At 38.1% G+C, this 56783-nt stretch carries 62 protein-coding genes, 6 tRNA genes, 1 other RNA gene and 1 riboswitch (1 of these 70 running past the window's edge); of the genes, 40 read left to right on the top strand and 29 right to left on the bottom strand.

Going from position 1 to position 56783, the window contains the following annotated elements; genetic code table 11:
- The 3 genes in view from IEV17_RS13360 to IEV17_RS13350 are tightly spaced (at most 13 nt apart) and all read left to right on the top strand, a layout consistent with a single transcriptional unit that may run on beyond the window.
- Nucleotides 1–900: the 3' portion of an ABC transporter permease gene (locus IEV17_RS13360; protein ID WP_004663577.1), read on the top strand. It extends 39 nt beyond the left edge of the window; only the last 900 of its 939 coding nucleotides appear in the window; its start codon lies beyond the left edge, outside the window; the stop codon is at nucleotides 898–900.
- A gap of 10 nt (nucleotides 901–910) precedes the next feature.
- The gene (locus tag IEV17_RS13355) at nucleotides 911–2053 is read left to right on the top strand and encodes an ABC transporter permease (RefSeq protein WP_004663576.1); all 1143 of its coding nucleotides are present in this window, start codon (nucleotides 911–913) and stop codon (nucleotides 2051–2053) included.
- Nucleotides 2054–2066: 13 nt separating this feature from the next.
- Nucleotides 2067–3800, top strand: a complete 1734-nt coding sequence (locus IEV17_RS13350) for an ABC transporter ATP-binding protein (protein ID WP_004663575.1) — start codon at nucleotides 2067–2069, stop codon at nucleotides 3798–3800.
- A 53-nt stretch (nucleotides 3801–3853) separates the two neighbouring features.
- Here the strand turns inward: IEV17_RS13350 and rluB are convergent, their stop codons facing one another.
- The 3 genes from rluB to IEV17_RS13335 are packed head-to-tail and all read right to left on the bottom strand — an operon-like array spanning nucleotide 3854 to nucleotide 6235.
- Nucleotides 3854–4804 (bottom strand): 23S rRNA pseudouridine(2605) synthase RluB, encoded by a 951-nt coding sequence (gene rluB, locus IEV17_RS13345; protein WP_004663574.1) that lies wholly within the window; start codon nucleotides 4802–4804, stop codon nucleotides 3854–3856.
- Nucleotides 4805–4844: 40 nt separating this feature from the next.
- Nucleotides 4845–5444 carry an SMC-Scp complex subunit ScpB gene (scpB, locus tag IEV17_RS13340; RefSeq protein WP_004663573.1) on the bottom strand — a complete coding sequence of 200 codons (600 nt, stop codon included), beginning with the start codon at nucleotides 5442–5444 and terminating at the stop codon, nucleotides 4845–4847.
- Entirely contained in the window at nucleotides 5441–6235 is a 795-nt protein-coding gene (locus IEV17_RS13335; protein ID WP_004663571.1) for a segregation and condensation protein A, read from the bottom strand. The genes scpB and IEV17_RS13335 overlap by 4 nt, the downstream gene beginning before the upstream one ends.
- 245 nt (nucleotides 6236–6480) lie before the next feature.
- On the opposite strand from IEV17_RS13335, the gene IEV17_RS13330 reads away from it, so the two are divergent.
- Nucleotides 6481–7203, top strand: coding sequence for a GNAT family N-acetyltransferase (locus tag IEV17_RS13330; protein ID WP_004663569.1), 723 nt, complete (start codon nucleotides 6481–6483; stop codon nucleotides 7201–7203).
- Nucleotides 7204–7206: 3 nt separating this feature from the next.
- On the opposite strand, the gene IEV17_RS13325 is transcribed toward IEV17_RS13330, so the two are convergent.
- The 3 genes from IEV17_RS13325 to IEV17_RS13315 form a co-directional block, all read right to left on the bottom strand.
- Nucleotides 7207–7476, bottom strand: a complete 270-nt coding sequence (locus IEV17_RS13325; RefSeq protein ID WP_004663567.1) for a hypothetical protein — start codon at nucleotides 7474–7476, stop codon at nucleotides 7207–7209.
- 25 nt (nucleotides 7477–7501) lie between these two features.
- Nucleotides 7502–8119, bottom strand: coding sequence for an L-threonylcarbamoyladenylate synthase (locus IEV17_RS13320; RefSeq protein ID WP_004663566.1), 618 nt, complete (start codon nucleotides 8117–8119; stop codon nucleotides 7502–7504).
- A gap of 91 nt (nucleotides 8120–8210) precedes the next feature.
- A complete protein-coding gene (locus IEV17_RS13315; RefSeq protein ID WP_004663563.1) occupies nucleotides 8211–8873 on the bottom strand; it encodes an elongation factor P hydroxylase in 663 nt (220 codons plus the stop codon).
- A 95-nt stretch (nucleotides 8874–8968) separates the two neighbouring features.
- Here IEV17_RS13315 and IEV17_RS13310 point away from each other — a divergent pair, with 95 nt between their 5' ends.
- From IEV17_RS13310 to IEV17_RS13265, 10 genes are all read left to right on the top strand, one after another.
- Nucleotides 8969–9529 carry a YceD family protein gene (locus IEV17_RS13310; RefSeq protein WP_004663562.1) on the top strand — a complete coding sequence of 187 codons (561 nt, stop codon included), beginning with the start codon at nucleotides 8969–8971 and terminating at the stop codon, nucleotides 9527–9529.
- A gap of 78 nt (nucleotides 9530–9607) precedes the next feature.
- Nucleotides 9608–9793 carry a 50S ribosomal protein L32 gene (gene rpmF, locus IEV17_RS13305; RefSeq protein ID WP_004638135.1) on the top strand — a complete coding sequence of 62 codons (186 nt, stop codon included), beginning with the start codon at nucleotides 9608–9610 and terminating at the stop codon, nucleotides 9791–9793.
- Between the two features lie 197 nt (nucleotides 9794–9990).
- Nucleotides 9991–10983, top strand: coding sequence for an ACP S-malonyltransferase (gene fabD / locus IEV17_RS13300; protein WP_004663560.1), 993 nt, complete (start codon nucleotides 9991–9993; stop codon nucleotides 10981–10983).
- On the top strand, nucleotides 10980–11714 hold the full coding sequence (gene fabG / locus IEV17_RS13295) for a 3-oxoacyl-ACP reductase FabG (RefSeq protein ID WP_004663557.1): 735 nt from the start codon (nucleotides 10980–10982) through the stop codon (nucleotides 11712–11714). The genes fabD and fabG overlap by 4 nt, the downstream gene beginning before the upstream one ends.
- Before the next feature lie 86 nt (nucleotides 11715–11800).
- Complete coding sequence (gene acpP, locus IEV17_RS13290; RefSeq protein WP_004655272.1) at nucleotides 11801–12037, top strand: acyl carrier protein; 237 nt, start codon at nucleotides 11801–11803, stop codon at nucleotides 12035–12037.
- A gap of 186 nt (nucleotides 12038–12223) precedes the next feature.
- Nucleotides 12224–12466: an acyl carrier protein gene (acpP, locus tag IEV17_RS13285; protein ID WP_004663556.1), complete on the top strand. Its 243-nt coding sequence runs from the start codon at nucleotides 12224–12226 to the stop codon at nucleotides 12464–12466.
- Nucleotides 12467–12569: 103 nt separating this feature from the next.
- On the top strand, nucleotides 12570–12806 hold the full coding sequence (locus IEV17_RS13280; protein WP_004663554.1) for an acyl carrier protein: 237 nt from the start codon (nucleotides 12570–12572) through the stop codon (nucleotides 12804–12806).
- Nucleotides 12807–12991: 185 nt separating this feature from the next.
- Nucleotides 12992–13234 (top strand): acyl carrier protein, encoded by a 243-nt coding sequence (gene acpP, locus IEV17_RS13275; protein ID WP_004663551.1) that lies wholly within the window; start codon nucleotides 12992–12994, stop codon nucleotides 13232–13234.
- 215 nt (nucleotides 13235–13449) lie between these two features.
- Complete coding sequence (lysM, locus tag IEV17_RS13270; protein ID WP_004663549.1) at nucleotides 13450–13923, top strand: peptidoglycan-binding protein LysM; 474 nt, start codon at nucleotides 13450–13452, stop codon at nucleotides 13921–13923.
- Nucleotides 13924–13950: 27 nt separating this feature from the next.
- A complete protein-coding gene (locus IEV17_RS13265; RefSeq protein WP_004663546.1) occupies nucleotides 13951–14571 on the top strand; it encodes a DUF5625 family protein in 621 nt (206 codons plus the stop codon).
- Nucleotides 14572–14573: 2 nt separating this feature from the next.
- Here IEV17_RS13265 and IEV17_RS13260 read toward each other — a convergent pair whose 3' ends face one another.
- A complete protein-coding gene (locus IEV17_RS13260; protein ID WP_004663544.1) occupies nucleotides 14574–15116 on the bottom strand; it encodes a TetR/AcrR family transcriptional regulator in 543 nt (180 codons plus the stop codon).
- Nucleotides 15117–15193: 77 nt separating this feature from the next.
- Between IEV17_RS13260 and IEV17_RS13255 the strand changes: the two genes are divergently transcribed.
- Both IEV17_RS13255 and IEV17_RS13250 read left to right on the top strand, forming a co-directional pair.
- Nucleotides 15194–15790 (top strand): glutathione S-transferase family protein, encoded by a 597-nt coding sequence (locus IEV17_RS13255; protein WP_004663542.1) that lies wholly within the window; start codon nucleotides 15194–15196, stop codon nucleotides 15788–15790.
- 10 nt (nucleotides 15791–15800) lie between these two features.
- A complete protein-coding gene (locus IEV17_RS13250) occupies nucleotides 15801–16493 on the top strand; it encodes an SDR family oxidoreductase (RefSeq protein WP_004663541.1) in 693 nt (230 codons plus the stop codon).
- Nucleotides 16494–16550: 57 nt separating this feature from the next.
- Here the strand turns inward: IEV17_RS13250 and IEV17_RS13245 are convergent, their stop codons facing one another.
- Entirely contained in the window at nucleotides 16551–17318 is a 768-nt protein-coding gene (locus IEV17_RS13245) for a hydroxymethylpyrimidine/phosphomethylpyrimidine kinase (protein WP_034601836.1), read from the bottom strand.
- A gap of 93 nt (nucleotides 17319–17411) precedes the next feature.
- Here IEV17_RS13245 and IEV17_RS13240 point away from each other — a divergent pair, with 93 nt between their 5' ends.
- Nucleotides 17412–18086, top strand: coding sequence for an HAD-IA family hydrolase (locus IEV17_RS13240; RefSeq protein WP_004663534.1), 675 nt, complete (start codon nucleotides 17412–17414; stop codon nucleotides 18084–18086).
- A gap of 48 nt (nucleotides 18087–18134) precedes the next feature.
- On the opposite strand, the gene ribB is transcribed toward IEV17_RS13240, so the two are convergent.
- Complete coding sequence (ribB, locus tag IEV17_RS13235) at nucleotides 18135–18794, bottom strand: 3,4-dihydroxy-2-butanone-4-phosphate synthase (RefSeq protein WP_004663533.1); 660 nt, start codon at nucleotides 18792–18794, stop codon at nucleotides 18135–18137.
- 98 nt (nucleotides 18795–18892) lie between these two features.
- Nucleotides 18893–19050: riboswitch (FMN riboswitch) on the bottom strand.
- Nucleotides 19051–19230: 180 nt separating this feature from the next.
- On the opposite strand from ribB, the gene IEV17_RS13230 reads away from it, so the two are divergent.
- Nucleotides 19231–19446, top strand: a complete 216-nt coding sequence (locus tag IEV17_RS13230) for a hypothetical protein (RefSeq protein ID WP_004663532.1) — start codon at nucleotides 19231–19233, stop codon at nucleotides 19444–19446.
- 20 nt (nucleotides 19447–19466) lie between these two features.
- Nucleotides 19467–20642 (top strand): hypothetical protein, encoded by a 1176-nt coding sequence (locus tag IEV17_RS13225; RefSeq protein ID WP_004663529.1) that lies wholly within the window; start codon nucleotides 19467–19469, stop codon nucleotides 20640–20642.
- A gap of 3 nt (nucleotides 20643–20645) precedes the next feature.
- Here IEV17_RS13225 and IEV17_RS13220 read toward each other — a convergent pair whose 3' ends face one another.
- The 12 genes from IEV17_RS13220 to IEV17_RS13165 form a co-directional block, all read right to left on the bottom strand.
- Nucleotides 20646–22436 carry a patatin-like phospholipase family protein gene (locus IEV17_RS13220; RefSeq protein WP_004663526.1) on the bottom strand — a complete coding sequence of 597 codons (1791 nt, stop codon included), beginning with the start codon at nucleotides 22434–22436 and terminating at the stop codon, nucleotides 20646–20648.
- Between the two features lie 177 nt (nucleotides 22437–22613).
- Complete coding sequence (gene panD, locus IEV17_RS13215) at nucleotides 22614–22994, bottom strand: aspartate 1-decarboxylase (RefSeq protein WP_004655255.1); 381 nt, start codon at nucleotides 22992–22994, stop codon at nucleotides 22614–22616.
- 146 nt (nucleotides 22995–23140) lie between these two features.
- Complete coding sequence (pth, locus tag IEV17_RS13210) at nucleotides 23141–23722, bottom strand: aminoacyl-tRNA hydrolase (RefSeq protein ID WP_004663524.1); 582 nt, start codon at nucleotides 23720–23722, stop codon at nucleotides 23141–23143.
- 19 nt (nucleotides 23723–23741) lie between these two features.
- The gene (gene rplY / locus IEV17_RS13205; RefSeq protein WP_004663523.1) at nucleotides 23742–24038 is read right to left on the bottom strand and encodes a 50S ribosomal protein L25; all 297 of its coding nucleotides are present in this window, start codon (nucleotides 24036–24038) and stop codon (nucleotides 23742–23744) included.
- A 97-nt stretch (nucleotides 24039–24135) separates the two neighbouring features.
- Nucleotides 24136–25089, bottom strand: a complete 954-nt coding sequence (locus IEV17_RS13200; protein ID WP_004663520.1) for a ribose-phosphate pyrophosphokinase — start codon at nucleotides 25087–25089, stop codon at nucleotides 24136–24138.
- Nucleotides 25090–25126: 37 nt separating this feature from the next.
- Nucleotides 25127–25201 (bottom strand) — tRNA-Gln (locus tag IEV17_RS13195).
- A gap of 85 nt (nucleotides 25202–25286) precedes the next feature.
- Nucleotides 25287–25361, bottom strand: a tRNA-Gln gene (locus IEV17_RS13190).
- A 17-nt stretch (nucleotides 25362–25378) separates the two neighbouring features.
- Nucleotides 25379–25453, bottom strand: a tRNA-Gln gene (locus IEV17_RS13185).
- Between the two features lie 29 nt (nucleotides 25454–25482).
- A tRNA-Gln gene (locus tag IEV17_RS13180) sits at nucleotides 25483–25557 on the bottom strand.
- Nucleotides 25556–26389, bottom strand: coding sequence for a 4-(cytidine 5'-diphospho)-2-C-methyl-D-erythritol kinase (ispE, locus tag IEV17_RS13175; protein ID WP_004663518.1), 834 nt, complete (start codon nucleotides 26387–26389; stop codon nucleotides 25556–25558). Before ispE ends, IEV17_RS13180 begins: the two co-directional genes overlap by 2 nt.
- A gap of 13 nt (nucleotides 26390–26402) precedes the next feature.
- The gene (gene lolB / locus IEV17_RS13170) at nucleotides 26403–26984 is read right to left on the bottom strand and encodes a lipoprotein insertase outer membrane protein LolB (protein WP_004663516.1); all 582 of its coding nucleotides are present in this window, start codon (nucleotides 26982–26984) and stop codon (nucleotides 26403–26405) included.
- A gap of 4 nt (nucleotides 26985–26988) precedes the next feature.
- Complete coding sequence (locus IEV17_RS13165) at nucleotides 26989–28707, bottom strand: tetratricopeptide repeat protein (RefSeq protein ID WP_004663514.1); 1719 nt, start codon at nucleotides 28705–28707, stop codon at nucleotides 26989–26991.
- Between the two features lie 79 nt (nucleotides 28708–28786).
- On the opposite strand from IEV17_RS13165, the gene hemA reads away from it, so the two are divergent.
- Nucleotides 28787–30070: a glutamyl-tRNA reductase gene (gene hemA, locus IEV17_RS13160; protein WP_004663511.1), complete on the top strand. Its 1284-nt coding sequence runs from the start codon at nucleotides 28787–28789 to the stop codon at nucleotides 30068–30070.
- 6 nt (nucleotides 30071–30076) lie between these two features.
- On the opposite strand, the gene IEV17_RS13155 is transcribed toward hemA, so the two are convergent.
- Both IEV17_RS13155 and IEV17_RS13150 read right to left on the bottom strand, forming a co-directional pair.
- Nucleotides 30077–31963: a DNA primase gene (locus IEV17_RS13155; protein ID WP_004663509.1), complete on the bottom strand. Its 1887-nt coding sequence runs from the start codon at nucleotides 31961–31963 to the stop codon at nucleotides 30077–30079.
- A gap of 129 nt (nucleotides 31964–32092) precedes the next feature.
- A complete protein-coding gene (locus tag IEV17_RS13150; protein WP_004663507.1) occupies nucleotides 32093–33172 on the bottom strand; it encodes an outer membrane protein assembly factor BamD in 1080 nt (359 codons plus the stop codon).
- Nucleotides 33173–33243: 71 nt separating this feature from the next.
- On the opposite strand from IEV17_RS13150, the gene rluD reads away from it, so the two are divergent.
- The 7 genes from rluD to IEV17_RS13115 all read left to right on the top strand — a co-directional run bounded on the left by rluD (nucleotide 33244) and on the right by IEV17_RS13115 (nucleotide 39702).
- Nucleotides 33244–34293 (top strand): 23S rRNA pseudouridine(1911/1915/1917) synthase RluD, encoded by a 1050-nt coding sequence (rluD, locus tag IEV17_RS13145; protein WP_004663505.1) that lies wholly within the window; start codon nucleotides 33244–33246, stop codon nucleotides 34291–34293.
- 86 nt (nucleotides 34294–34379) lie between these two features.
- Nucleotides 34380–35120 (top strand): peptidoglycan editing factor PgeF, encoded by a 741-nt coding sequence (pgeF, locus tag IEV17_RS13140; RefSeq protein WP_004663504.1) that lies wholly within the window; start codon nucleotides 34380–34382, stop codon nucleotides 35118–35120.
- 82 nt (nucleotides 35121–35202) lie between these two features.
- On the top strand, nucleotides 35203–35769 hold the full coding sequence (locus IEV17_RS13135) for a flavodoxin family protein (RefSeq protein ID WP_004663501.1): 567 nt from the start codon (nucleotides 35203–35205) through the stop codon (nucleotides 35767–35769).
- A 103-nt stretch (nucleotides 35770–35872) separates the two neighbouring features.
- A complete protein-coding gene (locus IEV17_RS13130; protein ID WP_004663499.1) occupies nucleotides 35873–37096 on the top strand; it encodes a helix-turn-helix transcriptional regulator in 1224 nt (407 codons plus the stop codon).
- On the top strand, nucleotides 37089–37739 hold the full coding sequence (locus tag IEV17_RS13125; protein ID WP_004663497.1) for a hypothetical protein: 651 nt from the start codon (nucleotides 37089–37091) through the stop codon (nucleotides 37737–37739). Before IEV17_RS13130 ends, IEV17_RS13125 begins: the two co-directional genes overlap by 8 nt.
- A 164-nt stretch (nucleotides 37740–37903) precedes the next feature.
- Nucleotides 37904–38266, top strand: coding sequence for a hypothetical protein (locus IEV17_RS17250; RefSeq protein WP_004663494.1), 363 nt, complete (start codon nucleotides 37904–37906; stop codon nucleotides 38264–38266).
- 164 nt (nucleotides 38267–38430) lie between these two features.
- Complete coding sequence (locus tag IEV17_RS13115; RefSeq protein WP_004663492.1) at nucleotides 38431–39702, top strand: phospholipase D-like domain-containing protein; 1272 nt, start codon at nucleotides 38431–38433, stop codon at nucleotides 39700–39702.
- Nucleotides 39703–39806: 104 nt separating this feature from the next.
- On the opposite strand, the gene smpB is transcribed toward IEV17_RS13115, so the two are convergent.
- Nucleotides 39807–40283, bottom strand: a complete 477-nt coding sequence (gene smpB, locus IEV17_RS13110) for an SsrA-binding protein SmpB (RefSeq protein ID WP_004663490.1) — start codon at nucleotides 40281–40283, stop codon at nucleotides 39807–39809.
- Nucleotides 40284–40411: 128 nt separating this feature from the next.
- Between smpB and coaD the strand changes: the two genes are divergently transcribed.
- From coaD to IEV17_RS13085, 5 genes are all read left to right on the top strand, one after another.
- Nucleotides 40412–40903: a pantetheine-phosphate adenylyltransferase gene (gene coaD, locus IEV17_RS13105; protein WP_004663488.1), complete on the top strand. Its 492-nt coding sequence runs from the start codon at nucleotides 40412–40414 to the stop codon at nucleotides 40901–40903.
- Nucleotides 40904–41167: a YfhL family 4Fe-4S dicluster ferredoxin gene (locus IEV17_RS13100; protein ID WP_004663486.1), complete on the top strand. Its 264-nt coding sequence runs from the start codon at nucleotides 40904–40906 to the stop codon at nucleotides 41165–41167.
- 26 nt (nucleotides 41168–41193) lie between these two features.
- Nucleotides 41194–41549, top strand: an RNA gene (gene rnpB, locus IEV17_RS13095) — RNase P RNA component class A.
- Between the two features lie 61 nt (nucleotides 41550–41610).
- Nucleotides 41611–41687 (top strand) — tRNA-Met (locus IEV17_RS13090).
- 195 nt (nucleotides 41688–41882) lie between these two features.
- A tRNA-Met gene (locus tag IEV17_RS13085) sits at nucleotides 41883–41959 on the top strand.
- 219 nt (nucleotides 41960–42178) lie between these two features.
- On the opposite strand, the gene IEV17_RS13080 is transcribed toward IEV17_RS13085, so the two are convergent.
- Complete coding sequence (locus IEV17_RS13080) at nucleotides 42179–43210, bottom strand: hypothetical protein (protein WP_004663484.1); 1032 nt, start codon at nucleotides 43208–43210, stop codon at nucleotides 42179–42181.
- A complete protein-coding gene (locus IEV17_RS13075) occupies nucleotides 43203–44828 on the bottom strand; it encodes an NAD+ synthase (protein WP_004663482.1) in 1626 nt (541 codons plus the stop codon). The genes IEV17_RS13080 and IEV17_RS13075 overlap by 8 nt, the downstream gene beginning before the upstream one ends.
- Before the next feature lie 875 nt (nucleotides 44829–45703).
- Between IEV17_RS13075 and IEV17_RS13070 the strand changes: the two genes are divergently transcribed.
- The gene (locus tag IEV17_RS13070) at nucleotides 45704–45874 is read left to right on the top strand and encodes a hypothetical protein (protein WP_004663477.1); all 171 of its coding nucleotides are present in this window, start codon (nucleotides 45704–45706) and stop codon (nucleotides 45872–45874) included.
- Between the two features lie 58 nt (nucleotides 45875–45932).
- On the opposite strand, the gene IEV17_RS13065 is transcribed toward IEV17_RS13070, so the two are convergent.
- Entirely contained in the window at nucleotides 45933–46448 is a 516-nt protein-coding gene (locus IEV17_RS13065) for a hypothetical protein (protein ID WP_004663476.1), read from the bottom strand.
- Between the two features lie 460 nt (nucleotides 46449–46908).
- Between IEV17_RS13065 and IEV17_RS13060 the strand changes: the two genes are divergently transcribed.
- Entirely contained in the window at nucleotides 46909–48144 is a 1236-nt protein-coding gene (locus IEV17_RS13060) for a diguanylate cyclase (protein WP_004663474.1), read from the top strand.
- 73 nt (nucleotides 48145–48217) lie between these two features.
- The gene (locus tag IEV17_RS13055; RefSeq protein WP_004663473.1) at nucleotides 48218–49531 is read left to right on the top strand and encodes a hypothetical protein; all 1314 of its coding nucleotides are present in this window, start codon (nucleotides 48218–48220) and stop codon (nucleotides 49529–49531) included.
- 15 nt (nucleotides 49532–49546) lie between these two features.
- Here the strand turns inward: IEV17_RS13055 and IEV17_RS13050 are convergent, their stop codons facing one another.
- Both IEV17_RS13050 and IEV17_RS13045 read right to left on the bottom strand, forming a co-directional pair.
- Nucleotides 49547–49999: a CopD family protein gene (locus tag IEV17_RS13050; RefSeq protein WP_004663472.1), complete on the bottom strand. Its 453-nt coding sequence runs from the start codon at nucleotides 49997–49999 to the stop codon at nucleotides 49547–49549.
- 18 nt (nucleotides 50000–50017) lie between these two features.
- Entirely contained in the window at nucleotides 50018–51247 is a 1230-nt protein-coding gene (locus IEV17_RS13045; RefSeq protein WP_004663471.1) for a beta-ketoacyl synthase N-terminal-like domain-containing protein, read from the bottom strand.
- Between the two features lie 289 nt (nucleotides 51248–51536).
- Here IEV17_RS13045 and IEV17_RS13040 point away from each other — a divergent pair, with 289 nt between their 5' ends.
- The 5 genes from IEV17_RS13040 to IEV17_RS13020 form a co-directional block, all read left to right on the top strand.
- Nucleotides 51537–52886, top strand: a complete 1350-nt coding sequence (locus IEV17_RS13040; RefSeq protein ID WP_004663470.1) for an EcsC family protein — start codon at nucleotides 51537–51539, stop codon at nucleotides 52884–52886.
- Nucleotides 52887–53056: 170 nt separating this feature from the next.
- Nucleotides 53057–53431: a 30S ribosomal protein S12 gene (gene rpsL / locus IEV17_RS13035; protein WP_004638184.1), complete on the top strand. Its 375-nt coding sequence runs from the start codon at nucleotides 53057–53059 to the stop codon at nucleotides 53429–53431.
- 173 nt (nucleotides 53432–53604) lie between these two features.
- The gene (gene rpsG, locus IEV17_RS13030) at nucleotides 53605–54075 is read left to right on the top strand and encodes a 30S ribosomal protein S7 (RefSeq protein ID WP_004638185.1); all 471 of its coding nucleotides are present in this window, start codon (nucleotides 53605–53607) and stop codon (nucleotides 54073–54075) included.
- Nucleotides 54076–54252: 177 nt separating this feature from the next.
- Entirely contained in the window at nucleotides 54253–56391 is a 2139-nt protein-coding gene (gene fusA / locus IEV17_RS13025; RefSeq protein WP_004663468.1) for an elongation factor G, read from the top strand.
- Between the two features lie 93 nt (nucleotides 56392–56484).
- Nucleotides 56485–56783: GTP-binding protein (locus IEV17_RS13020; RefSeq protein ID WP_081407079.1), on the top strand; the 299-nt coding region annotated here is incomplete at its 3' end.

Raw genomic sequence — 56783 nt, 5'->3', positions numbered from 1 at the left:
CCGACCATGTTGGGCGTCATTCTGCTGATTTTCTTCTTGTTTAACTGGGTGGGGGGCGATCCTGCATATATTTTGGCAGGGAAAATGTCTAGCCCAGAGCAAATCGAAAACATCCGTAAACAATTGGGCGTTGATCAGCCCTACTATGTGCAGCTGTGGATTTTTATTAAACAGATCCTGACTTTCGATTATGGTGCGAGTTGGAGTACGGGAGAGCCTGTATCACAGATTATCCTGACCCGTTTAGGGCCTTCACTGACTTTATTGATTCCGCTCACGATTTTACAAACAGTGATTTCAATTATCCTTGCTTTAGCGGTTGCTTCAGTTCGTGGATCACTGACAGATCGTATAGTAATGATGCTATGTACCATCGGCATGTCGATCAGTATTTTGGTGTATATCATTGTTTTTCAGTATGTGCTTGCTTATCAACTGAGTTGGTTCCCTGTACAGGGCTGGAGTGATCATTTTAGTCAAAATTTATTCCATTATGCATTGCTGCCGATCTTAATCATGTTGGTGGTGAGTATTGCCCCAACTTTACGTTTGTATCGTAGTTTTGTACTGGATGAAATTAATCAGGATTATGTGCGGACTGCGCGTGCCAAAGGTGTGGGGGAGTCTCGGGTACTAGGTGTGCATGTATTGCGTAATGCATCGATTCCAATTGTCACTGAAGTGATGGCTAGTCTGCCTGCCTTACTGATTGGTGCTTTCTTGATTGAACGTTTCTTTGGTATTCCGGGCATCGGGCGTGAAATTATTATTGCGGTTGAGCGTAGTGATTTCCCTGTAATTAAAGCGATTACCGTATATATCGCTGTTGTGACCATGATTTTTAACTTGATTGCCGATCTGATTTATAAGCTCCTCGATCCTCGCGTACAGTTGAAGTAAGGGGATGACGATGCTCAGTACAATTTTTAAAGGCAAAACCTCTTTAAATGAATCATCTGCTTCAACAGGGTTATGGCAGCTTGCATTGAATCGACTGAAATCAGATCGAATCGCCGTGGTTTCTTTCTTGGTGGTGCTGTTTTATTTCATCCTGCTCGCGTTATCAATGACAGGCGTGATTGCTTCCAACTGGAATAAAGAAGTCGCAGTCAGCTACGCGCCACCGACATTTTTAGGGGCGGATATTGAGTCAGATCAAATTAAAGACAGTAGCCAGAAGATAGAGGCATTACCTGAAAATCCAGTTGATCCATTGAAAGATGTGATTCAACAGTTCAATGCCGAAATTCAGGCTGAACAACAAGGTGGCTCAGTCATTGATAATTATGGTGTGGTTGATCCTTTGGCAGAGGATATGCAGCAAATTGATCAACAGCTCGGTGGGCATCTACTTGATCAAAAACAAGAGTTAAAAACCACGTTGCCTTTTGGGGCAGATAAGTGGGGGCAGGATATCCTGCTCAAAACCATTAAAGGTGCTGAAACCTCAATTCTGGTCGGTTTGTTATCCGCTTTATTGGCTGTAGTGATTGGTACTTTCTTGGGTGCGATTGCAGGTTATTTCGGTGGTTGGGTGGATGATGTTCTGAACTGGTTCTACAACATTTTTACTTCGATTCCTTATTTATTATTGGTATTGGCCATTGCTGCGGTGCTCCAACAAAAGGGCATTCTATCGATTGTGCTGATTTTAGGTCTAACGGGTTGGACTGGGGTATTTCGTCTGATTCGTGCCGAATATATGAAGCATAAATCGCGTGAATATGTGCTTGCCGCAAAAGCCATTGGTGTCAGCCATTTACGCCGTATGTTTGTGCATATTTTTCCGAATGTCAGTCATATCGCGTTGGTTCAAATTTCGATTCTGGTGGTGTCATTTATCAAATCAGAGGTGATTCTGAGCTTCCTTGGTTTTGGCGTACCTGTGGGGGTGGTGTCATGGGGCAGTATGCTGAATGAGGCACAAAGTGAATTGATTTTGGGCAAATGGTGGCAACTGGCTGCGGCATCGATTGCAATGGTTATTCTGGTCACAGCATTCTCCATGTTTACCGATGCATTGCGTGATGCTTTAGATCCTAAGTTGAAATAGCGGAGACAAAATTATGCAACCTCAAAATGAAACACCGCTATTACAGGTAGACGATCTTCGGGTCAGCTTTAAAGGCGAAAATAAACAATGGATCGAAACAGTTAAAGGAATTTCATTTTCAATTCCTAAAAATAAAACCGTGGCTTTGGTCGGTGAGTCAGGCAGTGGTAAATCAGTTACTTCCTTGGCGGTAATGGGTTTATTACCGAAAGGACAAAGTCAAATTGCAGCGCAAAGTCGTATTACTTTTGAGGGTAAGGATTTACTGAATTTATCTGCAAAAGAGATTAGGAAAATCTGTGGTAGGGAGATTGCCATGATTTTCCAAGAGCCGATGTCTTCATTGAATCCTGTATTTACCGTAGGTGATCAGATTGCCGAAGTGCTGTGCATTCATTTAGGCATGGGACGCAAGCAGGCTAGAGTACGAGTGCTTGAGTTACTTCGAGAAGTCGGTATTCCAGCACCTGAAACAAAAATAGATGCGTATCCAAGTCAGCTTTCTGGTGGTCAGCAGCAACGGGTCATGATTGCGATGGCAATCGCCTGTGAACCAAAATTATTGATTGCGGATGAACCAACCACGGCATTAGATGTCACCATTCAAAAGCAAATCATTGATTTGTTGGAATCACTACGACAACGCCATGAAATGTCGATGCTGTTCATCACCCATGATTTAGCACTGGTTGGTGAAATTGCTGATGAAGTGATCGTGATGCGTCATGGTGAAATCCGTGAATGTGGCGCTGTTGAGCAAGTGTTGGAACAACCGAAAGATGTGTACACCCGTGCTTTGCTACATTGCCGTCCGCAACTTTCAACACGTCCATACCGTTTACCTGTGACCAGTGATTTTATGAAGCAGGACGAAAATGGACAACTGATTGAAGCAACCAATTTGTCCGAATTAAATCTGAAACAACGGTCGCGAGGACTCACTGGTGAAGAAACCATTGTTTTAGAAGTCAAAGATCTGAAAAAATCGTTTTATAGCCGTAAAGGACTATGGGGAAGTGATGAATTTCAGGCCGTAAAAGGTGTTTCTTTCCAACTGGCTAAAGGCAAGACTTTAGGTTTGGTTGGAGAGTCTGGTTCTGGGAAAACCACCATTGGCCTATTGTTAATGCGTTTGCATGAGGCGACAGGTGGGCAGGCTTTGATTGGTGGCAAAGATATTCTTGCCATGACTGAGAAAGAATTTTCACAGTATCAGCGTAAAATTCAAATTATTTTCCAGAATCCATATGCTTCACTCAATCCACGCTTTACCATTGGTCAGATTTTATTGGAGCCGATGCGGATTCATGGTATTGGACAGAATGATGCTGAACGCAAGAAAATTACACTCGAGCTATTGGAAAGGGTGAGCTTACCAATACAAGCTTATGATCGTTATCCGCATGAGTTTTCAGGTGGGCAGCGACAACGGATTGCGATTGCACGTTGCTTGACTTTAAAACCAGAGATTTTGATTTGTGATGAATCCGTTTCTGCCTTAGATGTTTCGGTGCAGGCGCAAGTATTGAATTTATTGCAAGATCTACAGGATGAATTTGGTCTGAGTTATATCTTTATTTCGCATGATTTATCCGTAGTGAAATATATTTCAGACCAAGTGATGGTGATGAATCATGGGGAATTGGTTGAAATTGCCAATTCGGATGAGTTGTATTTACATCCACAACATGAATATACCAAGAAACTGCTGAATGCGATCCCGAAAGGCATTGTTCAGCAAGCTTGAAGCCAATAAAAAAACGCTCTAATTAGAGCGTTTTTTTACTTTAAAGCCAAGAATTAGAACTTCTTAAAGCCTTTATTAAAACCAATGGTTTTACGACCATTGTTATTGTTGCCATTACCGCTTGGGCGTTGCTGTTGCTGTTGCTGATCTTGTTCATCATCACGACGTTGCTGACGTAAATAACCACCACGACGTGCAGCCAATGGTTTTTCTGCCATTTTTTCTGTACGACGTTTCGCCATACCGAATAAGCCAGTACCTTGACGTGGTTTTAATTCAACTGATTTCGCTAAATTGTCGATATCTGTTTTATCTAATTCCATCCAACGGCCTGTACGTAATTCACGTGGCAAAATGACAGTGCCATAACGGGTACGTAACAAGCGGCTCACTTTTAAGCTCTGGGATTCAAAGATACGACGTACTTCGCGATTACGACCTTCTTTAACCACAACTTGATACCAACGGTTGATACCTTCACCGCCAATTTCAGAGAATGATTCGAATTTGGCTGGACCATCTTCAAGCTCAACACCTTTCAGCATGTTATTGCGAATTTGTGGCGTGACTTCACCCATCACACGTACCGCATATTCACGCTCAACTTCGTTTGAAGGGTGCATTAAACGGTTAGCAAGTTCACCATCATTCGTGAATAACAATAAACCAGTACTGTTAATATCCAGACGCCCTACCATTACCCAACGGTCATTTGCGATTTGAGGCAAATGATCAAATACAGTTGGACGTTTCTCAGGATCATTGCGTGAGCAAATTTCACCCTCTGGTTTATAGTAAATGAGAACACGGCGGCGAATTTCATCTTCAACCTGAAACTGAACTTTACGACCATCGATACGGAGTTCATCTGTAGGTTCAATACGTTCACCCACTTGAGCAATTTTTCCATTGATACTGACGCGACCAGCAGCAATGACTTCCTCCATATAGCGACGTGAGCCTAACCCGACTCTCGCTAAAACCTTTTGTAATTTTTCACTCATGACAGCACAACCTTAGACATAATGATCAACAGTTCACCTCTCAAGACTTCGGTGCATGTGCATCGAGTGTCATGAATGCTTCCTTGGCGTTCTGCAGGGGAGGCAATTGACCTAGCGAAGCTAAACCAAATGCATTTAAAAATTGGGGCGTTGTGACTAACAACGCAGGTCTTCCAGGTAAATCTCTAAAACCAGATTCTTTGATCCAGTTCCAGTCAAATAAGTTTCTCAAGATCTGACTATTATTCGATACACCACGAATCTGTTCAATATCAGCACGTGTAACAGGCTGATGGTACGCAATCACTGCGACTGTTTCGAGTAGCGAGGGCGATAATTTGGTTGGGCGTTCTGGCCAAACCTGCGCAATAATATTGCGATACTTTGCTCGCACCTGAAAACGAAACCCTTGAGCCGTCTCAATTAACTCAATTGAACGGCCATGTTGTAACATCGCAAGTTGCTGCAAAAAATGACGTAATTGTTGTTTATTATATTGGTTTTGAAATGCTTCTTTTAGTCGTGCAAGTGAAACTGGTGAGTCACTAGCGAACAAAATTGCTTCAATCTGTAATAAGACATCGTGATGAATATCTTCAAGTGACATTCCTTCATTGGTGTCAAATGGATCTAAACTCATGCTGCAATGCCTTGAACTGTTAAAGGAGCTTCAATACCTGTATGGATGATTTGAATTTTTTGCTGGCGCGTGAGTTCAAGCACTGCCATAAAAGTCACCACCATGCCCATACGACCTTGCATAGGATTTAATAATTCCATAAAACTTAATGCTTGACCTGATGCAAGTTGGCCTTCAATAAATGCTATACGTTCTTCGAGCAGTACTGGTTCCTGCGCAACAATATGTGTGATCGGTTCTGGACGATTAAACACACAAAATAGTGCATCACGTAAGGCATCGACATCATAACCTTCATAAATTGGAGCAATATGTCCAATACTTACATTGGCACTAAAAGTATCTCTTTCAAAAATTGGCATTTGCCCCAATCGTTCAGCTGCTTGCTTAATACGGAGGTATGTTTCTAAACGATCAATCAATTCTTGTTTAGGATCTTTTTCAAATTGATCAACTAGAGTTGGTTTTGGAAGCAATAATCGTGATTTCAAATCAGCGAGTAGTGCTGCCATAACCATATAATCTGCAGTTAATTCGATATTCAAAGACTTCATACTATCCATGTAGGATAGATATTGTGTTGCGATTGGAGAGATATCGAGTTGTAAAAGATCAAAGCCATTTTTCTGAATCAAATAAATCAGAAAGTCTAATGGCCCTTCAAACTGCTCCAGTAAAATTTCAAATGCGGCAGGTGGAATGTACAAATCTTCAGGTATGACTTCTTGCCACTCGTCAAGCACACGAATGGAAGGAATTAATTCCAAGGTCGAAGGAAGAATTTGATTCATTACCGTTTATAAGCCACGCGAATTTTCAAAAGCATGAAAGGATGATTTTTTTGTGTTCAAGAAAGTGACACATGCTATAAGCAAGCCTATTCTAATCGAAATCCTTCATTTAATAAATTACTCACTTACAAAAACCTTAAAGTTCTCAGGGTATTTTCTATACTTATACAAGCGAATATGGATGATATAAAAATCTTATGCTTAAATTGGTCATTAAACATCGCATTTCTAAATTATAAGTCACCATGAAAAATTATTTAAAAACACAACAGAATCAGTTCGGACAAACGATAGGTTTTTCGTTTGAAGAAAATGTGACAGCTTCACCCGTGCAAGGAAATTTATTTGGACAATACGTTCAGTTGATTGATGTAGCAGATGGAATTACGAATCAGGTCGCAGAACAGTTATGGGAAGCTGTATCCACAGAACCCGATGAGCAATGCTGGACTTATCTGCCATATTCTGCCCCACATAGCCAACATAGCTTAAAAGATTCATTAGACAACTTATTCGGCTTTAAAGATTCCACTCACTTTCTAATTCAAGTTGCTGAAGAGATACAAGGTTGGGTTGCATTGTTAAATCCGAGGCTTGGGCATGGCGTGATTGAGATTGGTAATGTTTATTTTTCACATAAAATGAAAAAATCAAAGGCGTCAACTGAAACAATTTTTTTACTGCTAGAACAATGTTTTGCACATGGTTTTAGACGTATTGAATGGAAATGTGATGATTGTAATGCGCCTTCTAAAGCTGCTGCTTTACGTTTCGGTTTTCAGTATGAAGGCTTATTTCGCCAAGATCGGATCATAAAAGGACGAAATCGAAATACTGCATGGTTTTCGATTGTTGATGATGAGTGGTCGGAATTAAAAAATGCTTATCAGCAATGGCTGAGTCCTGATAATTTTGATGAACACGGTTTTCAGAAACAACGACTTTCAGACTTTGTATCATTCAACTAAATACTAAGCATCATAAATTGCATATTCAATAATATGTAGACATTGGTCTCGAAGGCACAAGTTTTGCTGCTCTAGATTTTTCAATATTTCTTTTACAACAAATACCTCTAAAAAATATTCAAAAATTGAGCTGTTATGCTTCACTTGTATTAATCCTTCGGGTGGCTCTTTTAAAACAATAGCTGTTGATTCTAAAAGCCAAGGTTCAATGACATAGATTGTTTGATCATCTTGATAATCATAGATGTTTAGTAAAACTTGAAATAAATCCATTTTCTACTTTATTTGAATTTGAGATCTATTCAAAAGCGCTGACATCACCAACACCACGACGGATAATTTCAGGATTTTCTCCAGATAAATCCACGATACTGGTGGTTGATAAAGTCCCAAAACCACTATCAATAAACACATCAATCCGTTTACCGAGCTGATTTTCAATATCGTATGGATCATCTAGGGGATCTTTTTGATCAGGCAAGATCAATGTACTGGTTAATAACGGTTCACCAAGTTCTTTTAATAAAGCTTGTGCAACAGGATTACTTGGAATGCGCAGACCAATTGTTTTTTTCTTTGGGTGCATTAAGCGCTTAGGCACTTCACTGGTAGCAGGTAAAATAAATGTGGTAATAGCAGGGGTATTGGCTTTTAACAGTCTGTACATCGCATTATCGACTTTTGCATAAGTTGCAATATCAGATAAATCACAACACATAATTGCATATTGATGTTTAGGACCTAAGCCACGAATTTGAGCTATTCGCTCCATCGCACTTTTATTCCCAATCTGACAACCAATCGCATAGGCTGCATCAGTTGGATAAACCACCACATCACCTGCACGAATACGTTCAACAGCTTGTGTGATTAAGCGAGCCTGTGGATTTTCAGGATGAATATGTAAATGTAACATTATTATTGTAACTCCCTGATCTTTATGGCTGAATTAAGTATGAAACTTGTTCTAGTAAAGATGCAAGTCTTAGATGTGTTAATTTTGTCATTCAATCAAGTAATTCACGTTTAAATTCATTTAGTTGTAATGGTAAGCCATTACGAGTACAAACACAGATATAGTGAATAAAATGTGCAGCATCTCGTGGCAAAATGGCTTCACCTGAAAAATAACGTTGTACTTGAGCAAAAACATTATCTTTAAATTGTGTCCCATTGCCGCTATCACCCGTTAAGTTATCTAAAGAGACACGAAACTTTCGACCAAAGGCTGTTGCAAATAACCATTCAATGGCTTGAGGCTTAATTTCAACTTGTTCAAATAAAGCTTGCTGTTCTGCAGTACGACCATCGGGTGCATACCAATAACCTAAATCAGGTAAAAGGCGACGTTTTTCACCTGAAATACTCCAATGACTAATTTCATGTAAGGCACTGTTAAAGAAACCATGTGCAAATTGGATTTTTGCAGGCTGTTGATTTATGGCTGGGAAATATTCTGGTTCAAAATCACCTTTAACAAGCGTGACATTATGGTGGGAAAACCAATCATTAAAGTGTAAAATAAGCCAATCAACCTGTTCTAGTTCTGTTGTTAACTTTTGCCAAGATGAGCGTTGCACTTGATCTGGTGTTAACATAGGAGCAGTGATTGAATGGGGGCTAACAAGTGATGAAGTTGTTACTTCAAGTTGCGGCTGCAACAGATGCATTGCTGTGTTACCACGAGTTCTGTCTAAAGAAGTGCAAAATTGTATCTTAATCTTTGACAGAGTACCGATGAATTTGTAGAATTGCCGCCTTAATTATGTCAGCAAATACTTTTCCAAGCCAAATCGAGCCATTTAAATGGGCTGAACAGGGCTATACATGGTCAGGAACACTGCCATTGTCTCGCTTTGCTCGTATTGCTCGAGAAGCTGTTGGTTCAATTGATGATCAATTGATCAACATAGACTGTAAGCTATCAATGGATGCCTATCATCGCATTGTATGGTTAGATGGACATATTGATACTAAAGTTCCAATGGAATGCCAACGTTGTTTGGGATCTGTTGAAATTGAATTAGTCTCAGAATTTCATTTAGCTTTAATTGATGATGAGTCACTGATAGAGCGATTGGATGAGGATGCTGATTTCATCGTTTTAGGTGAAAGTGAATCGTCGAAAAAAGGGAGTATTGATACACCTGCTTCGATTGATTTACTCGCATTACTAGAAGATGAATTGTTATTGTTGATGCCTTTGTCTCCCAAACATGATGTTTGTGAGCATAAACATCAACCTGTCGTTCAGGACGTTGTCGAAGAAAAGCGGGATAATCCGTTTGATGTTTTGGCAAGTTTGAAAGGCAAACTTAACTCATAACACAATTTGTGTTATCATGTTGAGTTAAGACAACTGAATTTGTTCTGATCCATTTTTCGATCTTTGTAAGGAGCCATCATGGCCGTTCAGCAAAACCGTAAAAGTCGCTCTCGCCGTGACATGCGCCGTTCACATGACGCTTTAACCGAGAATGCATTATCTGTAGACCAAACTACTGGTGAAACTCATCGTCGTCACCACGTGACTAAAGACGGTATTTACCGTGGTCGTCAATTATTCGCTAAAGCAGCTGATGCTGAATAATTGAGTTATATGCATTAAGCGTTAGCTTAAAGTATAAAAAAAATGGGAGCGAAAGCTCCCTTTTTTGTTGTTTTTCGCAATTAAAAAACGATTTAATCAATGGTAAATTGCCGCATCGGAAAAGAGTCTCTTGTCATTCTCATGTAGAATCATGAGTGTTGATAAAATTGGCGATAGACCATTTTAAGGATTTATATATGTCGACTAAGCGACTTGAGCAGGCTGCTCAAGCAACAAAAACAGCATTTGTTTTTCCTGGTCAGGGTTCACAAAAAGTAGGGATGCTGGCTGAGCTTGCAGAGCAGTTTAGTGTCGTTCGAGATACCTTTGCAGAAGCATCAGCAGCACTTGGTTTTGATCTTTGGCAGATTGCCCAAAGTGGTGAGGGTTTAGATCAAACTGAAAATACTCAACCAGTTTTGCTAACAGCAAGTATTGCCTTATGGCGTGTATGGTTAGAGTTAGGTGGTATAGCACCGAAATACTTGGCTGGACATTCTTTGGGAGAATATAGTGCGCTTGTTGCAGCAGAGGCAATGACTCTAGCTGACGCGGTTAAATTAGTTCATTTACGCGGAAAATTGATGCAGAGTGCTGTTCCTCAAGGTACAGGCGCAATGGCGGCAATTCTTGGTTTAGCCGATGAGAAAGTGATCGAGCTTTGCCAAAAAGTGAATGCAACTGCGGCTGGTCAAGGTTCGGTTGAAGCAGCGAATTATAATGCGCAAGGTCAGGTGGTGATTGCAGGCAGTACAGCTTTGGTTCAGCAAGTCATGGCTGAAGCAAAAGAGCAATCTGGTAAAGCGATTGCATTGCCTGTTTCTGTTCCGTCACATTGTACCTTGATGAAAACAGCAGCAGAAAAGTTTGCTGAAGCTTTGGAACAAACTGCCATTGAGCTACCCTACCTTCCTGTAATACAAAATGTCAACGCGGAAATCGCGACAGATGTTGCTCAATTACGTCAGGCATTAACGGCTCAGTTATATCAGTCAGTTCAATGGACACGTACCATGCAATATCTTCAAGATGAAGGTGTGCAGTATGTGGTTGAGTGTGGACCAGGTACAGTACTCAGCAATCTTGCCAAGCGATTACCCAACATAGAAAAAGCATTTGCGATTGATAGCAAAGCACGTATGGAAGATGCCCTAAACGCAGTGTTAGTGGCAGAAGGAAAAATTGCATGACACAACAACGAAAAGTTGCGTTAGTGACAGGAGCAAGCCGTGGTATTGGCGCAGCAATTGCACAGCAACTCATTCAAGACGGTTATTTTGTGGTAGGCACCGCAACTTCTGAATCAGGTGCGCAAAAACTGACAGAAAGCTTTGCTGAACATGGAGCAGGTGCTGTACTCGATGTTCGTGATGGTGCAGCGATTGATGCACTTGTATCAGATATTGAACAAAAATATGGTTCAGTACTGATCTTGGTGAACAACGCAGGCATTACCAAAGATAACTTGTTGCTTCGTATGTCGGAAGATGATTGGGACGATATTCTCAATATACATCTGAAAGCCGTATACCGCTTGTCTAAGCGCGTATTGAAAGGTATGACCAAAGCACGTTTTGGCCGCATTATTAACATTAGTTCAGTGGTCGCACATTTTGCGAATCCTGGACAAGCGAACTACTCAGCAGCAAAAGCAGGGATTGAAGCATTTAGTCGTAGCTTAGCCAAAGAGATGGGGAGTCGTCAGATTACAGTGAACAGTGTTGCACCTGGTTTCATTGCCACTGAAATGACTGATCAGTTAAGCGAAGATATTCGTAAAAAAATGACTGATCAAGTAGCTTTAAGTCGTCTAGGTGAACCTCAAGATATTGCTGATGCAGTGAGTTTCTTGGCGAGCGATAAGGCTAGTTACATTACTGGTACAGTTTTACACGTAAATGGTGGTCTATACATGGCCTAACTGGCGATGTATAAACTTTTAAAAGTTTTTATATTCAATTAAACTAGTGGCAAATTAAAACGCCACAAGCAATGAGGAGAATTCCTGTGAGCGATATCGAACAACGCATCAAACAAGCTGTAGCTGAACAATTAGGTATGCGTGCCGAAGAGATTAAAAACGAAGCATCTTTCATGGATGACTTAGGTGCTGACTCTTTAGATTTGGTTGAACTTGTAATGTCTTTCGAAAATGATTTTGACATCACGATTCCAGACGAAGATTCTAATGAAATCACGACTGTTCAATCTGCAATTGATTATGTAACCAAGAAACTAGGTTAATTATCTTGCATGATTAAAAGCCACCTTATGGTGGCTTTTTTATGTACTATCTTTGCTGCTTGAGGGAATATATACATATTTTTACAAGAAAAAATAAACTCCGAATATGAAATGATTTTATTTAAGTGTATAAAATCTATGCTATTTAAAATAACTTATTAAATCATAACAATAAAAGGAAACATTATGAGTATCGAAATGCGAGTTAAGCAAATTATTGTTGAACAACTCGGTGTAGACGAGGGAGAGGTAGTAGCTAATGCATCGTTTATAGATGATTTAGGTGCTGATTCTTTGGATGTAGTTGAACTAATTATGGCTTTTGAAGAAGAATTTGGAATTGAAATTCCAGATGAAGATGCAGAGAAACTTCTTACAGTGCGTGATGCTATTAATTATATTGAGATGAATGTAGGAGGCGATATGTAAATTCCATCATACTTTTAGTTTATCGAAAGATGATGTTTCATGAATTTATTAATTACAGAGAGTAATACAGTTATATTAAAAATTAAAATATAAGGAAAATTCTATGAATTCTGAAAAAACAATAGAAGATAGCCTTAAGACAGTAATTAAGGAGAAGTTTGGTCTTGTAGAGATGAGACCCAGCACTCGTTTGGTTGAAGATTTACATTTTGATAGTCAAGACACCTTAGATCTTAGTAGGGCGATTGAGGCGGAATTTGGTTTTGAAGTACAAGATGAAGATATGGAAAAAATAGATACATTTCAATCACTGGTTGATTATGTGACTAATAAAGGTTAATCATTTACATGATTGAAAAGTCATCGAAAGTTAGTTTTTATATGTAGAACTTCTTGATTTGAATAGCTATATAAATATTTTTACAAGAAAAAATAAACTATAAATATGCAAATAATTTATTTGAGTGTATAAAGTTTATGCTATTTAAAATAATTTATTAAACCATAACAACAAAAGGGAATTTTATGAATATAGCAAACCGTATTAAAGAGATCATTATTGAGCAACTTCGTGTAAATGAAGAAGATGTTTTACCGAATGCATCCTTTACAGATGATTTAGGCGCTGATTCATTGGCTGTAGTTGAACTCATTATGGCTTTGGAAGGGGAATTTGGTATTCAAATTCCTTACGAAGAGGCCGAGAAAATTATTACAGTTCAATCTGCAATTGATTATATGACCAATATTGTGGGAGAAAATGCTTAAATTGCTTGAAGTTTTGAACGAATTGAAAGCCACTGTAAAGTGGCTTTTTATATTTAGAAATGCGTAAATATACGAATTTCAAATCAGTTTTACTGCATATACATATATTTACAAGACCTCGTTAAATTGAAACTCGCATACATTATTTTTTCGGTATAACTAGTTGTAAGTCCGTTTTGACTATGCTTAATCAATAATTACAGAGGAAATAAAAAATGGGTCTTTTTGATTTTGTTAAAGGCATTGGTAAAAAAAATACAGCACCAGCAGAACCTCAGCCTGCTCCAGCCACACCTGTTGAGCCTTCAGCTCAAGAGATTGCCAATAAATTATTAGGTTTGATTAAAAGTTTAGGTCTTGGTGTTGAAGGTTTATCAGTAACCTACAATGGAAATACCGATACAGCCATTATTAAAGGGCAAGTCAAAAGCCAAGCAGATAAAGAAAAGATAGTTCTTGCCGTTGGTAATATTGATCACGTTGCTCAGGTCGATGATCAGATGACGGTTGAGGTACCCGAACCAGAAAGTAAATTCTATACCGTAAAATCAGGTGATAATTTATCTAAGATTTCTAAAGAGTATTATGGCGATCCAAATCAATACAATAAAATTTTTGAAGCGAATAGACCATTACTCAAAAATGCTGATGATATTTTTCCTGGACAAGTTTTACGTATCCCTGAATAAATTGTAATGTGACAGAAGAGGCGTGTATTGCGCCTTTTTTTTTATTTCAAAATAAAAGATAAAATCTATAAAATTGAAATTACTAAAACATTTAAAAAAATGAATTCATTTACTTATGCTTTATGTCAAAAGCCCGTATTAAGTGTGGCCATGTGGATGACTGGTCTTTGTGCATTTCCTCCATTATTTTCAAATTTGCCGATTGATTTAACTCATACAGGCGCATTAGCAACTACTGAATTTAAGGTAAATGTACCAAAGTCTTACCACTTAAGCCTAACTGTTGAATTTGAATCAGCACAAAAGCGAGTTGATGATCTTGTTGTTGGAAATCCTTTTAACCAATATTGTGATGGGACTATAAAATATAACAACATTCCTGTAGAGAAGAGAAAAGAATTAGGTCAACCAATAACCTTACAAGTTCTTGTAAGAAAATCAAAAAATCATGAAATTGTTTTTAATCAGCAATTTCAGTCTTTATGTTCAACAGGACATGATGGTAAAAATAAAAGTTACAGAAGTATTGGCTGGATTCCTTTATCCCAAGATCTTTATGTAATTGAAGTTATTAATTTACAACCACATAAGCAATTAAAAAATGTCAAAACAACTTTAAGCTTAAATGCAAGTAATGGTGGTAAATAATCTTAAGATAATAATTGTTCAGGAAGTTTATCCATTAATTGTAAAAAAGGTTTTGGGCTTTGTAATGCTCTAGATAGGATTAAAGATCCTTGAATACGTATCACAGTATCTTGTGCTCGCTCGAAAGCTTGTTCTTCTGATATTCCCGCATCTTGTAAAACGACAGCGATACTATCAATCAGTCTTGTAAATACGGGTTGAATTTGAGGCAAAAAGGTTTGGTGCACTTCACTTAAGGTTAAAACTGCCAAAATACACGCTACATGGCCATTTTCATAAACTTGTCTTAATGAATAGGTCAGAGCTTCTAAACGTTCAATAGGTGATGTGTTGCTTTGTAGGTGAATAAAAATATGATCTTCGCGCCATTGTTCTAAATAGCTCAAAACATCTTGTGCCATTTGTTGTTTTCCATTTGGAAAGTGATGATACAAACTGGCTTTACCTAAACCTGTCCGTTCAGAAATTTTGGATAAAGAAGCGCCTTCATAACCATATTCTCTGAAAATACTTAATAAAGATCGAATTAAAGTCGGTTTATCCATAAAAACTACTCATATCACTTGATTTTGTACCGATCGTTCGGTACATTGAAATTATATAACCACAAAAGAAGATGACAATGAAACTTTATAATACTGTAATCTCAGGAAATTGTTACAAAATCAGATTATTACTTTCATTTCTGAATTTAGACTACGAAAAAGTTTCTATAAATTTAGCTGACCAAGAGCAAAAGACAGAGCATTTTCTAAAACTGAATCCTTTAGGGCAGATACCTGTGTTAGAAGATCAAGGGAGGCATATCCATGATTCACAAGCAATCTTGTGCTATCTCGCTAGAACATATGATGCTCATCAGCTTTGGTTTCCTCAAGAAACAATTGTAATGACGCATATTTTAGAGTGGTTGTTTTTTGCAAATCAAAGAATTGCTTCTACTTTATCGGCAGCACGAGCATTTCATCTGATTAAAAAACCAAATATTGATATCGAAAATGCGACTGCAATGTCACATGTATCATTAGCAGTTGTAAATCAACATTTAAAAACAAGAAATTGGTTGGTTGGTGAATCAGCCACGATTGCAGATATTGCTTGTTATCCCTACATCGCTTTAGCGCATCAAGGAAAAATAGAATTAGACCCATATCCATATGTTCAGGCTTGGTTAACACGTTTTCAACAATTGCCTCGTTTTATTGAATTAGATGAATAATAGGTTAGGCATGAAAAAAGTATTGATTACTGGAGCCAGTCAAGGAATTGGGCAAGCGATTGCTCAAAAATTCTTGGATGAGAATTATGAGGTGCATAATATTTCTCGACATACTCCACAATATTCACATCTTCATTTGCATCATTGGCAAGCGGATATGTTGCAATATGATCAAATTGAAAAGGTGATTCAGCAGATTGGGCAGTTTGATGTGCTGATTAATAATGCAGGCTATATGAATACACTTACAGCCGCTTCATATACGTGGGAAGAAATGCAAAAAATTATGCATGTAAATCTGATTCATACGATGCAGTTGAGTATTGATGTGGCGGAGAATATTTTTAAAAATCAGAAATTTGGACGCATTATTAGTATGGCATCCATTGCTGGGCAAATTGGGCATCCTGATATCTGGTATGGCATTTCAAAAGCGGGGCTAATTAATGGGATGCGTAGTTTAGCTCGTAGCCATGCCCAGCATAATATTCAAACCTTTAGTCTCGCACCTGGCCCTGTTGAAACACGGATGATGCAAAAGATTCCTATTGAAAGACAAAAGCGGTTAAAAGAAGCCACTTTAAATCAGCAATTCTGCCAAACACAAGAAATTGCAGAAACAGCTTTTTGGCTGGCGCAAGCAGCTCCAAATTGTTTAAGTGGCGAGGTATTTGATTTGAATAATGGTGTGAATTGTCGTTAGATCATGTTGAATAAATGAATAGAAATATATGTATTTCTATTCATTATTATTTAAGTTTTAAAACCGCTTTGGAATTTTTTGCCCATTGGGTACAGGGGTCTCAGCTTGTTTTAATACACCAAATAACCACGTTTCAGCATGTTGGACAGCAATTTTAAGTGAATCACCTAAGGCTAAACGTCCTGCAATAAAACTTGCCAAAGAACAGCCAGAACCATGATATTGTCCGTCTAAACGTGGGCAATGGCTTTCAGCAATCATTTTGCCGTCAGCATAAAGTACATTACGAATATGATCAGGTGTATCTTCATGTCCACCTTTCACTAGTACAGCTTTTGCACCCATCTCAAATAATTTTTGAGTGGCTTGCTCAATATCATCAATACCTGTTAAGGCTCTTAATTCAACTGTATTTGGGGTAATGACTGTGGCTAAGGGAATTAACTCAACAAATGCTTTAACTAATGTTGCTTGATCACCGAGTGAACCCCCACTATTCGCGACTAATACTGGATCTAGTACATATTGATAATCTGGATGTTGACGTAAAAACTCAGCCAATGCAGTAATATTATCGGTTGTACCCAGCATGCCTGATTTTACACATTTAATCGGTAAATCACCCACTACTGCATTTGCTTGAGCAAGTAGTAACTCTTTTGAAGTGGCTTCAAAACCAAACACTTGTTGCGAGTTTTGAATGGTCAATGCTGTGCAGGCAATTGCTGCATGTGCGCCACTTTGCCCAATTGCCTCAATATCTGCTTGTAAGCCAGCACCGCCTGATGGATCTAAACCTGAAAAACATAGTACGCTAGGACGCACAGCCATTTCCTTTTATTCTCTCATTTAAGCTAGTATATGGGAGTTTCGAGAAACTCTCGACTATGTTATGTAAGGCTTTAAGAGATTGAACGAATGACGATCAAAAATATTCTGATTGATTTAGATGGGACTTTAACTGACCCTAAAGCGGGTATTCATCGCTCAATTCGTTATGCTTTAGAAAAACTGGGCCACCCTTTAGCGGATGAGGTTGATTTAGATTGGACGATTGGACCTCCGTTGAAAGCTTCATTGGCAAAGTTATTAAATACTCAGGATGATGATTTTGCTGAACAAGCGTTACTTGCTTATCGCGAGCGTTTTTCAGTGACTGGTTTATTTGAAAATGAAGTCTATGTAACAGTGGTAGAAACGTTGCAACAGTTACAAGTACAAGGTTATCGGTTATTTTTAGCGACGGCGAAGCCAACAGTTTATGCGAAACGTATCCTTGCTCACTTTAGGTTGGATCAATATTTTACTGAGGTGTATGGCAGTGAGTTAACAGGTGAACGTACCAATAAAGTAGATCTAATTGCATATATTCTTGAAAAAGAGCAATTGGATGCGCAGCAGTGCATTATGGTTGGAGACCGACAATATGATGTGATTGGTGCACGTGCCCATGGTATTGAAACCATTGCTGTAAATTATGGTTATGGCACAGCAGAAGAACTTGCTCAAGTACAACCGCTTGCTCAAATCTCACAATTTAGCCAATTGCTTAATACGGTGAATCAACTGAATTTAGAACGAAAAGTATCATAATCATGAACGCAATAAAAAGCCTCGAATGATCGAGGCTTTTTTGTTTCATTAAATATTATGTTTTAAGCGGTATTGAACCAATTCTTCGATACTAATCACGGTAAGGCCATGTGTCTGAGCATAAGCTAGAACTTGAATACCTGATGCCATAGAGCCATCAGGATTAGTCAATTCACATAATACGCCAGAAGGTTTTAAACCAGCCAAACGGGCTAAATCTATTGTTCCTTCAGTATGTCCTCTGCGAGTTAATACGCCACCATTACGTGCACGTAATGGGAACACATGACCTGGGCGACTCAAGTCACTTGCAACAGCGCCATCTTTGGTTGCTGCCAAAACCGTAGTGACACGATCCTTGGCAGAAACACCGGTGGTCACACCTTGTGCCGCTTCGATAGTAACCGTAAATGCTGTTTTAAATTGACTAGAATTATCTACCACCATCGGTGGAAGTTCTAAATGATCTGCCAGTTCCTCAGTTAGACACAAGCATACAATCCCAGAACCATCACGGATCATTTGTGCCATGGTTTCGATCGTCAGTGTTTCGGCAGCAATAATAAGATCGGCTTCATTTTCACGATCGAAATCATCCATAACCAAGACGGGTTTGCCTTGGCGGATATCTTCTAGAGCTTGTTGAATACGTTGTTCAGCAGGAGAAAGGGCTGAAAAGAAAAGTTCGGGTTGAATTAAACTCGACATAATGAAACGCTCTCGTAAATAGGATACGGTTGAACATTTCAGGACTGATGTAAAAAATAAGCGTACACCAAAACAACGCGAAAAGCGTATTTCAGTGGTTTCGTCTTCTTTCATCCGGACTATACCGTCGGCTTTGGTCTCTCACCAAATCTGCGAGTATATAAATATATATACAGGCTCGTGGGCTGGTTAGGTCACTTGATTGCAAAACCTAACTTACCACCGGTGGGGAATTACACCCCGCCCTGAAGCGATGTGCCTTGATTATAGCCAGATTTTTATGAGAAAAGGCAACTTTTTATAGAATGAATCGTTCTATCTAAATCTAGAAATAAGCTGAAGTTCATTTGAAGCTTTTCGTTCTTAATGAAACTAGTATTGGATGTTAATTGAGCATAAACTCAAGTCATAAAACAACAATAAAATAGGCAATCAAATGGATCAACAACATAAATCAGAGTTAGAAAAAATGGCACAACAACTTCATCGACCTGTGATGAGTTTTAAAGATTTTAAGCATGTTTCTGAGCAGGATATGAACTGGCTTAATCAACAATTACAACGGACTATTCAATTAGAAAATCAAAGAATCAACAAAAGTTTATTTCAGATGCCATTTTTTTTACGTTTTCTTTTTAAAAATAAAAAATAACAAACATAAGGAAAGTGATTATGACTCGACTTGCTGTTCATGCCGAAATTATAAAATTAACCCAGATTCTTAATGTTTCAGAGCAACAATTGGCTTTTTTAATTCCTTTAGCACCTGAAAGCTTAAGACAATTTCGTTTTGCAATTATTGAGTTGCTACAAAGCCAACAAAAAACACGCTTCCGTTATCTTGCTGCTTGGGTGAATTGGCTGCCAAGTAGATTAACTGCCATTATGGTAAAGCAATTATTTGATCCATTTATCGTCGCTCAAATCGCAGTACATTTATCTACAGAGAACCTTTATCGAATTGCAAAACATTTACCAGCACATACATTAGCTTCAATTTCAGTCTATTTAGATCCTAGATTAGCGAGAGAATTATTAGCTTATTTTACTACCCATCAAATTAAGGATATTGCTCAAGTTCTTTTACAACAAAAAGACTTTGTAACGATGGGGCGTTTTGTTGGCATGCTATCTGATGAAGTGGTACAGGATGTGGCTCAAATCATTGAAAAGGAAAGTGATCTATTGGAAATCGCTTTTTATATTGAATCAAGAGAGCGTATTGATCATCTTGTGCATGTTTTACCGAAGGAACGTATCATAAAGACATTATTGATTGTAAGTGATCCGACACAACGCTTAGTTTGGCCGAAGCTATTGGCGTTAATGAGCCATATTGGTTATGAGCTCAAACAGGAATTAGGTGATCTAGCCGTACAGCAAGGGGAAATTGTGATAAATGCAATTATTCAGGCTGCGCAAGAAGACCAACTTTGGGAAGATATGTTGCCAGTAGTTGCATGTTTATCTGAACAAGCTCAATCCTATGTCGCAAATTTACCAGCTTTGCGCCAAGTTGAAATCATTAAAAGTATCGTTGAAGCCGCAGATGAAAGTGATTTATGGACAGACATGTTGGTGGTAGTAAATTACATGCAAAATGAAGCGAGACAAGTCGTTGCAACGGCTATTGCTCAAATTGATATTAAGGTTCTACATCATATTGCTTATGCTTCCTTACTTCGTTCGCAATGGGAAGTAACTTTTGATATTGTCCGTCGCATGCCACTTGAGAAACAGCAGCAATGCCAGCAAATTTTGAATACTTATATGCAGCAACTTGATGTGGAAACATATCAATATTTAGATGGTTTACTTGAGCGATATCAAATTTACTCTTCAAGCTAAAATCTATGCAGTGGGAAGGGTCTCTCGAATAGGAACTAATGTGGCGAGTGCATGTTCATAACCAAGCTCAACCAATTGATCTAATCGATGCCAATCAAACATACCAATACCATTGATTGGCATACGAATATGTAGATTGGCACGTTCAATCGCAGCAGTCTGGATCATGGTATCACTCGCAAGAGTTGCTGTTCGCATTAAGATTTCTGCAAGACGTGGAGCATGTAGGAGTTTGTCTTTGATCGGTTTATTCCAATTGAGTAGGGCACTTTGATCTGGTTGATCTAAACCAATACCCGGAACGCGAATATCATCGTGTAAACTGACATTACTGGCAATAATGGTACCTCTTTCCAAATTTTGCATAACATCTGTGGGAAGGTTGTTAATCACCCCACCATCGCATAATAAGTTCTCGCGCCATGCAACAGGCGGGGCGACACCGGGCACACTCATACTGGTTCCAACCCATGTGGCCAATTCACCTTGATCATGAATCACAGCTTCGCCAGTCGTGAGATTGGTTGAAATACAGTAAAATGTTCTTTTTAATTCTTCTATACGTTGATGACCGAATATCGCTTGTAGGCGAGAGTGAAAACGTTGTCCACGAATTAAAGATACTTTAGGCATGGTGTAGTCATTTAAATAGTTTCTTGCCACAAAGGTTTCATAAGCGATATGTGTCATTTCAATACTATCAAAACCGCAGGCCACCAAAGCAGCGACAAATGCTCCCATACTGGTTCCGCCCACAATATCAATTGGGATATGCAATTGTTCAAGTGCACGAATTAATCCAATGTGAGCAAAGCCGCGTGCACCGCCGCCGCCAAGAACTAAACCAACGCCTTGACTCGAAATCTGTCGGGCAATCGCACAAATATCTGTTTGTGCCCATGGATGAATAAAATAATGAGCGCGTGCATGATAGAGCTCTTTCCAAGTAAGGGTATAAGGAGATGGATCACCCTCTGAACGTAAAAGAACTAATTCAATTTGGCTTTGCCAATCGTGTTGATTTAAGATATCTACTAGCGGTGTATGTACAGGTGTTTGATTCGCTTCAGCCAATATCAAAATGCGATCAGCTTGGTGTAAGCAGCGTTTAGACCAGTCATCACCATTTTGGTGAGCAGCATAAAGTACGTAGCAATGTTTTTCTTCTAAGCTAGCCAACCATTCTCTTAATTTTAAATCATCATGCCCATAATCAAGTGGCGTTTGGCTAAATCCAATTCCAAATAGGGCATCGACATGAGCAGCCGTGACTAAACGTACGTGAGGCCAACGTTGTAAATGCTCAGTAAGCTTTTCTGCTAAATGAATTGCTGGGATCTGAGAAGACACTGGAATAATCGATAAGGTACGATTATGGCTCATAGGATGAGCATGTTGTAACTCAGGCTGAGTACGAGCAATAATTAATTTAGATAAGGCAAATAAGGTATCGGTTTGCTCGTGAAGGAAATCTATAAATTGTTGTCGGGGAATAACCAAAAGCGTTGTATCCCGCATTGCTTTGACTGAACCATGATGGGGTTGATTAGAGATTACGCCCATTTCTCCAAGGATCTCATAACGACCTAAATAAGTTGATAAATTTGAAGCGGTCGTTAATTTAATGCGCCCATACACGACAATATAAAGATGAGAAGCGGGATCATTGAGATTGTAAAGTTGCTGTCCTGTCTGTAAATATCTAATTGAACAATCATGAGTGAGCTTAACCAAGCTAGGTTCATCTAAATGTGAGAAAACGCTGACTTTCCGAAGTGTCTCTATAATATCCATATGATTTAATTTTCTTTATTTTCTATTTATTTAATAAAGTGTCAGGCTGCTTTACAAGTCCGATTAAGTAAAATAAAAGCCTATTTTTAAGTTTTTTTGTATTTAATATTTTCCTTTTAGAGTCGCAATAAAAAAGCCAGTTCTTATTGACTGGCTTTTTAGAAATATTTTAAGTATTTATGCAATTTGTACAGGAATACAGTTTGCCGTGTGATTGACAGTATTGTCTGGATTTGCATAAACCAAACGTGGTTTGTGGAGGTTTGCTTCTACTTCAGTGAAATCACCAAAAGTTGCAATAATTACTAAATCACCAACATCAGCTTGGTGTGCTGCGCCGCCATTCACTGAAATAATACCTGAGTCATCTTCACCACGAATTGCATAAGTTGTGAAGCGTTTGCCGTTCGTTACGTTCCATACGTGGATTTCTTCGTATTCACGAATCCCTGCTAAGTCCATTAATACACCATCAATTGCACAAGAACCTTCATAATGAAGTTCTGCATGAGTGACAACTGCACGGTGAATTTTACATTTTAATAAACGAGATAGCATGGCTAGCGTCTCCTGAGTAAGACCTAAGATGAATATCTTATTGGTTGACTTGTCACGTTTCCCGCTGGCGATAGGCGGTTTGATGCGCATTTTGCGCTTAAAAATGCAATATGGCAAGCGTGATTGATCAACAATTCAGTTTAAATTTAAGCGGGTTTGTATGCATTAATTTGATTCATTGCCTGTGAAACTTGTCCGTCGATAAGCATTTTCACTTTTGATAAGGCATGATCAATCGCTGCATCCATTAAAGCTTGTTCACTGCTAGGAGCTTTGCCAAGCACATGACCAGAAACACGTTCTTTAGAACCAGGATGTCCAATTCCTATACGTAAGCGATGGAAATTAGCACCAATATGTGGAACGATGTCGCGAAGACCATTATGTCCGCCATGTCCACCACCTGATTTTAAACGAATAATACCAGGATCCATATCGAGTTCATCATGAGCAACAAGAATTGCTTCAGGTGCAACTTGATAAAATTTGGCAAATGGTACGACACTTTGACCAGAACGGTTCATGAAAGTGGTAGGTAAGAGTAAACGTACGTCATGACCATCAATTTGACCACGACCGCTGTATCCATGAAATTTTGGATCAGCCTTTAAAGAAATACCATAACGATCTGCAAGCTGTTCTACGAACCAGAAACCTGCATTATGGCGGGTTTGGGCATATTCCTTACCAGGATTACCCAAACCAACAATTAGCGAAATATTTGACACTAATTTACGCCTTTAACACTTATGCGCGTTTGAAGTCAGCGTGCATAGGTGTGTTTTTAGCTGGGTGACGTTGTAACGCTTGGATTTTAACGTTTTCAACTTTATCGCCGATTTTGATTTCGATAACTTCTTCGAAGAAAGCGTTGTTTTCTAAAGCTTTAACGATTTCACGAAGCTCTAAAGTAACGGCTACAGGCTCAGCGCTACCACCATAGATGATTGCTGGGATTTGAGCAGCGTGGCGAAGGCGGCGGCTCGAACCTTTCCCTTGTTGTGCTACTTCACGTGCTTGAGCGTTTAATACGAAGTTTGCCATGGGCATATCCTCATTGAGTTTGAGTAACTAAACTTGCGACCAGTTTAGTGATAGAAAAACCCTAGCGAGCTAGGGTTTAAGAAAAAAAGCTGGGCTATTATAGATAACTATCGAACATAGCGCTAATAGATTCTTCGTTATTGATACGACGAATTGTTTCAGCAACCATGCTTGCAACAGAAACTTGGCGAATTTTACCTAAGTTTGCTGCTTCATCTGAAAGAGGAATCGTGTCAGTAACAACGAGTTCATCAATAACAGAGTTACGAAGGTTATCAATCGCTTTGCCTGATAAAACAGGGTGAGTCGCATAAGCAATCACTCGACGAGCACCAAATTGTTTCAGTGCATCTGCAGCTTTGCAAAGCGTACCTGCTGTATCTACCATGTCATCAACAATGACACAGTCACGATCTTTTACATCGCCAATCAAATGCATCACTTGTGATTCATTTGCTTTTTGGCGACGTTTATCAATGATAGCTAAATCGATATCACCTAACTGTTTTGCAACAGCACGTGCACGAACAACACCACCTACGTCAGGAGATACAACCATTAAGTTGTCATGTTGTTGTTGACGTAAATCAGCTAACAACGCTGGCGTACCATAGATGTTATCAACTGGGATATCGAAGAAACCTTGAATTTGGTCTGCGTGTAAGTCGATCATTACCACACGGTCAATACCTACAGTTGTCAGCATGTCAGCAACAACTTTTGCAGTAATTGGAACACGAGCAGAACGTGGACGACGATCTTGACGTGCATAACCGAAATACGGAATGACTGCAGTGATACGACCAGCACTTGCACGACGCAAAGCATCAGCCATGACCAAGATTTCCATCAGGTTATCGTTGGTTGGCGCACAAGTAGATTGAACGATAAAAACGTCTTTACCACGAACATTTTCAGTAATTTCAACTGAAATTTCACCATCAGAAAACTTGCTTACAGAAGCAGCACCGAGAGGGATATGTAAATGGCTTACGACTTTTTGGGCGAAATGTGGATGAGCACTTCCACTAAAAACGACAAGATTGGGCATGAAGCACCCTTGGCGGTTGGCTTATAATGAATTTGGATGGCAGGGGCGGCTGGATTCGAACCAACGGATGCCGAGATCAAAACCCGGTGCCTTACCACTTGGCGACGCCCCTAATGCGGCAGAACTTTAATCGTTTTGTATGATAATGTCAATATAATTGAGCAAGTATCGATATAAAACAAGTCTGTCTAAAGATATGGCAGGGGCGGCTGGATTCGAACCAACGGATGCCGAGATCAAAACCCGGTGCCTTACCACTTGGCGACGCCCCTAATTTGATAATATGTAATGGCAGGGGCGGCTGGATTCGAACCAACGGATGCCGAGATCAAAACCCGGTGCCTTACCACTTGGCGACGCCCCTATATATTACATATATCTACAGATGAAAATTGGCAGGGGCGGCTGGATTCGAACCAACGGATGCCGAGATCAAAACCCGGTGCCTTACCACTTGGCGACGCCCCTAACATGTAACTGAAAAATTTCTTAAAGGAGATTCTGCCAAACTATTGACCAAGTAAGCTTTACAAGGTGCGTTTTGCAAAATTTTCTTTATATCTATTTCACTTGTTACTTCAATAAAAACACAAGCACCTGTACCTGTAAGCTTTGCTAGACCAAATTGATCTAAATATTGCATTGCTTCTTCTACTTCAGGATATAACTGTCGAGCCAAAGGTTCAAAGTTATTTCCAAAATTAAAAGGTTCTAACTGATAGGCGCAAAATGTAGTGATCTTAGAATCTCTTGTCAATGTTTTTTGTGAAAAAAGCGCTTGAGTGCTGATAAAACAGTCAGGTTTTAAAATTATGAATTGTTTTTGAGCTAAGTCTATGAATGATAAATGTTCACCTATGCCTTCTGCCCATGCATTTCGACCAAAAATAAAGATAGGCACATCTGCACCCAGTTGCACACCATAATCAGCTAATTGCTGTTCATTTAAACCGCATTGCCACAGTTGATTGAGTACAATGAGTGTGGTGGCAGCATTAGATGAACCGCCGCCAAGACCAGCACCCATAGGAATATTTTTCTCGATTTGAATATTTAACCCACATGGTTCTTTTGCATGGGGTTTGAGTAATTGTGCTGCACGATAGATTAAGTTTTGTTCAAGAGCAACCTCATTTAAGCCTTCAATATGAATCACTCCATCCGCAATTGGCTCAAAAGTCATCCAATCATATAAATCAATCAGTTGAAAAATAGTTTGTAATTCATGATAACCATTGTCTCGACGACCAGTGATGTGCAGAAATAAATTCAATTTAGCAGGGGAAGGTACTCTAATCATAGAAGAATCTAATCTATCGGTTTTGAATCACCATTGTAATACGGTTTCCTTTATCGTCAGCAAGTGTTTGCTTCAACAAAAGTTTATTTGGAAGGATTTGCTTATCGTTATAGCTAAAATCAACAGTCCAACCATCTTCAATAAGCTGTTTCAAGCGATTTTGTTCGTCTTTGCTCGCTTGAGCATTTTGCGTCGCAGGCTTCGCTTGTACCCAGTAGGCAAGGTGCATGATCGGTGCCTGCCAACCTGTCGCTTTTTCCAGTAATTCTTCTGGTGTGGTTGCAGTAATGAGTCCAGTTTTAGCACTATTTAAGGTGACTTGACCTGCTTTGCCTTCAATCTGGGTTTTCCCAACACCTAATATACCTGTGAGCTCAATATCAAATTGATCTTGTTGTTGAACCCATGTAAAAAAAGCACTGCCAGACTGTTGTGGTGTACGTACACCTATTTTACCTTGTAAGCTAAAGTTATTTTCATCTTGCACTTGTGGTGAAGTAATTATCTTATTTGGTTGGCTTAGATGTTGGCAGCCTGTTAATACTAGAACGCTACTGCTACATATCGCGACACATAATTTTGAAAACAAGCGCATGTATTTAACTCTTTTTTACAGTGATAGGTAAGATTAAGCTATCAAGTTGTTGTAATTGTGGGGCATTTGCATGTTTTTGTTTCAATTGCTGTAAAACCTCACTAAATTGTGTGAGTGCGCCTTGCATATACAGCGCTTTAGCATAGCGAACTCCAATATTGATATTTTGGCTAATTGAATAGGCTTGTCCCAAGACTTTGGCTGCGGTATCAAAATCATTCTGTAGAAAAGCGATATAGCCCAATGTATCAAGAATAGAGGCTTGTTCAGGTGCAAAGTTGAGCGCTAGTTCTGCATATTTGCGTGCTTCTTTTAGACGACGATTTTGCAATGCTAAGGTATAAGCATAAGCGTTTAAATAGGTCGGGCTATTGGGTTCAATAATTAAAAGTTGCTTCAAAGTTTTATCTAATTTATCCCGATCGGTATAAGGATCCAGCAATAATACTTCTGCATAAATTAGTTCAGGATCATCGGGTAAGCTCTTAATTGCTTCATCTAGCAATACCAAAGCTGCTTTTTTATTATCCATCTTTTTTAAAATATCAGCTTGAGCTTGATAGAGAAAACTTGCATGTTGTGGATAATTCACCCGCTCTTGTGTAAGAAAGCGTAAAGCATCATTCAATTGCCCTTGCTTTTCGAAAATAGTGACCATATTGCGTCGAGACACAATATATAAGCTGCCATCCACGAGCCGATAATATGCTTTGGCAGTTTCATAATGTTGTTTGCGCTGTGCATTGATAGCAAGATAGTAATAAGCTTCATTCTGATATTTTGCTGAAGAACGCAATTCAACTAAATATTGTTCAGCTTTTTCGTATTGTTTTAAATCAATACTGGTTAAGCCGGCAATAAATAAAGCTTCTTCAGTTTTTGGATAATCTTTGATAATACTTTCAAGCTTATCTAATGCTTGCTGTTGTTGATTGATTTGAATGTAATAGCGAGCTTCAGCTAATCGTATATCAATATTGGTTTTATTTTTTCGACTGGCTTGTGCAAACCATTTTTGTGTTTCAGCATCGTCGCGTAAAGCCATTAATAGATTGGCTTTCATCAGAATGAAACTGGTCGATTTTGAACGTTTACGTAAGGCTTTATTGATATTATTTAATGCTTGCTCATATAAGCCATCTTGCGCTTCTAATCCAGCGATTAAAGCCAAGATAGATGGGTTTTCACGTTCTTTACTGGTACGTAAGGCATTTAATAAAATTTCACGATCTTGTGCTTGTTCAGGTGCAATCCCTGCCAAAATTTGTTCGAGATCAGCAGTTGGGTCAATATTTAAGATCTTATCTAATGTTTTAGCTGCCAATTCATATTCATGGGTTTTCAGGGCAATATGTGATAAGTAAAATAAAGCAGGAACATCTTTGGGTTCTTGTTCTACCCAGTGTGTTGCAATATCTAATGCAGATTGAAAATCGTTATATTCTAAGGCGACATCTAAAGCACGCTGTTTGATTGTGGTTGAATTACTTCGAATTGCCAGCACTGTATAATTGTGTAATGCAGTTGCAATATCATCATAAGCAAGAGAAAATTCAGCAACCATACTTTGTTGTAATGCGTTGTCAAAGCTTTTATCTGCATACATGTCGTGTATTGCTTGTGCAGAGACATACGAGCTCATGCTACCTAACAACAAGATTGTGGTAGAATACCGTCGAATCGTCTTGCCGCTAAAAAGGGTACGGCGATATAGCTGACGCAATTTTTATTGATCCAAAGTAATGCTTTTTATGACACCGATGTTGCACAATAACATAAATTTAGCGAAATGATGATCTGATATGTCTTTCTTTGCATTGGGTGTCAACCATCAAACAGCTTCTGTTGAACTTCGTGAACAAATCGCTTTCAATGCAGAGCGATTAGCTGCGCTATTGCTTGAACAAAATAAACATTCACCTTTGAATGATTTAGTTGTTGTATCAACTTGTAATCGCACTGAAGTTTATGCCATGACAGAAGATGCTGATAGTGTTCTGACTTGGTTAGCCCAAGTGAATAATATTGATGTAAAACAGTTAATTCATCATGTTTATCGTTACGAAAATGCCCAAGCTGTTACACATTTGATGCGTGTTGCAAGTGGTTTAGACTCTTTGATGTTGGGTGAGCCGCAAATTTTAGGGCAAGTCAAAAGTGCTTTGGCTTTATCTAAAGATGCACAAACTGTCTCGCCTGAACTAAATAGTGTTTTTGAATATGCTTTTTATGCAGCGAAACGTGTTCGTTCAGAAACCTCTGTAGGTAGCCATGCTGTTTCAATGGGTTATGCAGTTGCTCAGTTAGCATTGCAAGTATTTAGTCGCCCTGAAAAGTTAACGGTTATGGTAGTTGCTGCAGGTGAAATGAATAGTTTGGTTGCTAAGCATTTAGCGGAAATGGGGGTGGCAAAAATTCTAATTTGTAACCGTAGCCGTGAGCGTGCTGATTTACTGGCACAAGAAATTGCCCACCAAGTTGAGGTTGAAATTATTCCTTTTGCTGAACTTGCACAGAATTTATATAGAGCAGATGTTGTCTCGAGCTGTACAGGGAGTTTACATCAAGTTATTCAATATTCAGATGTTAAAGCCGCACTTAAAAAACGTCGCTATCAGCAAATGTTGATGGTCGATTTGGCTGTTCCACGTGATATTGATCCGAAAGTCGAATCATTAGATAACGTATATTTATATGGCGTGGATGATTTACAAAGTGTGATTGATGAAAATTTAGCGCAACGTCGTCAGGCGGCTGTTGAGGCTGAAATTATGGTGAATCAATTGGCTACTCAATTGATGACCCAACAAAAAGTGAAAGAGGCGAGTAGCACCATTCAAGCTTATCGCCAGCACAGTGAAGAAGTCAGCCAAAAAGAATTGGCACATGCATTAGAGTTACTGCAACATGGTCATGCAGCAGAACAGGTGATGCAGGAGTTTGCTCATCGCCTATCACAAAAACTTATGCACCCAACTTCTATTTTATTAAGAGAAGCTGCTAAAGCTGAAAATCCAGATTATTTTGAATGGTTACAGCAACATCTACAGGATGTGTTTGAGCATGAGCGTAAACCGAGACAGTAACTTAGCTTAGGACAATAACTTCAAGCTAATCTGTTTTGTTAGTTCATTTAATTGTTGACGTAAATTGCGTGATTCAATGAGTGAGATAGGTGATCTCAGTTTTAATTTTAAATATTTTTCTTGTAAATTTAATGAAAAGTCCTTAGCCAATTTATCAGCAATCTCAGGTGCTTGAGTTAATGATTCAATATTGGTTCTCTGCATAACATCGGCAATCTCATGACTATAACGACTACATGCACCGAGTACGTAATAGGTTGCTAATTCCTGATCATCCGGTAAATCATCAAATACAATATTGAGCACCGCTAAAACTTTAGCCAGCAGCTCAGTTTGGTCAATCACTGCCAGTAGTTCTTCAAAATGAATATAGAGAAATGGGTGATGCATTAAAATTGCGATTGCAAAATCTTCATCTTTGGTTTGAATATTAAAAGATAAAGAGGCATCGTGGCTGATTTGAGGGGTAAAGCGTTTGCCTAGACCGAGTTTCTCACGGAAAGACTGACTCAGCAAATAACGGAATGAGCCATGTTTAGGTAATAACTCTGTTAATTCACGTAGTTCTCCCATAACTAAACTTTTACCTTCAGGCGTGCTAACGTCATGCTGTCCTGTTAAATGAGCAAACACAAAGTCAGATAAAAGCGGTGCCTGTTGTAATAATTTTTGGAAGTTTTCTAAGCCTTCACGACGAATCAATGAGTCTGGATCATGTTCATTCGGAAGCACAAAGAATTTTAATTCACGACCATCATTGAGTAAGGGTAGCGCAATTTCTAAGGTGCGTCGTGCCGCTTTCTGTCCTGCAGCATCCCCGTCAAAGGCAATGGTAATACGAGAATTTTGTTTAAATAGGGTGGTTAAATGATCCGCATTACTGGCTGTTCCCAGTGTTGCGACAGCACCATTGATACCATATTGCTGCAATGCAATCACGTCCATATAGCCTTCGACCATTAACCAATCGTTGGCTTTGAGTTTACGACCTTCATACAAACCATAAAGCAATTGATTCTTGTGGAATACCTCTGAATCTGGTGAGTTAATATATTTAGGTTTAATTTCATCATTGAGCGCACGACCACCAAAACCGACCACGCGACCTTTATGATCGCGGATCGGAAAAATTACCCGCTCACGTAATAAATCAAAATCTCGACCGCTATCACTAGAACGAATCAAACCCAACTGTTTCAAACCTTCAATATCTTGTGGGAAGGCTTTTTCTAAATGCTGCCAATCCTCTGGTGCATAACCCAAACGCCAAAATTGAATCGTTTGTGCCGATAAGCCACGTTGCTTAAAATAATTTTGTGCTTTTTGACTCATTGGGAGTTGGCGTTCATAAAACTGAGCAACATTTTCCAGTAAGTCATAGAGATTACCTTCTTGAACTTGTTCATCCATATAAAAGGATGGATCAAATTGAGCAAAAGGATCATCCATAACGCGATCTATATCGACAAAATGCCCATCTATAAATTCGTCTGCTACAGAAATAGGTGCTGGATTTTCAGCGACTGACGTGTTTGTTGGTTGAGCCGCTTCAATTTGTTGAGGACTACGTTTATAAGAAAGTTTTTTATTGTCGTGATTATCTTTCGGCAATTCGATGCCTGTCTGATTAGACAAGTCTTTCATTACATCGACAAAGTTACGACTATCAATGTCCATGAGGAAGCGAATCGCATTTCCATTAGCTTGACACCCAAAGCAATGATAATACTGCTTATCTCTATATACATGGAATGATGGAGATTTTTCCTGATGGAATGGACAACAGCCCGAGTAAGTACGCCCAGTCTTTTTTAACTTCACACGTTGACCGATTAAATCGACGATATCAGTTCGATCTAAGATTTGATCAATCGTATGTTGTGGAATTGCCATGTGCATTTAACCATTTTGGACTGAGAGATAATATCTTCGTTGAAGTCAGTGTGTCAGAATTCATTGTTGCATAAAATGAAAAACAGGCAAGGGTTGACTTGCCTGTTTTGTGGTTTTGATGATTACAAATTAATTTGCAGCATCAGCCCCCGAAGTTTCTTTGGTCTCAGGCTTATCTAATAGCCCGAAGCTTAAACGGTTCATCCAACTTGGTTTATCGGTTGGTTCTTCAATAGGAGCAGAATCGATTTCTTCGGTTGTTGGCTTATCTAATAAACCAAGGCTCAAACGATTTGTTAAGCTGCGTTGCTCAGTTTCACCATTGGTTTGTTCTTTTACTTGTACCGTTTTAGATTCGCGGCCAAGCAACCCTAAAGTGGCACGATTGACCCAACTACCTTCTTTACGAGCAGCACGAAGATTTACTTCGCCATTTGCCTTAACTAAATTTGGATAGTTCAGTTTTAAAAGATCAATATATTGTTGAGACGTGGCTTGATCGCCTAATTTTTGATAGCTATAAGCTAATGTTGCAAGTGCTTCAGGTGTTTGTGGTGTTTGTGGATAGTGTTCAATTACCCATTGTGCACGTTCAGCAGCAGCCAACCATGCTTTACGTTGAATATTGAAACGCGCCGCATTCATTTCACTTTCGGCCAATTCTTGACCGATAAATTTCATACGTTGTGCAGCATCTACTGAATATTGGCTACTTGGGAAACGACGAATCAAATCTACAAAGTTTTGATAAGCGACTTTAACGTAGCTCACATCACGATGTGATTGTTGTAATGAAGTATAACGAATCAAACTGTCGTAATTCATTTCCATGTTGGCTACACCCCGAACATAGTAGGCGTAATCAACATTTGGATGTTGTGGATTTAAACGAATGAAACGATCTGCCAGTGCAATCGTACCTTCATAATCTTTTTGTTTAAATTTGGCGTAGAGGAGTTCAAGTTGTGCTTGTTGAGTGTATTGTCCAGTTGGATAATACGTATCTATCGCTTCAAGTGATTTAACAGCATCGGTATATTGATTACGTTCAAGTGATTTTTGTGCTTTTTCAAAATAGACTTGTTCACTTGACTGTGGGCCTTTATCAACCACTTCTTTTTTGCTTGGATTACTGCTACAACCAACAAATACAGACGCTACGCCTAAAGATAAAGCCAATATGGTAATTTTATAATGGGGTAGCGACATAAAAATTCCTCTGCTTTTGGGACAATAAGCTACAATGGTGCTATTAAACCATTTTTGTATCGATCATCAAAATGACTTCAACACAATCTTCCAATTCAAACCTTTCTGAGACAGATTTCTTACTTGAAGATTCTGTCGATGCAGATAATCATAATTCTGATGCAACTGCAACACGTTTATCGTTGCAAATTCAACTCGATGAAGAGTATCTAGGTCAGCGTATTGATCAGGTTGCTGCATTGGTTTGGAGTGAGTTCTCTCGTGAAAAGCTCAAGCAATGGATGAAAGACGGGCATCTGTTGGTAAATGGTAACATTGTAAAACCTAAATATCGTTGCGAAGGCAATGAATTGCTTACGTTGAATGTTGAGTTAGAAGCCCAAACCTCGAGTCAACCTGAAAACATTCCCCTCAATATTGTCTATGAAGACGATGATATTATTGTGATTAATAAAGAAGTTGGCATGGTGGTTCATCCAGGTGCTGGCAATCCTACAGGTACTTTGGTTAATGCATTGCTTTATCATGCACCTAAACTAGCTGAGCTTTCCCGTGCAGGTTTAGTACATCGTATTGATAAAGACACCAGCGGTTTATTGGTTGTTGCAAAAACATTGGAAGCCCAGTTTTCTCTCAGTAAACAACTTGCGAAAAAAACCGTTTATCGTGTTTATGATTTAGTTGCATATGGAAATATTATTGCGGGTGGCACGATTGATGAGCCAATTAAACGTCACCCAGTCGATCGTGTCAAAATGGCGATCTTACCGGGTGGACGTGATGCAGTAACGCATTACAATGTGAAAGAGCGTTTCCGCGACTTTACTCGTATTCAGGCTCAACTTGAAACAGGACGTACTCATCAAATTCGTGTGCATTTTAGTTATCTTGGACATGGTTTGGTAGGTGATCCTGTTTATGTCAATCGTGTACGGTTCCCTGCTGGTGCATCAGAAGTCTTAATTGACATGCTACGCAGTTTTAAACGCCAAGCTTTACATGCAGCTAAATTAGGTTTAGTGCATCCGCGTACTGGTGAAGAAATGATGTTTGAAGCACCATGGCCAGAGGATTTCACTCAATTGGTTGAAGTACTTCGCCAAGAGAATGAAGCTTATTAAAAAAGTTCTCTTTAAATAAAGGGAGATGTGTTCAGCTTCTCCCGTTCAAAAGCTAAGGAATATATTCTGGTAAGAGGACGGATTTTATGGAATTTGTACAAGGTTTGCCCAAAGGGATATATGTTGGGCAAACAGGTATTCAGCATCCTCAAACGATTGCAACTCAAAATGAAAATCTATCAGGATTTAATCTGGCTTTGCACGTGAATGATGATGCACAACGTGTTCAGCAACATCGAATGCTATTGTTGAATGAGTTGTCTGCATTTAGTGTAGATAAAATCACGTGGATGACACAAACGCATAGCAGCATTTGTCATACGATTAACGAGCAAATTCCATTTATTGCACTTGAAGGTGATGGCTTAGTCACACAGCGCGCAGGTCATGCCTTAATGATGATGACTGCTGATTGTTTGCCTATTGTATTGGGTAATAACGAAGGTACAGAAGTCGCTAATCTGCACGCAGGTTGGCGTGGTTTGGCTAATGGAATTGTCGAAAATACCGTGACTGAAATGAAATCTCAGCCAACTTGGGCGTGGTTAGGCGCTGCGATCAGCCAACCTTGCTTTGAAGTCGGGGCTGAAGTAAAAGCCATTTTCTGTGAGAAATATCCTGAATTAGCCGTTGCTTTTATTTCAGGTCAAATTGAAGGTAAATATCAGGCTGATTTGTATGCAATTGCCCGATTTATTTTAAACAGTTTAGGTGTAGAAACCGTTTTAGGTGGTGATCAATGCTCTTATCAACAAGCGCAAGATTATTTCTCTTATCGTCGTGATGTAAAAACGGGACGAATGGCAACATTTGTATTTATGCAATAAATCACATCCTTAGTGCTATTGATTCGCCTTGCATTCGTTAAAATGTTAAACTTGATTCAATTCATTGGTTTTTAAATTATCCATGTCTGTTATTGAGCAAATTACTCCCCAAGTTAAAGTTTGTGTGATTTATCATAGTCCTTATGGGCACACAGCTAAGGTTGCACAATATATCGCACAAGGCGCTGAACAAGCGGGAGCCGAAGTGCATCTACTTTCTGTGGTTGCACCGCAATGGGATTTATTAGATCAAGCAGATGTAATCGTGATGGGATGTCCAACCTATATGGGGAGTCTTACATCAGCATTGAAACAGTTCATGGAAGATTCTTCTAAACGCTGGTTGGCACGTACATGGCAGGGGAAATTGGCTGCTGGTTTTACTAACGGTGGTGGTCTCAGCGGAGACAAATTGGCGGTATTACAGCAAATTAATTTATTTGCGATGCAACATGGCATGTTATGGGCTGGTTTGCCATTTATGCCAACAGGAAGAAGCCCATTGGATATTAATCGGATGTCGAGCTTTCTGGGTTTAATGACGCAGTCCGATAATGCTAGCGTTGAAATTACACCGCCCGAAGGGGATTTAGAAACTGCACGCAAGTTTGGCAAATATTTGGCTGAACTAAAGGTTAAAAATAATTAAAATCAATACCTTATAATAAATAATAAAATTTTTTCTGTCAGACATTATATGTCTGACAAGGATGATATTCTGATCTTAATTACAGTTAAGGTTGGATTGGAATATGAAAACAACAAAAGCAAAAGGTTTTATTAAAAACCATCATAAATATCGCTTAGATGCTGATATAAATCAAGTCAACAGAATATTAAATCTTTATCATCATTTACCACGTTCACCACAAGCAGCTTGTCCGATGGATCAGTTAAAGACAGAAATACAGTCTTGGTATAATAATGAAATTGATGAGCAATCTATCCGTAAAGCAATTAAACGTGATTTGGATAAACTTAAAAAGATTTTAGTAACGGGAACGGTACATTGTATTTCAAAAAAAGGTAATCAGCCTAACGAATATTATCTTAGTGAAGATGCAGCAATTGAAAAAATGAATGCTGAATTGGCTTTGGTTTTAGTGATGGCGAGTAATTATTTACATCAATATCTACCTGAACAGGTTTATCTGAATGTTGTAGGTTTTTTTGAGTCTGCCACTAAGCAATTAGAACAAAATACTTTATTGCAAGATTGGCAGGAAAGGATTCGCTTTGTACCTACAGGCTATCATAATATGGATATAGAATATTATATTACAGATCAAGTTAAAAATATTTATACTGCATTATTGGATAATGAACAGTGGATAAAGTGTTTATATCGTAAAGAGGGAGAAAAGAAACAAAATATTTATACATTGAAACCGCATGGAATTATTCAATATGGGAATAAACAGTATTTGATGGCAAGTAAAATTATAGATCAAAAAAATGAGTTGCGTACGTTTAATATGCAAAGATTTGATCGAGTTACTTTAATACCACAATCTATTAGTATAGATATTGATTCATATGACTTGGACTGTTTGGTTGAAGAAAAAGAATATGAAGATGCTCATTTTGAAAGAGAAAATCTTTCAATCAAGCTCCGTTGTGAAAATTATTTAAGAGACGAATTAGAGTCTTATCCAATTGATGAATATCAGCATATTATTGATCAGAATGAAGGTTATTTTATCCTTGAAGCAAAAAGTATTATTACAACCAGTGTTTTAAATTGGTTAGTTGAAAAATCACATTCCATACAAGTGATTGAACCACAAGAGTTATTTGAAAAAGTTAAAGTACATGTCTTGGCTGCACGAAATTATTATGACGTGGACTATGATGATTTAGCAGAATATCGAGTTGATGAAAAAGAAGAAAGTGATCTTGATTCATTTTTTGATGATGAATCGAATGCTGAAATCGAGGGTATAGCGCAGAATTCAGTTGAGCTAGATCATGAGTGAAGATATTTCTATCTATACTGATTCCGACAAGATGATCTGTTTAGATCATACCAGATTTTATTATAGAAATTTACGTGTTACCACTTCATTGATTGATGTATTGCCAACTCAGTCTAAAGATACAGTTACAATTATTGTGACGGAAAATCAGGTTTTTTTAGAAAAAATTAATGCGGATCATTTTAATTTTTTGATATTTATTGTTCCAGAAAAAATTATGATGCCCTTAAATGCTCATTTATATAATGCTATTGTTTATAGATATACGGAAAATGAATCACATCAGATTTCGATTGAAGAAATATTGATTAGTCTGATCTCATTTATATTTGATCGGGATTACAGTATAGATATACAGGATGTAAAGAAAATCTTATGTTTTAAACAAGGTCAGTATTTAAACATTGATTATAATACTTTTAGTACGAAAATTTTGGATGAAATGGAATTTGATCATTTTCAATATAATACTTCATTTATTATTCATATGAATTTAAAGTCTTTAAAGTTTGAGAAGATGAATGAAGTAATGAGCGTTGTTGGGGAAAAATTAGTTGATAGACATTGGGGCGATATTCTGTACGAAGTTAAAGATTGTGGTGATATTTTTCTAGAAGAAATTTTTGTTTTGTATGCTGTTTAAATTTTCAGCCATATAAGGATAACATCATGTTAGGTGAAATCTATTGGAATGATCTTCCAGCAAAGGTGACTCGGATTGGCAAAAAAGATAATGAAGTTTTTATCTTATTTGAAGGCAAGATTAATGGGTATGATTGAGTTCAATCAGGACGAATCGTCTTAAAAATGACAACTGAATTTCAGGTTGTGCAAGGGGTTGTAGAATATAATGATGAGAATGGAAATTTTGATTTAAATTATGTTTTAGAGGGAAATTTTGAGGATGACTCGTATGAGATGTTCTCTGGAAACTGGCGAGAAGAGGGGCACAATTATCAGTTTGATATTTTGTTGGAGTTCGATGAAAAAGATTTGCCCAGTTTAGCTACGGAATCGAAAAGTGATGAATCTATGACTGTAGATGATGAAATTAATAATGATCAAACTTTTGTTGAAGAGCTTGTGAATTTAAACTTGAATGATGAAGAAAATGGGCAAGTTTTAAGTTATTTACGGGTCAACGTGCAACCCGAAGTGATGCTCGTGTAAGAACAATTCAACGAAAAATAGAACTATATTATGGTTTACCACAAGGTTCTGTTCGATTAGTTAATCCTGATCGTTCTATCATTCATCCATCTGCAAAAATTCGGACGTTAAGGGAACGTTGGATGTTTGATGAGTAAGTTTGTAAATTAAATCTAGGGGGGAGCATGAAGGTATTTTTTAACATATCTAAGGAAAAATCTAGTCGTCTAGTTGATGCACTATGTTCAAATATAGATGCTAGAAAAAAATATCAGTTGAGTATTTTCACTTGCTATTTAGCAGATGATTTAGCAAAAGTGAAAGATTTTATTGAAGAAGTATCGAATAACATAAAATTGACAGATGTCCGATTATATATTGATGCGCGAGAATGTATCCGTATAGGGCTAAATCACTTGCAAGATTTTCAAAAAAGTTACTTCGACCATTATATCAGTTTAGATATTATTGCGATTGATACGCCAACATTATTCCATAGTAAAGCTTATACTTTACTTTCACATGATGAAAAATCGGGTCTGTTAGTAATGGGTTCTGCTAACTTTTCTAAGGGGGGATTATTTGCTAATCGTGGTGGTAATTATGAAAGCCTATTAATGACAAATGATATTGAAACTGTAAATCAGTTTTTGTCTTTAGAAGGAGTTCAAGACAAGTATATTAAGACATTAGACAGGTTAGAGGAGTATAAAACTGCCAATTTTACTTTTAAATATGCCTTATTACAACAAGGTCGCTTTGTACACAAATGGAGTGAAACATTTAATCAGTATTTTGCGATTAAGTATAAATTATCGGAAAAGGTAAAAAATGAGATAGGTAATGATGTACTCAGGTCTTTAGGTTTTGCTGTAGATGCAGAAACGATAAGTCGCCAATTTTTTGATTTTTCTAACTTAAAAAAAGATGAAGAAGCAGATGAAAAACAATTTAATCGCTTATTACGTAGAGGGATTGAAACTTATTTAGGTCATTGGCTGCCATCACCATTACTCCATGAAATTGGTGCTAAGATCCAGACGAATAAAATTTTTGAAACACTTAGTGAAAATATAGACCAACAGTTAATAGAGCATCAGCAACGTATCATAGATACTTTTGAACGATTAAAAGTAGAAGGGTTTATTGATAAGTCTGATGAAAGTAAAGACCCTATTCAGGAAGTGCGAGATAAACTTGCTAAACTTGAACAAGATCATGATAAATTATATAGGTTATGGCATAAATTCTATGATTTTGAATTGCCTTACGACTTATCTCAAAAGGATGATATTGAAATAGTCTATAAAGATTTGGTTAATCGTATTCAAAGCAAGAAAAGAAAAAATGCTGCTGCTTATAGTGTCCTTGAATCGTTAGATACTTTACGACCTAATGCTGTCTTTGAATATTTTATGTCACACGAACTTGATACTATTGGGGACGAAGACGAGTAATTTATGACCTTACGCATTTACACAGATTTTTTACATTCTCGAATGATTTATGTAAATCGTTGTGTTCAAAAGAGCTTTGTTTTATACAAAGCTCTTTTTTTGACTTACTTATGCAACATTCGTGCTTTATCTCTTTGCCAATCACGGTCTTTTTCAGTTGCACGTTTGTCGTGTAATTGCTTACCTTTAACAAGTGCGATTTCTAGCTTAACCAAATGACCTTTCCAATAACATGCTAAAGGTACACATGAATAGCCTTTTTGATTGACGGCACCCAAAAGTTTTTCTAGTTCGCGACGAGAAAGTAATAACTTACGTGTTCGTGTAGATTCAGGAACCACATGCGTTGATGCCGATAATAACGGCTGAATTTGTGAACCGAATAAGAAGGCTTCACCATTTTTAAAAATGACATAACTTTCGGACAGAGTCATACGACCTGCACGTAAAGACTTAACCTCCCAACCTTGGAGGGACATGCCTGCTTCAAATTTTTCTTCGATAAAGTAATCGTGACGCGCTCTTTTATTTTGAGCAATCGTGCCACCATTATGTTTTTTTACTACTGTTGCTTGCGCCATAATTCAAACTTCCACAATTACATATATTGTGCCGTAAAATGCAATCTTTTTCCATCGTTTAGCAATTTCGCGTTTAGAGCTAAATTTGTTAAAATATGTACCTTATCTCATTAACTAGAGTACAACGCATGTCTAAAACACGTGTGATTTATCCGGGGACTTTCGATCCAATTACCAACGGACACGTTGATTTGGTTGCAAGAGCATCAAAAATGTTTGATGAAGTGGTTGTTGCAATTGCAATTGGTCATCATAAAAATCCAGTGTTTAGTTTAGAAGAGCGTGTAGAATTAGCAAAAGCTTCATTAAGCCATTTGTCTAATGTAGAGTTTGTTGGTTTTGATGGTTTATTGGTCAATTTCTTTCGTGAACAACGTGCAACAGCGGTACTGCGTGGTTTAAGAGCAATTTCAGATTTTGAATATGAATTTCAGTTGGCAAATATGAACCGCCAACTTGATCCTCATTTCGAATCAGTATTTTTAACCCCGTCAGAGCAATATTCATTTATTTCATCAACATTGGTAAGAGAAATTGCTCGATTGAAAGGTGATGTGAATAAGTTTGTGCCCGCTGTTGTTGTTGAGGCATTTGAACGTAAACATCAGCAAGGTTGGTAGATGTCTCTTTATATTACTGATGAATGCATTAACTGTGATGTTTGTGAGCCAGTATGCCCCAATGAAGCCATTTATATGGGGGAATTGATTTATGAAATTAACCCTGCACTTTGTACAGAGTGCATTGGGCATCATGATCAGCCACAGTGTCAGTTATTTTGTCCAGTTGATTGTATTCCGCTTGATCCTCAGCATGTCGAGTCACAAGATGAGTTGATGGCAAAATATAAAAAATTAACTGCACAAAAAAATGCGAGCAATTAATTTCTAACTTTGATAATATGCGCCACGAAGTGGGCTGGACGGTCGCTGCTGTGGAGGTCTCCGTGACTGAAACAGGGGAGGAAAGTCCGGGCTTCATAGGGCAAGGTGCCAGGTAACGCCTGGGCGGCGAAAGTCGACGGCAAGTGCAGCAGAGAGTAGACCGCCTCATTCGTGAGGTAAGGGTGAAAGGGTGCGGTAAGAGCGCACCGCGTGTCTGGTAACAGTTCACGGCAAGGTAAACCCCACCAGAAGCAAGACCAAATAGGAATCCTGAGGCACGGCCCGTGCTGGATTCGGGTAGGTCGCTTGAGCGTATGAGTGATTGTACGCCTAGAGGAATGATCGTCCTCGACAGAACCCGGCTTATAGGCCCACTTCTCAAATTTTTTGAAATTGTGCTTGACGTGTGTATTGAAAGTTAAGATAATGCGCCCACAGTTTTCGGCTATGTAGCTCAGTTGGTTAGAGCACCGCACTCATAATGCGGGGGTCACAAGTTCAAGTCTCGTCATAGCCACCATTTTATAGACCACGCTCCTGCGTGGTCTTTTTTTATTTGAACTTTTTTTAATTAATTTTTCTGTTTGAGAGAAGATTTGTTGAAAAGTAATCAAATAAAAATTAAAAGCACAAAAACTGTTCATATGTTTCATGTTTTCAATGCCATACACTTGACCTGTTGTATAGAACACTAGATAATGCGCACACAGTTTACGGCTATGTAGCTCAGTTGGTTAGAGCACCGCACTCATAATGCGGGGGTCACAAGTTCAAGTCTCGTCATAGCCACCATTTTATAGACCACGCTCCTGCGTGGTTTTTTTTATGTGCTTTTATTGGCTACTCAACTTATCCTGTATCAACTGAATATTATTTATAGATTTAAGGTAAAAAAGAATAGCCATCAGATTTTCTGATGGCTTCAGTTGATTAGCTTTAATGTGATTGAATTAGAAAATTAAAGAGATATATTGATTTAGTCTCAATATATCTCAGCAGAAAAAATAAAAATTATAAATGCTTTTCAATCGTCGCTAGAGTTTGATGACTTTCATAAAAAGGTTTTACGATCATGGTGATAATAGGTTCTAATACACCATGTTCATCTAAGGCTACAACGACTTTAGGATAAAAACGTACAGCTTCATTTTGAAGATCCGATTCTTCAATTCCGATAGCAGCAAATACATCCTCTAAACTTTCGTCTTCATAAAAATCGTAAAAGACTTTTACTCCGTATAGAATCAGATCTTGAATATAGGAAGACTGGCGTAGCTCTTTCCAGTATTCATAAATCATTACAAAGAATTCTTCAACATCCAGAGGTGTGACTTGTTTGGTATATTCAGATAAAGGTTTAGCTTTATTATCTTCCCAAATATTACGCGCCAGACTCTCTAAATCATCGTTTGAAAGTAAGCTTAAATCGGCAAGTTGTTCTTGGATAAAGCGAGCAATACTTTCTTCGATTTTCTGTTCAATGCGTTGTTGTTGACGATGTGAAAAAGTCTTTAGTTTCTGCTGCCACTGATATTTGCTTTCAGAAATTTGTTCTTCGTCAGATTGTGAAAATAATTTTGGTAATCTATTTTGTAAAGTTGTGGTTGCAATATATTGGCATAATTGCTGAATTGAAGGACTTTCTTTCAAGAAGTGGTTTAAATAATGTCGAATATTTTCTAATTCGAGAAATTTAGATAACCACATTTCAAATTGGTGATCCGAAAAAACATCTTCTAAATGTGCTGAAGACTGCAAAGAAAAAACATGCAAGCGTTGAGCAATTTCACCAATAAACTCTAACAGTCCAGCACCAAGCTGCATTTCAAAGGCATAACGCTTAACAACAGCTTGGATTTGTTCAAGCTCTATTACTTCTTTCAGTTTGATATTTGGTGCATGTTGTAGAAACAACTGAATAAACTGCTGAAAGAACTCAGGAGAAAGCTGTGTAGTAAGCTGATTTTTATAAAATGCCACTTGCTCAAGCATAAGTGCTTGAGCAAGTAATTGTGACTTTTCAGAAACAATTTTTTCAGTCATTCGCGGTCCATCCATTGACGATAGGGTAGCGTCGTTCGCGACTGAAAGCACGTGAACTAATACGTGGGCCAATTGCACCCTGACGACGCTTGTATTCATTACGATCAACTAAGCGTATTACTTTTTCAACCACTTCAGCTTCGTAGCCTTTTGCAATTATGTCTGCTTGGCTAAGATCTTCTTCGATATAAGCGTACAGAATTGCATCAAGTACATCATAAGCAGGTAAAGAGTCTTGGTCTGTTTGATCAGGACGCAGCTCTGCTGAAGGTGGGCGAGTAATGACACGCTCAGGGATCACAGGTGTTTCACTTAATGTATTACGGTATTTTGCTAATTCGAAGACGATAGTTTTATAGACATCTTTTAATACAGAAAAGCCACCGACCATATCACCATACAGTGTGCAATAACCGACTGAAATTTCAGACTTGTTACCTGTTGAAAGTACAAGGTTGCCAAACTTATTTGATAAACCCATGAGCAGCGTACCACGGGTACGCGCTTGTAAGTTTTCTTCCGTTGCATCCGCTGGCGTATTGCCAAAGAACGGGAATAGGGTCTGCATGAAGCTATTAACGATTGGGTGAATCTCTGCAATACCGAACGTTACACCCATACGACGTGCTTGTTCTGTTGCATCTTCTACACTCATTTGAGAGGTGTAAGTATAAGGCATCATCACGGCTTGTACTTTATCAGCACCAATCGCATCAACAGCAATAGCAAGTGTCAAGGCTGAATCGATTCCACCTGATAAGCCCAAGATCACACCTGGGAATCCTGAGCGTTGCACGTAGTCACGTGTTGCCATGACCAATGCTTGATAGATTTCGGCAAAAGTATCTAAAGTTGGGATGGCATTAGCAGTTTTAAACTGTTTTTGCTCTGCATCATATTCAGTCACATAAACAGATTCTTGAAAACTTGGTGCTTGTAATGCAAGTTCGCCATTTTTGTTACTAACAAAACTTGACCCGTCAAAAATAAGATCGTCCTGTCCACCCACTTGATTGACATAAACAATATTCAGATTCAGTTGTTTTGCGAGTTCATTTAATGTTTGGATGCGATGCTGCGGTTTGCCAACTTCATACGGAGAAGCATTTAAGACAAGCACAGTTTCAACATTCAGTTGGCTAAGTTGTTTGACGGTATTCAGTGACCAAACATCTTCACAAATCAGCACACCAAACTTATGACCTAAATACTCAAAAACGAGATGTTGATGGCCATCTTGGAAATAACGTTTTTCGTCAAATACGCCATAATTTGGTAAGTTCTGTTTGTTGTATATTCCTAAAACTTGCCCATCTTTAATCACTGCGGCTGAGTTGTAACGGTGACCATCTTCAGTTTGATGTACGAAACCGAATACCATGACGATATCTTTTACTTCACTTAATTGAGCGAACGCTTTTTGAGTGCGTTTTTGTAAATTCGGGCGAAGTAATAAGTCTTCAGCTGGGTAACCTAGCGTAGAAAGTTCAGGGAAGATGATCAGATCAGCCTGTTGTTGTTTCGCTAAATTTGCTTGCTCAACCATCTTTTGAGTATTTGCGTCAATATTGCCAATATGCGGAGAAAATTGAGCAAGGGCAATTTTAAAATTTTTCATTCAAACCTAATCCTAAGTCTTAACAAGTGCTGATATACAAGATTTTGATTTATATAAGTATAGTTTTAAAAACGTTTGTATATCATGGTGCTAAACATTCTGCATCTTAAAGAAAAATGACAAGTTCACTAATATATACTAAATGCACATTTTTCTGCGTAAAAATAACAAGTTTTTCTGTATAAAATACGAAGATCTATGGATCAATCTGTGTATTTGAAGTTATCCATATCAATCTATTAGGCAAAAATTTCAAAATTTAGTGCTTTTGTATAATTTTTCATTTCATCTTTTCATACTCTGGTGACAGATTAATTACAGCAAATACAGATTTTTTTATACGCTAGACCTATTCAATCACCAATAAAATTCGCAAAAAAGATTAATTTATTGAGTGGTTTATTATTTTAAAAATAAATAAATTCAATGTCTTATGTTTTTTGATTGTTTTTTATACCATTCGTCGGGTAAATCTATTTATTGCTTGAGTGTACATTTGTGCACTGCTATTATCCTAATTAATGTGAACATATGTACACTGTAATTTAAATCAAGTATGTGAGTAACATACAAAAAGAGGTAACGAATATGTCAGTTTTATTATTTCCCGTAGTTGCATTTGGTTTGGCTGTCGTTGTGGGTCGTATTGGTACCGTAATGTTCCAAGAGCAAGACAAACAAGCCTAATTGTAAATAGATATTTATTGATAATTGAAGAGGTAACGAATATGTCAGTTTTATTATTGCCTGTAGTTGCATTTGGTTTAGCTGTCGTTGTGGGTCGCATTGGTACTGTGATGTTTCAAGAGCAAGACAAATAAACTTTAGATTTAATCAGTCAGTTAAGAATTTCTTATATTCAAGAGGTTAGAGTGATGATGATTTCAACAATTTTATTTCCAGTAATTGCTTTTGGATTGGCAATTAGTGTGGGGCGTATTGGTACAATTATCATGGATGATATACGCAAAGATACGGATTTTACGACGAATATGGACACCCGCCATGAACTTAAATCTAAAATGCGCAAAGGTTCTGTTGCATAAAGCAGATTGCGAATTTCTAACTTAAAAGCCCTGTCATTTATTTCACAGGGCTTTTTTATTAGTTCAAAATAATATTTGGAATTTTCTTTAAAAAAATATCTCGTGCAATATCACCTTGTTGTTCAATGTTGTAACTGGTGAAAGCCTTGGTTTGAATAAAGCGATAATGATAAGGATTATACTTTTTAAAACTAAGATAGTAGCCTGTCTGTAACAACATTCCTTTTAAGATGACATTGGTTTTTTGCTGAAATTGCAAGATGTGGGCGAGTTCATGAATAAAAATTGCCTGAAGATCTAATGAACATTTTGAGTAATCTTGGTAAAAATGTTGTTTATGTACAAATAGATTGCCGTTTGGTGCCATAAAAATATTCAATGGTTGCCACGGTAAATACGGAATGTTAAAGATTTTTACTGCATGATAATCAATCAGATCACCGAATACAGATTGAGCGAGAGCAACTTCGCCATCAGTTAAGCCACGCCATTTAAATTCATTCATGTTAAGAAAAACAATGAGAAATGATATGAGTACAGAGGGAATAGCGTGGAATGATTCGAATAATTTCATCTGATTCAAATTCAATTCATGATTTGTTTAATACCATAGCAAATAGTTTAATTAGAAAACCAATTTTTGATTGAGCTTAGTTTTGTAATTGTTGTGATGTGATTCAATTTATTGATTTTAGTTCATTAAAATTTAAGATGAAATTTATTACATTTTTTTCTTTATAATCATATTAATAGTAATTTTATCATCTATTTTTTCTTAAAAAACATGGTCTTGAATAGTTGTAATTGTTATTGAAAATTCGACTATTGATTGAAAGATTGTTAAAAATGCCTAATAATTAACACTTATTTGTAAAAATGCTTAATATTTCGATAAAAATAATTGAGTGTCTATTTTTACGTTAGGGGCTTCAAAACTAAACTGTGATCGGTTGTGATGGAGAGATAAGTCAATATTAAGTTTTTAAGATACCTATGCTGAATCGGATTGATTCTAATAAAATCAGGATATTAACATGAGTATTTTAGCTCGGAAGGATCAGAATTCCATTCATACCGCGTTAAAGCAACAAACTTTGACAGATGCACAATTAGTTTTGAGTAGATCTCCGTTTTTAATTTTTTTACCTAAAGAATTACGCGCTTTCTTTTTAGTTGAACGACAAAAACAATTTACAACTATTGCAAAATTTGGCTGGCCACTACTGTTATGTATGCTGATTGGAGAAATGACGATTGCACACGTTTTTTACAGTCGAAATTTACAGGGTCACGACCATATAATTTGGGACAATCACTTTTTTCTTTGTGCAATTATTTTATTTACGGGTGTCGTGTTTGCACATATCCCTAAACTGGCATCAAGTTTTCAGCTTTGGTTAGGATTGTTAATTATTGTTGTGCTGTGGGATAAATTGTATATCGCTTTGTCACTTAAAAATATTCAACTTATACAATATCATATGGGTGCAACCATTATGATCGTTGTAATCGATATGCTGGCTTTACGCTTAACAGCAATGGTATCTATGTTTTCTTGTGTCATGGGTGGCTTTCTTGCTTGGCTGACAGCATATAAAACCTTAAATTCTTATGATCTTTATGTTTTCCTTTATTTTTTGCCAACAGTAATTGTTTGCGGAACGATTTCTCTATTGATGGAAAGGCAGGACAAATTATTGTTTTTGCATCAAGTTGTACTTTTACAGCAGGTTGGGGCACAGGAGGAACTGAATAATGAACTTTCATTACTTGCTCAAATTGATGGTTTATCTGGGTTAGTGAATCGCCGTTATTTTGATCAGATTTTTCTACAAGAATGGATGCGTAGCCTACGAGACAAAACAAGCTTATCTGTCATTTTTATCGATATTGATTATTTTAAGTTCTATAACGATACCTATGGGCATTTGGCTGGAGACGAGTGTATCAAAAAAGTGAGTTTGGCATTGTGTTCTGCCGTGGTTCGTCCTGCTGACTTAGTCGCTCGTTATGGTGGGGAAGAGTTTATAGTTTTGCTACCGAATACAGGATTACATGGTGCAATCCATATTGCTGAAAAAATATTAAAAATAGTTGATAAAGCTGCAATACCGCATCAAGGTTCTTTAGTTGCAAAAAATATTTCAGTCAGTATCGGTGTTGCTAGTTGTATTCCATTGAAATCGATGCAGGCAGAAGATTTAATCAAAGCAGCAGATTCTGCTCTATATCAAGCAAAATTTAAGGGGCGACATCAAGTGAGGTGGTAGAAATATCTAATTTATTATTTTCATGAGGAGTTATATTTAATAGTATAACTTTTATAACAAGGGAGTAATAATTTTGAGTAGCTTTAAGAAGTTCACCTGTATATTTTTAATTTCAATTTTTTTTATAATTACTATTCTAGTTTGGTTGTCACAGGATCAAACTCTTAATCGTACTAGTAAGGAACTACTTTCTATTCAAAAAAATTATCAGCCGAATTTAAAAAAACATCCATTTTTTTTAATTTTGGGTAGCGATGCTAAAAAAAATATTGATCCTATGTTGTTGGGGAGATTACGTTACCATCAATATTGGGCATATTATTTTATGTCTCCATTGAGTGGGTGGAGTGATTATAATTTTTTGGAATCAAAAATTTCTAATCGTTTTGTAGGTGGTGATGTTGATGGAGTTACAAAAGAACTTTTATTGAATTTGAATGAGAATAGAGATAAAGGAATTGATTTAGAAATATTAAAAATCAATGAACAAAAAGTAATTAAAGCTTTTGATGAAAATAAAGATCTAATTCAAAGGCATTTAAAGAGCCTACAAGAAAAAAGCGATGATCAGCTTGCTTTACCTGCAAATGCTCCAATTTTTAATTATTCCCCTACACTTAGTACACATTACCTTTATATTTCAAAATTAGCACTTGATAGAAATAATTCTGCACTAAAAAATTACATTGATAATCTGATGTTGCAATATGCTAATACCACAAATCTAGTTTATAAAATGGTCTTGCACAGGATGATTGATTCATCGCTTACATTGCTACATTTTTTATCGAATGAAAAAAATACTCCAATCAATATACCACCAATGATAGACCAACAACTTTCTTATAAAAATGTCTTTGGAGGGGAGCTAATTCTTTTAAAAACAAGTTTTCCAAGCTATGAAGATTATATAAGAAATGATTTTACTGATAATAGCGAGCTAGATAATTCATTACCTATGCGATTAATTAGAAAATCAAATTTATTTTTCTTACCGAATATGACGATGAATCAGTTTGCTCAGCAGTATTTACCTTATATTCAATTATCCGAATCTCCGTATCTAAGGTTTAAGCAAGAAGCCAATTTAATTGTGGATCAGGAGCAAGCTAAACAAACCGTATTTAAGCTTAAAAACGCTATAGGTAACATTTTTGTAAATATGGGAAGCCCTACATTTATTGGTTACATTGTTAGATCAAGACTTTTGGATAACAAGATACGTGTATTTAATGTGTTGCATAGTGGAAATGAGTGGAGTATTGAGCAATTAAACTTAAATAAAGAAGGATATGAGTTCTATAAAACCCAAGATAAACTCTGTATACGTAGTCCTTATTTAAAAAAAGTGGATTGGAATCAGGATAGTTGTCTCAGTATCCAGTAAAGAAAAAAACCCCAGTTAGAACTGAGGTTTTACTACAACAAGGATCACCACTGCAAATAGGATGAGAGTCGGCATTTCATTAAAAAAACGCCAAAACTTGTGTGACTTATAATGGGCATTACCAATCAATTTTTTGCGATAATAACCGCAAACAAAGTGGTATATGACCAATAAACCCACCATACCGACTTTAAGATAGAACCATAAAGCTTCATGGTAGTGTCGGGTTGCATCACCCCAATCAACAAGAAAGTGGGCTGTAATGAGTGTGGCAATCATAGACGGCCACATAATTCCTCGATACAACTTACGTTCCATCACCTCAAAGCGTTGATGGCTAACGGCATCTTCACTCATAGCATGGTAGACATAAAGCCGGGGTAAGTAGAACAATGCAGCGAACCAGCAAACCACGGCAATAATATGTAATGCTTTTACCCATAAGAAAGCATCAGAAGGTGCATCCATCGATAATCCTAGGTGGGATTATGCATCCCACTTCTTGAAAATAAGGCAGGCGTTTACACCGCCAAAGCCAAAACTGTTACTCATCACAGTATTCAGTTTTGCATCACGTTTTTCAAGTACAATATCGAAACCTTGTGCGCCTTCATCAAGCTCAGTCACGTTGATGTTTGGAGCGATAAAGTCATTTTGCATCATCAATACAGAATAAATCGCTTCTTGAACACCCGCAGCACCTAAGCTGTGACCCGTCATTGATTTAGTTGAACTAAGCGGTGGAACTTGTCCTTCACCAAATGCGCGCTCCATTGCTTTTAGCTCAGTCACGTCACCTGCTGGTGTTGATGTACCATGTGTGTTGACATAATCGATTTGTTCTACACCATGCTGTTTTGCTTCATCTAATGCCATGATGATACAACGTGTCGCACCTTCACCACTTGGTGCAACCATATCTGCACCGTCGCTGTTCGCTGCATAAGCAACAACTTCAGCTAAGATGTTCGCACCACGTGCTTGTGCATGTTCAAGTGATTCAAGAATAACGAAACCACCACCACCAGCGATGACAAAACCATCACGATCCGCTGAGTAAGGGCGAGATGCAGATTCGGGAGTATCATTATATTTAGAACACAATGCACCCATTGCATCAAAAAGTAAGCTTTGCGACCAGTGATCTTCTTCACCGCCACCAGCAAGCATCAGATCTTGCTTACCTAATTGAATTAAGTTGTAAGCATAACCAATTGCATCAGCGGAAGTTGCACAGGCACTGGTAATTGAATGAGCAATACCTTGTAGTTTTAGTGCAACACCCACATTTGCAGTAATGGTATTACTCATATTACGAGGAACAAAGAAAGGGCCAATTTTACGTGCGCCTTTTTCTTCTAATAGCTTAACCATCTCTGCAACTGATGCAGTTGAGTTACCGCCGCTACCACCTGCAATACCATAACGAGGATTATTTGCTAGATCTTCTTGTTTTAGACCCGCATGTTCTACCGCTGCAATCGCTGCGTTATAGGCATACATTGCGCATACACCCATAAAACGCTTGATTTTACGATCAATACCATCAAAATCCTGTTCAGCAGCAGCGCTGACATGACTTTTAAAATTTAATTCGGCATAAGTTGGATTAAAACGTGTTCCTGAGATTCCATTTTTTAAAGAATGAGTGACATCTTCTAAAGAGTTACCGATACATGAGTTAATGCCCATACCAGTGATTACAACACGTTTCATTTACAGATCCCTTTTATGGTAATACGAAGCCTTGTGCATATCGCTATAAGTACAAATCAGGAGAAAATAACGATTTAAATGGCTTATGAGTGAATGACACCATCATAGCAGAAAGGTTTTTTATTTCTTATGGCAAATTTTATGCCTATTTCTAGTTGTGTAAATATTCGTAAATATAAATGTAGTTGAGACAAAAGGTAATGAAAGAACACAGATAAAAGTTGAGATAAATTTACATTCAACCTAGTATTTACCTAGAGATGCACAGATTATAGAACAGAGGTACTTGATGACAAAATCTAAAAACAAGCAATCTTCAGGTTTATTTACCCAAGCCTTTGGAGTGGCTAAAAAGCTCAGTTCAGAAATACAAAAACTTCAAACTGCTCCTAAAACATTAGCAACTGGATCTACAGATTCATCGAATGTGATCGAAGGGAAGGCGCGTTTTAAAAGCCCATTTGAGATTGAGCAATACGAAAGCCCACAACATATGTTACGTCAACAGTTACCTAAATTGTCCCATCAACTTTTGGGTCGCCATTATACAAAAGTAAATAATGTTGCATCTTTCATTTCACCTGACATGGGCGAAAAAGTTTCTGATTATTTATTTCAGTGGTTGAATGAATTTAGTTCCAATACTTCACTTACAGAAAAGATTCTGGAAGAAGCAGGTGTAAAGGATATTACCGAACTCACTCAAGATACGGGGCGTTCTCAACGTTTAAGTCAGGCATTAATCGAACAAAATAAATTATTAGCCGCTGCACAAGGGGTTATCACGGGTGCTACAGGAGTTTGGGGTGCAGCTGTTGATATTCCTGCCTCGATTGTTCTAGCACTAAGAACAATTTATCAAACGGGTCGCTCACATGGATTTGATTTAGCCGATGAGGCAGATCAAGAAGTGGTTGCCTTTATTTTTAAAGAAATTGATTTGGGTATTATTGCTGAAAAACAAACATTATTGATTGCATTAAAAGCTTTGAAGTCGATGTTAGAAACCCATGACTTACAACAGTTTCAGCAGTTGCTTGGATCGAGCAACGATGTTGAGCTTGTAAAGAAATGGTTAGTTGATGAGGAAGGGCAGTTTAAATGGGGGTGGTTAAATCATATCCCTCAAGCATCTGTGATTGGTAAATTAACACCAGTTGCTGGTGCTGCTTTAGGTGGTTTTTATAGTTGGCGTTTACTCGAAGATGTTGGGCACAAGGCACAATCTGTTTTCGGGGCAGCTCGTTTTTATTTGAATGAATATCCGAATGAAAATCTTTCACCTTTAGAAGCCTATTACAAAGCGGAAGCATTATTAAGAAAGCCAAATTCACGATTGTTAAATGCAACAGAGACTACGACAAATGCAATAAGTAGTGTTGATGAAAGCAAAAATGATGTGATTACCAATGTTTCAGTGCAATCTAAAGATCATGCTGCTAAAGAAATTCAGACGAATGAAAACGTTGAGCAGGGTATTCAACAGCTTGCATCAGAGCATGTGGTCAAGCACGAACATACTGAACAGCAACCTGCTTTGAAAGTGCAATCAAATGAATTACTCACTTCCGATGAATCGGAACTATCTACAGAACCAAAAACAATCGATATAGAGCCTGCATCAACAAAACACAGTTAATTATTTGTTGGTGTTATTTAGACATCAATAAAACAACAAAATTATAGAAATGGTCAACAGTTGCTTTATCTTGCATTGTTGACCATTTTTACTTCTTAGCTTACAATTATGTGCCCTTAAAAAGAGGTGTTTTTCTTTTTAAGGTTGTTTAATAACGGGAGAATTGCCAAATGGCAACAACAAATCAGTTGATCCGTAAGGGTCGTACAACTTTGATTGAAAAATCAAAAGTTCCTGCGTTGAAGGCTTGTCCACAACGTCGTGGTGTATGTACACGTGTATATACGACTACTCCTAAAAAACCTAACTCAGCAATGCGTAAGGTTTGCCGTGTTCGCTTAACTTCTGGTTTTGAAGTATCAAGCTATATCGGTGGTGAAGGTCATAACTTACAAGAGCACAGTGTTGTGCTTATCCGTGGTGGTCGTGTTAAAGACTTACCAGGTGTACGTTACCATACCGTTCGTGGTTCTTTAGACTGTGCTGGCGTTAAAGATCGTAACCAGTCACGTTCTAAATACGGTGCTAAACGTCCTAAGAAGTAATTCTAGGAAGTTAATGTGAAAACATTAACACCACAACCCTTTAGCGTTTCGCTTGTTTGAATTCTTCATAGATTTGTAATTCAAGCGACGTATAGTAAGGCCAGCGTAGCGTACATGACACTTGTACAAACTGCTGGATTATCCTGAAGTGTCATATTATTAGGTGTATTAAAATGCCAAGACGTCGCGTAGTCGCTGCTCGTGAGATCCTTCCAGATCCAAAATTTAGCAGCCAAACAATCGCTAAATTCATGAACCACGTAATGCAAGATGGTAAAAAATCTGTTGCTGAAGGTATCGTTTACGGTGCTTTAGAACGTGTTCAAGAAAAAAATAAAGTTGACCCAGTTGAATTTTTCGAGACTACTCTTGAAAAAGTTCGTCCTATGGTTGAAGTAAAAGCACGCCGTGTTGGTGGTGCTACTTACCAAGTACCTATGGAAGTGCGCCCATCCCGTCGTACTGCCTTGGCTATGCGTTGGTTAGTAGATGCTGCTGCTAAGCGTTCTGAAAAAACGATGGCTTTACGTCTTGCTGGTGAGTTGCTTGATGCAGCTGAAGGTAAAGGTGCAGCGATCAAAAAACGTGAAGACGTGCATCGTATGGCTGAAGCCAACAAAGCCTTCTCTCACTACCGTTTCTAAGCGGATAAAACAGTCCCTAATCAGGAGAATATTCATGCGTACCGCAGCTCGATTCAACATCGCTCTTTACCAAAGTGGGGGCTTTGCGGGTATTTAAGTTGCCTGCTTGAATATTTGTACGCATCAATTTAATTGATGCGTCCTGTTTTAAATATAACATTTAGGAATGTAGACATCATGGCTCGCCAAACCCCAATTAGTAATTACCGTAACATCGGTATCTCTGCGCACATTGACGCAGGTAAAACAACTACAACTGAACGTATTTTGTTCTACACAGGTGTATCTCACAAAATTGGTGAAGTACATGACGGTGCAGCAACAATGGACTGGATGGAACAAGAACAAGAGCGTGGTATTACAATTACCTCAGCTGCGACAACTTGTTTCTGGTCTGGTATGGGTAACCAATTTCAACAACACCGTATCAACGTAATTGATACACCGGGACACGTAGACTTCACGATCGAAGTTGAACGTTCTATGCGTGTTCTTGATGGTGCGTGCATGGTTTACTGTGCTGTAGGTGGTGTACAACCTCAGTCTGAAACTGTATGGCGTCAAGCAAACAAATATAAAGTGCCTCGTTTAGCATTCGTGAACAAGATGGACCGTACAGGTGCAAACTTCTTCCGTGCTGTTGAACAAGTTAAAACTCGTTTAGGTGGTAATCCTGTACCTATCGTTGTGCCAATTGGTGCTGAAGATACGTTTGCAGGTGTTGTTGACCTGATCGAGATGAAAGCGATTATCTGGGATGAAGCATCTCAAGGTATGAAGTTTGAATACGGCGATATTCCAGCTGACCTCGTTGATACTGCTGAAGAATGGCGTACCAAGATGGTTGAAGCTGCAGCTGAAGCTTCAGAAGAATTAATGGACAAGTACCTAGAAGAAGGTGATCTTTCTAAAGAAGAAATCATCGCTGGTCTTCGTGCTCGTACATTAGCATCTGAAATTCAAGTAATGCTTTGTGGTTCTGCGTTCAAAAACAAAGGTGTTCAACGTATGTTGGATGCTGTAATTGAATTCTTACCATCGCCTACAGAAGTTAAAGCGATCGAAGGTATTCTTGACGATAAAGATGAAACTAAAGCATCTCGTGAAGCATCTGACGAAGCACCGTTCTCTGCGCTTGCGTTCAAAATCATGAACGATAAGTTCGTAGGTAACTTAACTTTCGTACGTGTTTATTCTGGTGTTCTTAAACAAGGTGATCCAGTTTATAACCCAGTTAAATCTAAGCGTGAACGTATTGGTCGTATCGTGCAAATGCATGCGAACGAACGTCAAGATCTTGATGAAATCCGTGCAGGTGATATCGCAGCGTGTGTAGGTCTTAAAGACGTTACGACTGGTGATACATTATGTGATGAGAAAAACATCATTACACTTGAACGTATGGAATTCCCAGAGCCAGTAATTTCATTGGCTGTTGAACCAAAAACTAAAGCTGACCAAGAAAAAATGTCTATCGCTTTAGGTCGTTTGGCTAAAGAAGATCCATCGTTCCGCGTTCGTACAGATGAAGAATCTGGTCAAACAATTATTGCTGGTATGGGTGAACTTCACCTTGACATCATCGTTGACCGTATGAAGCGTGAATTCGGTGTTGAAGCGAACATTGGTAAACCAATGGTTGCTTACCGTGAAACGATCAAAAAGTCTGTTGAACAAGAAGGTAAGTTTGTTCGTCAAACAGGTGGTAAAGGTAAATTCGGTCATGTATATGTTCGTTTAGAACCTATGGATGTTGAAGAAGCTGGTAAAGAATACCAATTCGCTGAAGAAGTTGTCGGCGGTACAGTACCTAAAGAATTCTTTGGTGCGGTTGATAAAGGTATTCAAGAACGTATGAAGAATGGTGTATTGGCTGGTTACCCTGTTGTGGGTATCAAAGCGACATTATTCGACGGTTCTTACCACGATGTCGACTCTGACGAATTGTCGTTCAAAATGGCAGGTTCTTACGCTTTCCGTGATGGTTTCATGAAAGCTGATCCGATCCTTCTTGAACCAATCATGAAAGTTGAAGTAGAAACTCCAGAAGACTACATGGGCGATATCATGGGTGACTTAAACCGTCGTCGTGGTATGGTTCAAGGTATGGACGATCTTCCTGGTGGAACTAAAGCAATTAAAGCAGAAGTTCCATTGGCTGAGATGTTTGGTTACGCGACTCAAATGCGTTCTATGTCTCAAGGTCGTGCGACATACTCTATGGAATTTGCTAAATATGCTGAAACTCCACGTAACGTGGCTGAAGGCATCATCGCTAAGTTCCAAGCTGGCGGTAAAAAAGGTGACGACGAGTAATCTTTCGATTACTATATTACCCAACTAAAATTTAGTTAAAAAACCAAGTGCTCATGGGCGACCCTCATGAGCAGTTTATAAAGGAAGATCATCATGGCTAAAGCCAAGTTTGAACGTAATAAACCACACGTAAACGTGGGTACAATTGGTCACGTTGACCATGGTAAAACAACTTTAACTGCTGCGATTGCAACTATCTGTGCAAAAACTTACGGCGGTGAAGCGAAAGATTACTCACAAATCGACTCAGCTCCTGAAGAAAAAGCACGTGGTATTACAATTAATACTTCACACGTAGAATACGATTCTCCAATCCGTCACTACGCTCACGTAGACTGCCCGGGCCACGCCGATTATGTTAAAAACATGATTACTGGTGCTGCTCAGATGGA

Source organism: Acinetobacter modestus (assembly GCF_014636095.1).
Taxonomy (GTDB): domain Bacteria; phylum Pseudomonadota; class Gammaproteobacteria; order Pseudomonadales; family Moraxellaceae; genus Acinetobacter; species Acinetobacter modestus.
Note: the sequence above shows the minus strand (reverse complement) of the source record. Positions and strands in the feature narration are given on the sequence as shown.

Bases quoted from the DNA above. Each gene is read 5' to 3' on its own strand.
- IEV17_RS13355 (WP_004663576.1), top strand. From the start codon at position 911: ATGCTCAGTACAATTTTTAAAGGCAAAACCTCTTTAAATGAATCATCT.
- IEV17_RS13350 (WP_004663575.1), top strand. From the start codon at position 2,067: ATGCAACCTCAAAATGAAACACCGCTATTACAGGTAGACGATCTTCGG.
- rluB (WP_004663574.1), bottom strand. From the start codon at position 4,804: ATGAGTGAAAAATTACAAAAGGTTTTAGCGAGAGTCGGGTTAGGCTCA.
- scpB (WP_004663573.1), bottom strand. From the start codon at position 5,444: ATGAGTTTAGATCCATTTGACACCAATGAAGGAATGTCACTTGAAGAT.
- IEV17_RS13335 (WP_004663571.1), bottom strand. From the start codon at position 6,235: ATGAATCAAATTCTTCCTTCGACCTTGGAATTAATTCCTTCCATTCGT.
- IEV17_RS13330 (WP_004663569.1), top strand. From the start codon at position 6,481: ATGAAAAATTATTTAAAAACACAACAGAATCAGTTCGGACAAACGATA.
- IEV17_RS13325 (WP_004663567.1), bottom strand. From the start codon at position 7,476: ATGGATTTATTTCAAGTTTTACTAAACATCTATGATTATCAAGATGAT.
- IEV17_RS13320 (WP_004663566.1), bottom strand. From the start codon at position 8,119: ATGTTACATTTACATATTCATCCTGAAAATCCACAGGCTCGCTTAATC.
- IEV17_RS13315 (WP_004663563.1), bottom strand. From the start codon at position 8,873: ATGCATCTGTTGCAGCCGCAACTTGAAGTAACAACTTCATCACTTGTT.
- IEV17_RS13310 (WP_004663562.1), top strand. From the start codon at position 8,969: ATGTCAGCAAATACTTTTCCAAGCCAAATCGAGCCATTTAAATGGGCT.
- rpmF (WP_004638135.1), top strand. From the start codon at position 9,608: ATGGCCGTTCAGCAAAACCGTAAAAGTCGCTCTCGCCGTGACATGCGC.
- fabD (WP_004663560.1), top strand. From the start codon at position 9,991: ATGTCGACTAAGCGACTTGAGCAGGCTGCTCAAGCAACAAAAACAGCA.
- fabG (WP_004663557.1), top strand. From the start codon at position 10,980: ATGACACAACAACGAAAAGTTGCGTTAGTGACAGGAGCAAGCCGTGGT.
- acpP (WP_004663556.1), top strand. From the start codon at position 12,224: ATGAGTATCGAAATGCGAGTTAAGCAAATTATTGTTGAACAACTCGGT.
- IEV17_RS13280 (WP_004663554.1), top strand. From the start codon at position 12,570: ATGAATTCTGAAAAAACAATAGAAGATAGCCTTAAGACAGTAATTAAG.
- acpP (WP_004663551.1), top strand. From the start codon at position 12,992: ATGAATATAGCAAACCGTATTAAAGAGATCATTATTGAGCAACTTCGT.
- lysM (WP_004663549.1), top strand. From the start codon at position 13,450: ATGGGTCTTTTTGATTTTGTTAAAGGCATTGGTAAAAAAAATACAGCA.
- IEV17_RS13260 (WP_004663544.1), bottom strand. From the start codon at position 15,116: ATGGATAAACCGACTTTAATTCGATCTTTATTAAGTATTTTCAGAGAA.
- IEV17_RS13255 (WP_004663542.1), top strand. From the start codon at position 15,194: ATGAAACTTTATAATACTGTAATCTCAGGAAATTGTTACAAAATCAGA.
- IEV17_RS13250 (WP_004663541.1), top strand. From the start codon at position 15,801: ATGAAAAAAGTATTGATTACTGGAGCCAGTCAAGGAATTGGGCAAGCG.
- IEV17_RS13240 (WP_004663534.1), top strand. From the start codon at position 17,412: ATGACGATCAAAAATATTCTGATTGATTTAGATGGGACTTTAACTGAC.
- ribB (WP_004663533.1), bottom strand. From the start codon at position 18,794: ATGTCGAGTTTAATTCAACCCGAACTTTTCTTTTCAGCCCTTTCTCCT.
- IEV17_RS13230 (WP_004663532.1), top strand. From the start codon at position 19,231: ATGGATCAACAACATAAATCAGAGTTAGAAAAAATGGCACAACAACTT.
- IEV17_RS13225 (WP_004663529.1), top strand. From the start codon at position 19,467: ATGACTCGACTTGCTGTTCATGCCGAAATTATAAAATTAACCCAGATT.
- IEV17_RS13220 (WP_004663526.1), bottom strand. From the start codon at position 22,436: ATGGATATTATAGAGACACTTCGGAAAGTCAGCGTTTTCTCACATTTA.
- panD (WP_004655255.1), bottom strand. From the start codon at position 22,994: ATGCTATCTCGTTTATTAAAATGTAAAATTCACCGTGCAGTTGTCACT.
- rplY (WP_004663523.1), bottom strand. From the start codon at position 24,038: ATGGCAAACTTCGTATTAAACGCTCAAGCACGTGAAGTAGCACAACAA.
- IEV17_RS13200 (WP_004663520.1), bottom strand. From the start codon at position 25,089: ATGCCCAATCTTGTCGTTTTTAGTGGAAGTGCTCATCCACATTTCGCC.
- ispE (WP_004663518.1), bottom strand. From the start codon at position 26,389: ATGATTAGAGTACCTTCCCCTGCTAAATTGAATTTATTTCTGCACATC.
- lolB (WP_004663516.1), bottom strand. From the start codon at position 26,984: ATGCGCTTGTTTTCAAAATTATGTGTCGCGATATGTAGCAGTAGCGTT.
- hemA (WP_004663511.1), top strand. From the start codon at position 28,787: ATGTCTTTCTTTGCATTGGGTGTCAACCATCAAACAGCTTCTGTTGAA.
- IEV17_RS13155 (WP_004663509.1), bottom strand. From the start codon at position 31,963: ATGGCAATTCCACAACATACGATTGATCAAATCTTAGATCGAACTGAT.
- IEV17_RS13150 (WP_004663507.1), bottom strand. From the start codon at position 33,172: ATGTCGCTACCCCATTATAAAATTACCATATTGGCTTTATCTTTAGGC.
- rluD (WP_004663505.1), top strand. From the start codon at position 33,244: ATGACTTCAACACAATCTTCCAATTCAAACCTTTCTGAGACAGATTTC.
- pgeF (WP_004663504.1), top strand. From the start codon at position 34,380: ATGGAATTTGTACAAGGTTTGCCCAAAGGGATATATGTTGGGCAAACA.
- IEV17_RS13135 (WP_004663501.1), top strand. From the start codon at position 35,203: ATGTCTGTTATTGAGCAAATTACTCCCCAAGTTAAAGTTTGTGTGATT.
- IEV17_RS13130 (WP_004663499.1), top strand. From the start codon at position 35,873: ATGAAAACAACAAAAGCAAAAGGTTTTATTAAAAACCATCATAAATAT.
- IEV17_RS13125 (WP_004663497.1), top strand. From the start codon at position 37,089: ATGAGTGAAGATATTTCTATCTATACTGATTCCGACAAGATGATCTGT.
- IEV17_RS17250 (WP_004663494.1), top strand. From the start codon at position 37,904: ATGACAACTGAATTTCAGGTTGTGCAAGGGGTTGTAGAATATAATGAT.
- IEV17_RS13115 (WP_004663492.1), top strand. From the start codon at position 38,431: ATGAAGGTATTTTTTAACATATCTAAGGAAAAATCTAGTCGTCTAGTT.
- smpB (WP_004663490.1), bottom strand. From the start codon at position 40,283: ATGGCGCAAGCAACAGTAGTAAAAAAACATAATGGTGGCACGATTGCT.
- coaD (WP_004663488.1), top strand. From the start codon at position 40,412: ATGTCTAAAACACGTGTGATTTATCCGGGGACTTTCGATCCAATTACC.
- IEV17_RS13100 (WP_004663486.1), top strand. From the start codon at position 40,904: ATGTCTCTTTATATTACTGATGAATGCATTAACTGTGATGTTTGTGAG.
- IEV17_RS13080 (WP_004663484.1), bottom strand. From the start codon at position 43,210: ATGACTGAAAAAATTGTTTCTGAAAAGTCACAATTACTTGCTCAAGCA.
- IEV17_RS13075 (WP_004663482.1), bottom strand. From the start codon at position 44,828: ATGAAAAATTTTAAAATTGCCCTTGCTCAATTTTCTCCGCATATTGGC.
- IEV17_RS13070 (WP_004663477.1), top strand. From the start codon at position 45,704: ATGATGATTTCAACAATTTTATTTCCAGTAATTGCTTTTGGATTGGCA.
- IEV17_RS13065 (WP_004663476.1), bottom strand. From the start codon at position 46,448: ATGAAATTATTCGAATCATTCCACGCTATTCCCTCTGTACTCATATCA.
- IEV17_RS13060 (WP_004663474.1), top strand. From the start codon at position 46,909: ATGAGTATTTTAGCTCGGAAGGATCAGAATTCCATTCATACCGCGTTA.
- IEV17_RS13050 (WP_004663472.1), bottom strand. From the start codon at position 49,999: ATGGATGCACCTTCTGATGCTTTCTTATGGGTAAAAGCATTACATATT.
- IEV17_RS13045 (WP_004663471.1), bottom strand. From the start codon at position 51,247: ATGAAACGTGTTGTAATCACTGGTATGGGCATTAACTCATGTATCGGT.
- IEV17_RS13040 (WP_004663470.1), top strand. From the start codon at position 51,537: ATGACAAAATCTAAAAACAAGCAATCTTCAGGTTTATTTACCCAAGCC.
- rpsL (WP_004638184.1), top strand. From the start codon at position 53,057: ATGGCAACAACAAATCAGTTGATCCGTAAGGGTCGTACAACTTTGATT.
- rpsG (WP_004638185.1), top strand. From the start codon at position 53,605: ATGCCAAGACGTCGCGTAGTCGCTGCTCGTGAGATCCTTCCAGATCCA.
- fusA (WP_004663468.1), top strand. From the start codon at position 54,253: ATGGCTCGCCAAACCCCAATTAGTAATTACCGTAACATCGGTATCTCT.